Source organism: Streptomyces sp. NPDC016469 (genome assembly GCF_040632905.1).
Classification (GTDB): domain Bacteria; phylum Actinomycetota; class Actinomycetes; order Streptomycetales; family Streptomycetaceae; genus Streptomyces.
Map to the genome: position 1 here is coordinate 367,440 of NZ_JBEYCQ010000001.1, position 56,815 is coordinate 424,254.

Here is a 56,815-nt window from a genome sequence, read left to right on the forward strand (position 1 = left end):
GATCGCCGTTCCGTGCATGGCGTATTGCCGGTCCGGTGTTCACGGGCACGACCCTAAGGGGGCCGGCCGGGAAGGTACAGTGGTTTGTCGCCCAACGCCGCGCGTACGCGCGTGCGGAGTCCACGCCCAAACGGCGGAGACCGAGGCGTACCGGAGTGCCCGGCGGATGAGAGAGCGAGCGAGCGGATGCGTATGACGACGCCCCGCACCGCCGCCTGCCCGCCGTGACCCGTCACCCCTGAGCCGTGGCCGCTGCCCGCCCCTGACCGGGGCTGGAAACGCCCGTCCGGCCCGGACTCCGCCTTTCCGGCTCCACCCCGGCCCCCCGCCTTCCCCGCTGTCCAGCCCCGCAAGCCCGCGCTCCGCGTCCGGGCGCGCCCGACCGACAGGTACACCGTCTTGTCCTTCACCACGCCCGCGTTCGCGCCCCGCCTGCGCGCCCTCAAGCCCGACTGGATCTCCGACCCCAAGGTGTGGCGTACGGAGGTGCTCGCCGGACTCGTCGTCGCGCTGGCCCTCATCCCCGAGGCGATCTCGTTCTCGATCATCGCCGGGGTGGACCCCGCGATCGGGCTCTTCGCCGCCTTCACGATGGCGGTCACGATCTCGGTCGTCGGCGGACGCCGCGCGATGATCTCCGCCGCGACGGGCGCGGTCGCCCTGGTGATCGCCCCGGTCAACCGCGAGCACGGCTTCGGCTATCTGGTCGCCACCGTGATCCTGGCGGGCGTCTTCCAGATCGCGCTGGGGGCTCTGGGCGTCGCCAAGCTGATGCGGTTCGTGCCGCGCTCCGTGATGACCGGCTTCGTCAACGCCCTGGCGATCCTGATCTTCATGGCCCAGGTGCCCGAGATGCACGACGTGCCGTGGGCGGTCTACCCGCTGATCGCGGGCGGCCTGCTGCTGATGGTGTTCTTCCCGAAGGTCACCCGGGTGATCCCGGCGCCCCTGGTCTCCATCGTCGTGCTCACCACGATCACCCTGGCGGCAGGGATCGCGGTCCCCAGCGTCGGCGACAAGGGCGAGCTGCCCTCCTCGCTCCCCGTGCCCGGCCTGCCCGACGTGCCGTTCACCCTGGAGACCCTGACCACCATCGCCCCGTACGCCCTGGCGATGGCGCTGGTCGGCCTCATGGAATCCCTCATGACCGCGCAGCTGGTCGACGACATCACGGACACCCGCTCCGACAAGACCCGCGAGTCCGTCGGCCAGGGCATCGCCAACATCGTCACCGGCTTCTTCGGCGGCATGGGCGGCTGCGCCATGATCGGCCAGACGATGATCAACGTCCGGGTCTCCGGGGCCCGCACCCGCCTCTCGACCTTCCTCGCGGGCGCGTTCCTGATGGTCCTCTGCATCGTCTTCGGCCCGGTCGTCTCCGACATCCCGATGGCGGCGCTGGTCGCGGTGATGGTGATGGTCTCCTTCGCCACGTTCGACTGGCACTCCATCGCCCCGAAGACCCTGCGCCGCATGCCGGTGGGCGAGACGGCGGTCATGGTCATCACCGTCGCCATCGTCGTCGCCACGTCCAACCTGGCGATCGGCGTCGTCGTCGGCTCGGTCACCGCGATGGTGATCTTCGCCCGGCGCGTCGCGCACCTGGCCGACGTCACCGCGGTCGTGGACCCGGACGGCGGCCAGGTCGTCTACTCCGTCACCGGCGAACTCTTCTTCGCTTCCTCCAACGACCTGGTCACCCGCTTCGCGTACGCCACCGACCCCGACAAGATCGTCATCGACCTCACGGCCACCCACATCTGGGACGCCTCGTCGGTCGCGGCCCTGGACGCGATCGAGACGAAGTACGCCCAACGCGGCAAGAAGGTCGAGATCGTGGGCCTCAACCAGCCGAGCGCGGCCCTGCACCGCACCCTGAGCGGCGAGCTGACGGGCGGGCACTGAGGGAAGGGCCCCAGGGGCCCGGGGGAGCGGCCGGCCGGCCCCCGGGCCCCGTCGGCGCGCCTACCCCGCGACGGCTCCGTGCAGGAAGACCTCGACCAGCTCCCGGGGGGTGAGGTCCGGTTCGTCGTCCGTACGCGGCTGAGTGAACAGGAGCCCGTAGAAGAGCGCCGCGATCTGCTCGGGGGGCCGGCGCAGGGCGGCCCGGTCGGGCTCCAGCAACTCCGCCACGGCCGCACGGGCAAGGGCCGACGACTCATTCCGCCCCGCCCCGCGCACCGGTCCGGGGTGCTTCCCGCCGCCATGCCCCAGCGACCCGAGAATCGCGCCCATCCTGGCCATGTGCGCCTGCAGCGCCTCGGCCGCCTCCACGAGCCGGTCGGGCAGCGGCTGGGCCAGATCGATCGCGTCGAGCTCGCGGATGGCGTGCTCGGGGGACAGCGCCTCGGCCACACACGCCTGCATCAGCTCCTCCTTGTCGGCGAAGACCCGGAAGATCGTGCCCTCCCCGATACCGGCGGCCCGGGCGATCTTCGCGGTCGTGACGGCGGAACCGTACTCGGCGATCAGCGGGATCGCCGTCTGGATGATCATCGCGCGCCGCTGCTCCGGCGACATGGCGGGGGCTCGGCGGCGAGTGGGGTTCTCCTTGGATTCGGTCATGGGCCGACCATACGGAGTGAGTCCTCACTCCGCTCTTCCTGGCGCCCTTCGTCAGCCCCGCCCCAGAAGCGCTCGCACCGCCGAAGGCCCGCTGAAGTCCTCTGCCAGGGCATCCATCAGCACCTCGTCGCAAACCTGCCCGAGCCAGTAACCGGCCTCCCGCAGCCGCCCCGCGTGCTGGAACCCGGCACGCTCGTACGCCTTGATCCCGGCCGCGTTCGGGGCCAGAACCTTGAGCCACACCATGCGCAGACTGGCCACGTGGAACGCGTAGTCGAGGGTCAGTCGAGTCGCCTCGGCACCGAACCCGCGCCCACGGGCTTCGCGCGCCAGCATGACGACGAACTCGGCGGTGCGTACGGATTCGTCGGGTAGCAGGGTGGTGACGCCGACCGGGACGGGCTCGGCGCCCGTCAGGTCGTAAGCAGTGAAGCGGATGTTGGCCCCCCGGAGCTGGTGCTGCATGCCCTCGGCACGCGCCTCCAAGGACTCGGGGACCTGGCGGCCGTAGCCGATCATCAGGGAGGGATCCTGCTCCCACTTCCAGTACGTCTCGACCAGATCCGCACGGTAGGAGCCCAGGCCACACGTCGCGGTGGCCAGCCACAGAGCTGGCTCAGTCATGGGTGTCTCCGATCATCAGGACGGGCGTGTAGAGGAGCGTGGACGCCGGTTCGGCTGCGGGGGCTCCGTCGCCAGTCTGGACCCACGCGTGCAGGCGTACGGGATCCGGCGCGACACCGTGACACCAGACGACGGTCCGGCGTCGCAGGGCGATGAGGAGCACTGCGGCGGCCGACTCCTCCAGACAGGCAGTGCGGGCAGGGGAATACCAGGCGGCGCGGCGCACGGCGAGGACGGCGCGTTCGGCCTGCTGGGGGGTGGCGGGGTGGGTGGTTGTCGACGCGGCCGCACGTATGGCATCGGTGATACGTCGTATGGCGGATTCCTTCCTCCCTGCCGCTTTCACCGCCACGACACCGGAGAGGGCGGCGGCTGCGGTGGAGCTCCACGTATCGCGGGGGACGGGGAGGCCGGCGGGATGCTCCGCGCTGCCCCAGCTCGCCTTCGGCGCGGTCGACGGGGCGGGCTCTGTGGGAATCAGGCAGCGCACGCCGCCGGTGTCGTAGTCGATGACAACCTGGACATGTCCGAAGTCGACGGACCGCTCCATTACTCCACCTTTCCAGGAACCAGGGCGGCCCACACGGGATCAGGAGTGTGGGTGATGGTGTGCAACCAGGCGTCGGCAGCCAAGGCCTGCTCGATGTGCGCGAGCGGCATTGGGACCCCGGCGGCGGCGTGGCGGATCTGCTCACGGAATCGCTTCGCGTCGATCAGGCCGAGCGCGGCCAGGTTCATGCCTCCGGTGTCGAGGAGTTGGGGGAGGGCGGCGCGCAGTCCGCCGTAGTGGTCTGCCTCAAAGGAGCCCTTCGTGGTGCGGGCCACCAGTTCGGCGGGGAGGAGATCGGCGAACGCCCGCTTGAGCACCAGCTTGTAGGCGTAGAGAGGGGGACGCAGACCGACTGGGGTCCTTAGCACCGCGTCGACCACGGAGGCATCCAGAAATGGATTGTGCAGGTCGATTCCGCAGGCGTCCGCCAGCTCGGCGTCGGCCACCGCCGTACGTGACACATCGCGGATCTCGTCAACGAGGATGCGTACCGAGGCGTCCTGGCCCGGTAGAGGGTCGGGCGCGGCAGCGAAGTCCTCGGCGGCCTCGATGAGGAGACGTACGGCGGACGAGTCCGCCCATGCCGGTACGGGCAGGGTGGAGAACCACCGGACCTTACCCCGAGTCGGCTTGACCCCGCTGGTCAGCTCGTTGGTGAGTGCTGCCGAGGCGCCCTCGCGGGTGGTGGCCGTCATCATCGATGCGGAGCGAAGCAGTGGGACGACGGAGAGGTGCCGAAGCCGAGCCCACCCGAAAGCCTCGCAGACCGCGCGAGTGTAGCGACGATGGCGCAGGAGATCGGCGAGCTGAGCCGGCGGCTGGAAGAGGACGCTGTCCCCGCCGTCGCCGGTCAGATGAGTACGGGTACCGAATTCGCGGCGCATCCAGCGGAATTGGGCTAGGAGCCGGGTCTGCGTGAGCGTGGAGGGCGCGGGTTCGTCGGTCACGGGCAGGTCGGTGAGTCCGGTGTACGGCCGGTGTTCGTCGCCGAGTAGCAGGAGGTGGTGGCGGAGCCTGCCATGGGAGGCCGCAGCGGTGAGCCGGGCGTAATGGAGGTCGGCGCCGTAGAGGACGCCACGAGGATGGATGGTGACAGCGTTGACCGGATCCGGTGCGGTGTGCGAGGCGAGAACAGCGACCGTGGTGGAGTCGAGGCCACCGGAAAGGTCGCTGGACAGGGCCGGATCGGTGTCGGCGCGGAGACGTACGGCGGCAGTGAGGGCGTTACGCAGGCGTAGGTGCGGTGGCGGCCCGTCGAGAGGGTCGGGGCACCACGTGGTGCTGCACGTGTAACGGTCTCCGGTGGCGGGAAGTTCGATGCGGCTGCCGGGCGGGAGCTGTTCGACTCCGGCGAAATACGTACGGCCAGAGGCCAATACGGGCACGGATGGAGCGAGGAACGCGCATGCTAGACGCTTGGTGTCGACGTGAGCGCCCGCCAGGGCGCCGAGGTAGCGGGCCGATGTCGACCACGCCCAGGTCCCCTGCCAGGCGACTGCGTACAGGGGAAGTGCGGCGGCCGGGTCGGTGTGGAGGATCAGTCCGTGTTCCAGTTCCTCCAGGACCGCATAGGTGCCCGGCCACTGCCACGTCGCGCGGGTGGGCACGGGGCGTTCGGCGAGGGCCTGCACCTCTTGAGCGGTGGCTCCGCACAAGCCGATGACATGAATGCGGCGGCCAGGCCGCTGCGCTGTGCGGATGGGGAAGCTGCCGAGCCGCCACAGAGGTGACGTGGGGATGCTCTCCGCGCCGAGCGGGCGAGGGAGGGTGGGCCGGATGGTGCTGAATCCGCCGATGGGCAAAGTGTCCTCCAGGTGCGGCGAAGGGGCGCGGCCCCCGCCCGAAGGCCAGGGCCGCGCCCGGTGCGACAGGGGTCAGCAGTTGTACGCGCGGCGCTTGTCCTCCGACTGTCCGCCGCCTTGGCCCTCGGTCAGTTCGGCGACATCGCCGAGGTCGACCGCGACCGACTTCTTCTCGGCGCTGGTGTCGCTGTTCTCGTTGTGGGCGTCGACCATGGTGGTGCTCCTTACGTCGATGTGTGAGTGGTGCCCGGTGGTGCTTCCGCCCCAGGCCGGTGATCCGGCCGGGCGGAAGTCGGTGGGCCATCCGTCGGGCGTACCGGCGGTGGCCGGAAGGAGAGCGGCGGCGACGGCGTGCGCGAGAATCGCCGGTCGCTGTCTCACATGATGAGCTGGAGGTTCTCTGCGGACGTCGTCCACTCGATCCCCGAGGCGGGCCGCACGTGCGCGACGCGGACGATCCGTCCGTTGGCCTTCTCGTGAACGATCGCGGTGAGCTCGCCCTCGCCCCGGTTCGCGATGTCGCGGACCTGCCGGTGCAGCCAGGGGTGGTCGTCCTCGTGGAAGAACGATCCGAGACCGACGGCGGTCATCGCGCGGCCTCCTCTTCGAAAGGGTTGTTGTCCTCGAACCGGGCGAGGAACGCTTCGAAGCCTTCCTGGGCGCGGGCCATCAGGTCGGAGCTAGGGGCGCAGTACTCCGGTTGCTCGTCGGCGGGGAGGGGCGTGGTCATCGCGCACTCCTGCGGGGAGGGTCGGCGCAGCGGGCCGTGCCACGGACAGGGCGTGGTCGCTGCATCGGGGAACCGCCCGGAGCGTCCTTCAATCTCCGGTGCGTGTGACCAGTCAACGACCGCCGGGCGGCTCTGGACAGGAAAGGTCGCCGCCTGGTCGCCCACTGCCAACCGGAAAACTTTGCGTCCGTATTACCCGATGGCTGGCAAGGACGTAGCGGTCCGACTACGTTCTGCCGCATGAGAGCGAACGTCATCCTGAGAGGCCGGATGAGTGAACTCGGCCTGACGCAGGAAGAATTAGCGCGTCGGATGAACATCGCGCTCGATGACCTCGGCGGGAGACCGGGCGATGTGTCCGCGCGGACAGTGCGCAACCTCCTCAACGGCAGCACCCGCAGACCGATCGGTCGCACGTGCGCCGCACTCGAAGCGGTATTCGGCTGCCCTGTCGCGGACCTAGGGTTCGCCCCACCACGCACCGCCGTACAAGCGGAGGACCCAGTGCACCGCCGTACCTTCCTTGTCGCGGCGACCGGGACCGCCGTCGCCGCTGCTGCCTTGCCACGCCTCACGCGGCTGGGACAGCCCGACGCCGACCGGTTTCGCCTGGAGTACACCGAGTTGCTGCGCGGTGACGCGCGACTCGGCGGGGCGGGAAGAATCGAGAACAAGGCCATCGAGCTCGCGGCACGTATCCAGTCGTCGCTCGCCGGCGGCGGCGCCTCGGACCGCGTGCGGCGCCAGATGTACCGGCTCGCCTCCGATGCCACGTGTCTGGCGGCCTTCGCCGCCATCGACGCCAGTGCTCCCCGGCGTGCCCGCTCCCACCTCGACAGGGCCCTGCCTCTGGCGGGCCTGGCGCGTGACGGGGAAGCCATGTACCGCGTTTGGGACCATCTGATGCTCACCTCCAGCCAGCGCGAGAACCACGCCGAGGCGGCGGCCGGCGCCGAGGTCATGAAGCGGTCCTCGACCGCCCGGCGCGACCCGCTGTACGCGTCGCTGGGACACATGCGGCACGCCAACGCCTTGGCCAGGCTGCACCGGCCCACCGAATCCCTGCGCGCCATGAGCCTCGCGGAGAAGGCGTTCGGACGCGCCGGCGACGTGCAACCCTCCGCGTGGATCACGTTCTACGACCGAGCCGAATTCGACGCCTTGTCGTCGTACGTCTGGACCGCGCTCGGGGAGCACGAGCGGGCCGAGTCCTGCCTCCACCGCACCCTTGCGGCGATCCCCGACGGCATGGTCCGCAACAGGGCCCTCTACACGGCGCACCTGTCGCTTGCCCAGGCGAGGCAGAGAGAGGTCGAGCTTGCCGCCGAAACAGGACGCCGCGCGTACGAGATGCTGCTGCCGACGTCCGGGTCGCGGCGTACGACGAAGACGCTCGCTGTCACACGCCAAGTCATCGAGGCCACGGGCACGAAGGCGCCCGAGGCCGCGAGCTGGATCGAGGAGTCGCGGCGATGGATCTGAGAACGCACACGCACGCCGACGCCCAGGACGTGCGCTCCTTGCTCCTGGACATACATGACGAGGTCTACGCGGACGAGCCCAACCCGTTCCACTCGCGCGAGCGGTTCTCGTACTACGTCGACCTGTGGTCCAAGCGCGAGGACTGGCACTGCGTCTCGGGCTGGGAGGACGGCGGAGCGGTCGGGTACGCGTACGGTTCGAGGTTCAAGCCGGGCGGCTGGTGGAAGGGAGCGGACCGGCCCAGGGGCGTGCGCGGCCGCATTTTCGCCCTGTCCGAGCTGATGGTGGTGCCCCGGTGGCAGGGGACCGGCCGGGCGCAGCAGATCCACGACGCACTGATCAGATCCGTCGACGTCGACTTCGTGACCCTCCTGGTCGACGCTACCCACCCGAGGGTGCAAGCCCTGTACGAGAAGTGGGGCTACGAAAAGCGCGACGAGGCCAAGCCTTCCGAAGGCTCCCCGCTGTACGCGGTCATGGTCAGGACCCTGCAGGGGAGTTAGCGAAGAGCTTGGTCACCCTCTGCGGAGGGTGACCAAGCTCTTCGCTGTGGCGCAGCCGCGATTTACAGGTCGAAGTACAGCTCGAACTCGTGCGGGTGCGGGCGCAGCTGGATCGGGGCGATCTCGTGGGTGCGCTTGTAGTCGATCCACGTCTCGATCAGGTCGGACGTGAAGACGCCGCCGGCCTGGAGGTACTCGTTGTCGGCCTCGAGGGCGTCCAGGACGGCCGGGAGGGACGTCGGGACCTGCTGGACGTTGGCGTGCTCCTCGGGGGCCAGCTCGTACAGGTCCTTGTCGATCGGCTCGGCCGGCTCGATCTTGTTCTTGATGCCGTCCAGGCCGGCCATCAGGAGCGCGGAGAAGGCCAGGTACGGGTTGGACGACGGGTCCGGGGCGCGGAACTCGACGCGCTTCGCCTTCGGGTTGGAGCCCGTGATCGGGATGCGCATCGCGGCGGAGCGGTTGCGCTGCGAGTACACCATGTTGACCGGGGCCTCGAAGCCCGGGACCAGGCGGTGGTAGGAGTTCACCGTCGGGTTGGTGAAGGCCAGCAGCGACGGGGCGTGCTTGAGGATGCCGCCGATGTAGTAGCGCGCCATGTCCGACAGGCCCGCGTAGCCCTGCTCGTCGTAGAACAGCGGGTCGCCGCCGGACCACAGGGACTGGTGGACGTGCATGCCCGAGCCGTTGTCGCCGAAGATCGGCTTCGGCATGAAGGTCGCGGTCTTGCCGTTGCGCCAGGCGACGTTCTTCACGATGTACTTGAAGAGCATCAGGTCGTCGGCCGCGGCGAGCAGCGTGTTGAACTTGTAGTTGATCTCCGCCTGGCCGCCGGTGCCGACCTCGTGGTGCTGGCGCTCGATCTGCAGGCCGCTGTTCTGCAGCTCCAGGGACATCTCGGCGCGCAGGTCCGCGAAGTGGTCGACCGGGGAGACCGGGAAGTAGCCGCCCTTGTAGCGGACCTTGTAACCGCGGTTGTTCTCGACCGCACCGGTGTTCCAGGCGCCGGCCTCGGAGTCGATGTGGTAGAAGCTCTCGTTCGCCGACGTCTGGAAGCGGACGTTGTCGAACACGTAGAACTCGGCCTCGGGACCGAAGTACGCGGTGTCGGCGAAGCCGGTCGAGGCGAGGTACGCCTCCGCCTTCTTGGCCACGTTGCGCGGGTCACGGCTGTACTGCTCGCCGGTGATCGGGTCGTGGATGAAGAAGTTGATGTTGACGGTCTTGTCACGGCGGAAGGGGTCGACCCGGGCGGTCGACAGGTCCGCGCGGAGCGCCATGTCGGACTCGTGGATGGCCTGGAAGCCGCGGATCGACGAGCCGTCGAAGGCAAGCTCGTCGGCCGGGTTGAAGGTCGCCGCCGGCACGGTGACGTGCTGCATCACACCGGGCAGGTCGCAGAACCGGACATCGATGAACTTGACGTCGTTGTCGGCGATGAACTTCTTCGCGTCGTCGGCGTTCTGGAACATCCAACTCCTCCTACTCCCGGCCCGGGAGGGACGGGGTTGCAGCTCGTTGTGTGACCAGTGCGGTGGCACACGCTGGACCCGACCATAGGCAGACCGGATTTCTCAAGCATGACCCATTTGTTTCGCCGAAGTTAACCGGCGCGGCTGCGGGGAGCGGTCGTACCGGCCTCGGACACCCTCCCTGGCGCGGCCTTACGGGCCTGCGGGCCGTTTCAAACGGGCGTCCGAGGAATGGGACGGCACCCGCGGGGGAAGGCGCGCGGCCGGGCGCAGTACCGTGTTCGGGTGGACAATAGGCAAGCAATCGGATCGTGGCTCTCCGGGCCGCGCGCGGCCGCCGAGGACATGGGCGCGGACTTCGGCTACCGGGGCAAGCGGCTCGGCCTCCCCGAGCAGGGCCCCGGGGCCATCGCCCCGCTCGGCCGGCGCTTCGGGGCCCTCTTCATCGACTGGGCCCTGTGCCTGCTGATCGCATACGGACTGTTCGCTCGCGGTGACCAGCAGGCGTCCGGGAACTGGGCGCTCGGCATCTTCCTCGTGATGAGCGTGCTCACCGTCGGCACGATCGGCTGCACCCCCGGCAAGCGCCTCGTGGGCACCCGGGTCGTCGCCGAGGACGGCGGCCGCCTCGGCCTCGTCCGGGTCCTCGTCCGCAGCGTCCTGCTCTGCCTCGCGATCCCGGCGCTCGTCTGGGACCGCGACGGCCGCGGCCTCCACGACCGCCTGGCCCGCGCGGTCCAGATCCGCGTCTGAGGCGTAGGAAGCGTAAGAAACGCGAAAAAGGGCGGGCTGTGAACCTTCGTGGTTCACAGCCCGCCCTCTCGGGTTTCCGGACGCGTCAGCGCATCTTGCCGCCGCGAGGCATCCGCGTGCCTTTCGGCATGGGGCCCTTCGGCAAGGGCATGTTGCTCATCAGGTCCCCCATCGCGCGGAGCCGGTCGTTGGCGGCCGTCACCTGGGGGCCGGTCAGGACGCGGGGCATCTTCAGCATCTTGGTGCGGACCTTCTTCAGGGGCACCTGGCCCTCACCGTTGCCGACGATGATGTCGTGGACGGGGACGTCCACCACGATGCGGGCCATCTTCTTCTTCTCGGCCGCGAGCAGGCTCTTCACCCGGTTCGGGTTGCCCTCGGCGACCAGCACGATGCCCGCCTTGCCCACGGCGCGGTGCACGACGTCCTGGCTGCGGTTCATCGCGACCGCCGGGGTCGTCGTCCAGCCGCGGCCCACGCGGTCCAGCACCGCCGCCGCGGCGCCCGGCTGGCCCTCCATCTGTCCGAAGGCGGCGCGCTCGGCGCGGCGTCCGAAGATGATCGCCATCGCGAGGAGCGCGAGCACGAAGCCCAGGATGCCCAGGTAGATCGGGTGATCGATCAGAAAACCGATCGCGAGGATGACACCGAAGGTGACGATTCCCACACCCGCGACCACAAGACCGATCTTGGAGTCGGTCCGCTTGGTCATCTTGTAGGTCAGAGCGATCTGCTTGAGCCGCCCCGCGTTCTCGGCGCTGTCCGCGCCTTCAGTGGTGTTTGCCTTCCTCGCCATGCAATGAAGTTTACGTGGCCTTCGAACGACGGGCGCCCACGGCCTCCCGTTCCGGCACGTAGCCGGACTCGGCCCGGTCCTTCGCCCGGCGGCGGTCCTCCAGGACGGCCGTCCAGGCGTTGCGGCGGGCGGTGCGCTGGCCGCCACTGAGCAGCAGCGACTCCACGGCGCGGAGGGTGTTGGTGACGGTCGGGATGACGGTGGCGCGTACCGGCGCGGCCTGCATCGTGGCAAGTCCCCTCGGAAACGATGTACGTGTGCTGCGCGGACTGGAGACGGGGCGCGGGAACGGCGGTGGCGGTGTGCTTCACCGCGCCGCGCGTGCATCCAGCGTCACCGTTCGGTGTTACCAGCGCGTGACCGGTCGGTCAAACACCAATGAAACCTTGATACGGGTTCCGCGCACGCCGACGCGGTCCGTCCGCGCCCCGGGCCTCTCGGACCTGCGGGGACGGGACGGACCGCGTCGGGCGGTCAACGGATTACGCGGACGGCACCGGGGCCTGGGCCTCGCGCCGGTCCATCGCCTGCTGGAAGAGGCGGCCCGCGCGGTACGAGGAGCGGACGAGCGGCCCGGACATGACGCCCGAGTACCCGATCGCGTCGGCCTCGTCCTTGAGCTCCACGAACTCGTGGGGCTTCACCCAGCGCTCGACCGGGTGGTGGCGCACCGAGGGCCGCAGGTACTGCGTGATCGTGATGAGCTCGCAGCCCGCGTCGTACAGGTCCTGGAGCGCCTCGCTGACCTCTTCGCGGGTCTCGCCCATGCCGAGGATCAGGTTCGACTTGGTTACCAGGCCGGCCTCACGGGCGCGGGTGATGACCTCCAGGGACCGCTCGTAGCGGAAGCCCGGGCGGATGCGCTTGAAGATGCGCGGCACCGTCTCCACGTTGTGCGCGAGCACCTCGGGGCGCGAGGAGAAGACCTCGGCGAGCTGCTCGGGCTCGGCGTTGAAGTCGGGGATCAGCAGCTCGACCTTGGTGCGGCCGGCCTCCCGGTCCGCGGTCAGCGCGTGGATCTGGCGCACGGTCTCCGCGTACAGCCAGGCGCCGCCGTCCTCCAGGTCGTCGCGGGCGACGCCGGTGATGGTGGCGTAGTTCAGGTCCATCGTGACGACGGACTCGCCGACGCGGCGGGGTTCGTCCCGGTCCAGCGCCTGCGGCTTGCCCGTGTCGATCTGGCAGAAGTCACAGCGCCGGGTGCACTGGTCGCCGCCGATGAGGAACGTGGCCTCGCGGTCCTCCCAGCACTCGAAGATGTTGGGGCAGCCGGCCTCCTGGCACACCGTGTGCAGGCCCTCGCTCTTGACGAGTTTCTGCAGCTGGTTGTACTCGGGGCCCATCTTCGCCCGGGTCTTGATCCACTCGGGCTTGCGCTCGATGGGGGTCTGGCTGTTCCGGACCTCAAGGCGCAGCATCTTGCGCCCGTCGGGTGCGACAGACACTCCGGCACTCCCCTTTGCTTTCACTGCATTGGATTCTTCGGCGAACACCAGGGTACGCCCGTGGTTCATTCGGTTGTACGTCTGCCCAACCTGGGGCAGGCGGGGCCTATTCCCGGAAGCGTGTTCCGTGGGTCACGCCGTGGCCATGGTGTCGCCGGCGCGTTCGATCGTACGGGGGGCGAGCTCGGCGTTCTCCAGGATGTCCCGGAGGTGCTTCTCGACGACCGGCAGGACCTCTTCGATGGTGATGTCGCGGCCCAGTTCGTAGCTGAGCGAGGTGACGCCGGCGTCCCGGATGCCGCAGGGCACGATGCGGTCGAACCAGGTGTTGTCGGGGTTCACGTTGAACGAGAAGCCGTGCATGGTGACGCCCTTGGCCACGCGGATGCCGATCGCGGCGAGTTTGCGGTCCTCGCGGCGCTGTCCGGCGTTGGAGGGGGCGTACTCGGGACCGTTGAGCCGGGCGTCGAACTCGTCGTCCGCCAGGCGCGGGTCGAAGTCGAGGGTGAGGCCGCCGAGGGCGGGGCGCTGCTCGACCGGGTCGCCCAGGACCCAGACGCCGCTGCGGCCCTCGACCCGGCTGGTCTCGACGCCGAACTCGGCGGCGGTGCGGATCAGCGCCTCCTCCAGGCGGCGCACATGGGCGACGACGTCCACGGGGCGGGGGAGCTTCTGAATCGGGTAGCCGACGAGCTGGCCGGGGCCGTGCCAGGTGATCTTGCCGCCGCGGTCCACGTCGATGACGGGGGTGCCGTCGAGGGGGCGCTCGCTGTCCTCCGTGCGCCTGCCCGCGGTGTAGACGGGCGGGTGTTCCAGGAGCAGGCAGGTGTCCGGGACGGTGTCCTCGAACCGTGCCGCGTGCACCTCGCGCTGCTTCTGCCACGCCTCGCGGTAGTCGACGGCGTTCTCGCCGAATCCCATACGGACGAACCGGAGCTCAGTCACGGCAGCAGCCTCTCTTCTCGCGGTGCCGTGGCCCGGAGGGTTTCCCCGGTACCGCGTCACCCTGCACGAATCGCGCCCCGGCCACTGTACGACCGGCGTCGGCGCATGAGCCGGGCAGGTCTTCCCGTCAGCGCCGCCCACAATCCTCACACGATCGGATGAATGTGGAGCGAAGGGTGCTGAGGCCGCCCCGCAGACAGTTAAATTCGCGCCGTTCGTCAGAGGGCTGCCCGGCCCCGAAGGCAGGAGACCCTACAGCTGATGTCCGAACGACCTCCGCAGCGCACGCCCAACCGCCGGCTCGCCTCGCTCATCACCGAGGCCGGGTTCTCCAACGCCGGCCTCGCCCGCCGGGTGGACCAGCTCGGCCTCGAACACGGACTCGACCTGCGGTACGACAAGACCTCCGTGACCCGCTGGCTGCGCGGCCAGCAGCCCCGGGGGACCACCCCCGCGCTGATCGCCGAGGTCTTCACCCGGCGCCTCGGCCGCCGGCTCTCCGCGCAGGACCTCGGGCTCGACGCCTGCGCCCCGGTCTACGCGGGCCTGGAGTTCGCCGCCACGCCCGCCGAGGCGGTCGACATCGTCAGCGGACTCTGGCGCAAGGACTCCGGCAGCCACACCGAGCTGCGGAAGATCGCGTTCACCCCGGCCGGTCTCGTCGTGCCCAGCCGGGACTGGCTGATCGGCCGGGCCGACGAGTGGGTCGGCCGTCCGGCGCCCGGCGGGGCCGCCAGGGCCGGAGCGGCACGGGCGGCCGGCGCCCAGTCGCCCGCCGCCGGAGCCCTGACCGCCGTGCCCGAACAGGCCGGGCGGCACAGCGTGCGGGGGCCGGTGCCGTCGCGGCCCGGCGGGGTGCCCGCACCGCCCGGCGCCCCGGCCGGCGGCGCGACGGCCGGCCCGGGGGTGCCCCGGCAGCGGCAGACCGAGCGGGGCTCGGGACTGCGGGTCGGCGAGGGGGACGTCGCGGCGCTGCGTTCGGTGGCCGAGCTCTTCCGTACGCTCGACCACGCCTACGGCGGCGGGCACGCCCGGCAGGCCCTCGTGCGGTACCTGGAGCACGAGACGGAGCCGATGCTGCGCGGCACGTACGGGGAGGCGACCGGCCGGAGGCTGTTCGCGGCCGCCGCCGACCTGACCAGGCTGGCCGGCTGGACCTCGTTCGACATCGCGGCGCACGGTCTCGCGCAGCGCTATTTCGTCCAGGCCCTCCGGCTCTCCCAGGCGGCGGGCGACCGGGCGTACGGCAGCTATGTGCTGATCACCATGAGCCGCCAGGCGGTCTATCTCGCCCACGGCCGGGAAGCGGTCCAGCTGGCCCGGGTGGCGCAGCAGGGCATCGGCTCGGCCGCGCCCCACACCGTCATGGCCATGCTGCACGCGGTGGAGGCGCGCGGGCACGCGGTGCTCGGGGACTCCAAGGCGTGCACGGCCTCGCTCGCCCGGGCGGAACGCGCGCTGGAGGCGGCCCGCCCCGGTGACGAGGTGCCGCACTGGGCGCGCCACTTCGACGAGGCGCAGCTCGCCGACGAGTTCGGGCACTGCCACCGCGACCTCCAGCAGTACCGGTCCGCCGCGCAGTACGCGGAGCGCGCGCTCCAGCTGCGCGCCCCCGCGTACGCCCGCAGCAGGCTGTTCTGCCGGGTGGTGCTGGCATCCGCCCGGCTGGGCCTGGGGGAGCTGGACCAGGCGTGCCGGCTGGGCGCGGAGGCCGCCCAGCAGGCCGCCGAGATGCGCTCGGTGCGGGCCACGGAGTACGTGCGGGACTTCGAACGGCGGCTGGAGCCCTACCGGGACGCCGCCGCCGTGCGCGGCTACCGGGAGCGGGTCGCCGCGCTGGGCTGAGCGACCCCGCTTCAGGCCGCCTCGGGAAGTGCGGTGTCCCCGGCGGCCGGGTGTACGCCGAGGTCGTGGAGGATCGACGCGGCGGCGCGGGCGCCCGAGGCCAGGGCTCCCTGGACGGTGCCGGTGTCGCGGTGGTCGCCGCACACGTAGAGGCCGGCGAGGAGCCGGACCGGGCGGCTCGGGTCGTGCGGGGCGGGCATCGCGGGGACGGCCTCGGGGTCGTGGTGGGCGGCCAGCAGCTCCCAGTCGTCGGTGGGCACGCCGTGGAGCGCGGCGAGGTGGGCGCGGACCGTGCGGTCGAGGTCGTCGGGCGGGGTGCCGAGGACCGTGGAGCTGATCAGGGTCCGGCCGTGCGGGGCGCGCACCGGGTCGACCTCGCTCATCACGGCGGTGTGGGAGACGGGGCCCGACCGGTCGGCGTCCAGGAGGAGCGAGGCGCCGGTGGGCGGGGGAGCGGGCGCGGTGTGGTGGAGCACCGTCACGGGGTGGAAGGACGGCAGGCGCAGGCCGGGCAGCAGCTCGGCGGCGGCGCTCGCTCCGGTGGCCACGAGCAGGGAGCGGCAGCCCAGCTCGCCGTGCTCCTTGGTGCGTACGGAGGTGATGTCGGCGGAGGTGACGTGCACCCCGGTGCGTACGGTGCCCGGCGGCAGGGAAGCGGCGAGGAGCGCCGGCAGCGTACCCGCCCCTCCCTCGGGCACACACAGCCGTCCGCTCGCGTACGTCCGCAGAGCGAGGTCGGCGCACCGGCTGGACGTGGTGAGGTCCGGATCGCTGAGCAGCGCGGTGAGCAGCGGGCGTACGAAGCCGTTGAGCGTACGGGAGGAGAGCCGGCCGGCCAGCGCGTCGAGCGCGGCGCGTTCGGGCCGGGCGAGGATGCGGGCCGGCGGGGTGGCGGCGAGGCGGGTCAGGGCCACGCCGAGCCGGGCGTGGTCGATCGCGCCGCCCATGGCCCCGGTGAGGGCGCCCGCGCGCGGCGGCCGGGGAGCGTGCGCGAGGGCGCGCGCCGCCTTGAGCGCGCCCCGTGCGCCGCGTGCGCCCGGCACGCGGCGGGTCTCGCCGGTCCGCTGGCGGCGGCCCTCGCTGTGCACGAGGACCCCGTGATCGAACGTGCGCAGGACGAGTCCGTCGAGCCCCGGTGTGGTGCGGAGCTCCGGATACGCGGTGTTGAGCAGCGGGCCGACGCGGTCGAGACGGAACCCGTCCACCTCGTCCGTGGCCATCCGGCCGCCGACGCCGGGGCCGGCCTCCAGGACGCTGACGCTGACCCCGGCGCTGGTCAGTCGGTGGGCCGCCGACAGGCCGGCGATCCCGGCCCCGATGATGACGACGTCCGCGTGGTGTGCCGTGCTGAGCACGTGCCCTCCCCGGTTCGACGCGAGTGGTGGGGGGCTCATGCCCTCAACCGCCCACCGGAATGCGTGAGTTCGTCAGGAGGCTAGGAGAGTGGCCCGATCCTGCGCAGTCGCGCGCGGACCGGTGCACCGATGCACGGGGTCGCACGCCCGTCCGAAATACCGGGCCGGTCCGGACGGTCAGCGCAGGGCGGCGCGGATGGCGGCGTCGACGGAGGGGAAGGCGAACGAGAAGCCGGAGTCCAGCAGCCGCGCGGGCAGCACCCGCTGACTGCCCAGCACATCCCCGGCGAACTCGCCCAGCGCGAGCCGCAGGGCCGGCGCGGGCGCCGTGAAGAGGGTCGGCCGCCGCAGCACCCGGCCCATCGCGGCGGTCACCTCGGCATTGGTGACGGGCGTCGGGGCGGTCAGGTTCACCGGCCCGGACAGCTCCGGGGTGTCCAGGACGTGCCGCAGCGCCGCGATGTGGTCGTGCAGCGCGATGAAGCTCCAGTACTGCCGCCCGTCGCCCATCCGGCCGCCGAGCCCCGCCCGGAACAGCGGGAAGAGCCGCCCCCAGGCACCCCCTTCCCGGGCGACCACCAGGCCGGTGCGGGCGTGCACCGTACGCACCCCCGCCTCCTCGGCCGCCGCCGTGGCCTCCTCCCACTCCACGCAGACCGACGGCAGGAACCCGTCCCCGGGCGGCGCCTCCTCGTCGACCGGGCGGTCGCCGGTGTCCCCGTAGAAGCCGATCGCGGAGCCGGACAGCAGTACGGCGGGCGGGGTGTCGAGCGAGGCGACGGCGTCCGCGATCGCGGCGGTGCCCAGCACCCGGCTGTCCCGGATCTCCTTCTTGTACGCCTCGGTCCAGCGGTGGTCGCCGACCCCCGCCCCGGCGAGGTGGACGACCGCGTCGCAGCCCACGAGCCCGGCCACGTCCACGTGTCCCCGCTTCGGGTCCCACTCCACCTCGTCGCCGTCCCGCGCCGGGTGGCGCACCAAGCGGACCACCTCGTGTCCGTCGGCCCGCAACGAGCGCACCAGCGCCGCTCCGATGAGTCCGGTCGATCCGCTGACGGCGATACGGGAGTGCGGCATGGCGTCCATCCTGCCCCACCGGAGCCGCCGTACACGGCCGTGGCACAGTGGCGGCCATGACCGAATCCACCGCATCCGCAACCCCCGCCGCGCCCGTGGTCCGCCGCGCCGTTCTCGCGGACGAGCCCGCGCTCGTGGAACTGGACCGCACCACCTGGTCGACGCTGCACGCGGTGCAGCCGCGCCCGCAGCCTCCGTACGCGCCGTTCTTCGACGAGCGGACCACGCCCCGGGACATCCTGGTGGCGGAGGCGGTGAACGAGGCGGGGGAGCGGGTGCCGGCCGGCTACATACGCGTCGTGTCGCCGAGCCCACTCGCCTGCCACACGCACGTCCGGCAGATCCAGGGCCTCGCCGTGGCCCACTGGGCGCGCGGCCGGGGCGTCGGACGCGCCCTGGTCCGCGCGGCCTGCGCGGCGGCACGCGGGGAGGGGGCGAACCGGATCACCCTGCGGGTCCTCGGCCACAACGCCCCCGCCCGCGCGCTGTACGAGGCGGAGGGCTTCACCGTCGAGGGCGTGCTGCGGGGCGAGTTCTTCCTGAGCGGGAGTTACGTGGACGACGTGATGATGGCCCGCCCGCTCACCCCGTGACGGGCGCGCTCAGCCGCCGAACCGCTCCCAGAGCGCGGGCAGCCGGGCCGCCAGGGCCGCGTCGTCGTCCGGGTCGAGCGGCGTGCCCTCCGGCTCGTCCGCCTGCGGGGGCAGGCCGAGGTCGGGCGCGACCACGCCGGTGAGCTGTTCGTACGCCTCGTCGGCCGCGTACCCCAGCTCCTCGCCGTCGCCGTCCAGCTCCTCGTCGAAGGAGTCCAGCAGTTCGGCCAGGGCGTCCGGGTCGTGGACGGCGCCCTCGAAGACCTCCCGGCCCCGGCCGATCAGCCAGCAGCGGAAGTAGTCGAAGGCGTCGTCGTCCGCGCCGCCGAGCAGGAGGGCGGCGGCGCCCCACAGGTCCCAGCGGTAGGCCCGGTTGAAACGGGCCTCGAAGTGCCGGGCGAAGTCCAGCACCGCTTCGGGGTCGCGCAGCACCAGCTGTTCGACCAGCAGGTCGGCATGGTCCTCGGGGTCGCCGTCGGCGGCCTCGCGCGTGCTGTCGATCAGCTCCCAGAACCCGGTCTCGTCCATCACGGGTCCAGCATCTGCCCTGAGGGCGGCCGACGCACGCCCAGACATCTGAACGAAGCCGTCAGGGCGTGCCCCCGTAGAGCGCGTGCAGCCGGGCGGCCGCCGCCCGGAACCTCTCCCGCAGCCCGGCCGGGGCCAGCACCTCCAACTCCGGTCCGAGGCCCAGCAGCTGGCCGTAGGCGACGTCCAGGGACTCGACCGCCAGGGTGACCGTGACCCGGCCGTCCGCGCCGGGCGGCCCGGCCGCCTCCAGCGCCTCCGTGGCGGCGGCCCGGTCCACGAGATGCGGCAGCCGGTGCGCGGCCGCCTCCGAGAGCCGCAGCGTCACCTCCGTACGCAGCAGGGAGCGGGCGAACGCGGCGGACCGCTCTTCCCAGAACGCGGGCAGGTCGAAACCCTCGTCCCTGACGAAAGGGGTGGCCGAAACGGTGGCGGCGGTGAACCGGTCGATGCGGTACACCCGCGTGTCGTCGCCCGCGCGGGCGCAGAGGTACCAGACGCCCGCTTTCAGGACGAGCCCGTACGGGGCCAGCTCCCGTTCGACGTCGGTGTCCCGGCCCGCCCGCCGGTACCGGGCGAGGAGCAGCCGGTCGCGCCACACCGCCTCGGCCACGGCGGGCAGCAGCTCCGGGGTGACCGGCTCCTGGTACCAGCCGGGCGCGTCCAGGTGGAAGCGCCGTCCCGCCCCCGCCGGGGCGTCCCGCAGCGCGGGTGTCAGGGCCGCCGACACCTTCAGGCGGGCGGCCGAGGCGGCGTCCGCGAGCCCCATCTCGCGCAGGGCCGAGGGCAGCCCGGACAGGAACAGCGCCTCCGCCTCGTCGCGGGCGAGGCCGGTCAGCCCGGTGCGGTAGCCGCCGACGAGCCGGTAGCCGCCGGCCCGGCCGCGCTCCGCGTAGACCGGGACACCGGCCTCGGAGAGGGCCTGGGCGTCGCGGGTGACGGTCCGCTCGGACACCTCCAGCTCCCGGGACAGCTCGGCGGCGGTCATGCCGGGGCGGGCCTGGAGGAGCAGCACCATTCGGATCAGCCGGGCAGCACGCATGCGGCCATTGTGAACGGAAGACAGGCCCGTCCGGCGATCGAGGACAAGGCCTCGAAGCCGGACGGGCCTGATCAGGCTGTCAGAGACCGTACCGGTCCCGCGCCTCCTTGACGGCAGTCGCCGGCACCTCGCCGCGCCGGGCCAGCTGGGCCAGGGTCGCGACCACGACGGACGGGGCGTCGACGCCGAAGTGGCGGCGGGCCGCGTCACGCGTGTCGGAGAGACCGAAGCCGTCCGTGCCGAGCGAGGTCCAGTCCTGCTCGACCCACTGGCTGATCTGGTCCGGGACCCCGCGCATCCAGTCGCTGACCGCGACGACCGGGCCCGGAGCGCCCTCCAGCACCTGCGTCACGTACGGCACCCGCTGCTCGCCGCGGAGCAGCGCCTCGTCGCACTCCAGCGCCTCGCGGCGCAGCTCGCCCCAGGAGGTCGCGGACCAGACGTCGGCCGTGACACCCCAGTCGGCGGCGAGGAGCTCCTGGGCCTCCAGGGCCCAGTGGATCGCCGTGCCGGAGGCGAGCAGCTGGGCGCGCGGCGCCTCCGCCGTGGCGGGCGTGCCCTCCTTGAAGCGGTACAGGCCCTTGACGATGCCCTCCTCGACGCCTTCCGGCATCGCGGGCTGCGGCTTCGGCTCGTTGTAGACCGTCAGGTAGTAGAAGACGTCCTCGGCGTCGGGGCCGTACATCCGGCGCAGACCGTCCTTGACGATCACCGCGATCTCGTACGCGAACGCCGGGTCGTAGTTGAGCGACGCCGGGTTCGTGGCGGCGATCAGGTGCGAGTGGCCGTCCGCGTGCTGGAGGCCCTCGCCCGTCAGGGTCGTACGGCCGGCGGTGGCGCCGACGATGAAGCCCTTGCCGAGCTGGTCGGCGAGCTGCCAGAACTGGTCGCCCGTCCGCTGCCAGCCGAACATCGAGTAGAAGATGTAGAACGGGATCATCGTCTCGCCGTGCGTCGCGTACGACGTCGAGGCGGCGATGAAGTCGGCCATGGCACCGGCCTCGGTGATCCCCTCGTTGAGGATCTGGCCGTCCTTGGCCTCCTTGTAGTACATCAGCTGGTCGCGGTCGACCGGCTCGTACGTCTGGCCCAGCGGCGAGTAGATGCCGGCCGAGGGGAACAGCGACTCCATGCCGAAGGTGCGGGCCTCGTCCGGGACGATCGGCACCCAGCGCTTACCGGTCTGCTTGTCCCGCATCAGGTCCTTGACCAGGCGGACGAAGGCCATGGTGGTGGCCATCTCCTGCTTGCCGGAGCCCTTCTTGAGCGCGGCGAACGCGCGCTCCTCGGGCTGCGGCAGCGCCACCGCGTGCACCCGGCGGGCCGGGGCGGGGCCGCCGAGGGCGGCGCGGCGCTCCTGGAGGTAGCGGACCTCGGGGGAGTCGGCGCCCGGGTGGCCGTAGGGCACCAGGCCGTCGGCGAAGGCGCTGTCCGGGATCGGGAGGCCGAGCAGCTCGCGCATGCCCTTGAACTCGTCGATCGTCAGCTTCTTCATCTGGTGGTTGGCGTTCTTGGACTCGAAGCCCTTGCCGAGCGTGTAGCCCTTCACCGTCTGGGCGAGGATCACGGTCGGCGCGCCCTTGTGCTCGACGGCCGCACGGTAGGCCGCGTACACCTTGCGGGCCTCGTGGCCGCCGCGCGAGGTGTAGAAACACTCGGCGATCTTCGCGTCGGTGAGCAGTTTCGCCAGCTCGGCGAGGGCGGGCTCGGCGCCGAAGAAGTGCTCGCGGATGTACGCGACGTCACGGGTGGCGTACGTCTGGAACTGCGCGTCCGGGACCTCGCGGAGGCGGCGCACCAGCGCGCCCGTGGTGTCGAGCTGGAACAGCTCGTCCCAGGCGTTGCCCCAGAGCGTCTTGATGACGTTCCAGCCGGCGCCGCGGAAGGCGCCCTCCAGCTCCTGCACGACGCGGAAGTTGGCGCGGACCGGACCGTCGAGGCGCTGCAGGTTGCAGTTGATGACGAAGGTCAGGTTGTCGAGCTTCTCGCGGGCCGCCAGCGCGAGGGCGGCGGTCGACTCGGGCTCGTCCATCTCGCCGTCGCCCAGGAAGGCCCAGACGTGCGAGTTCGACGTGTCCTTGATGTTGCGGTTGGCGAGGTAGCGGTTGAAGCGCGCCTGGTAGATCGCCGAGAGCGGGCCGAGGCCCATGGAGACCGTGGGGAACTCCCACAGCCAGGGCAGCCGCCGCGGGTGCGGGTAGGACGGCAGGCCGTTGCCGCCCGCCTCCTGGCGGAAGTTGTCGAGCTGCTGCTCGCTGAGCCGGCCGTCGAGGAAGGCGCGGGCGTAGATGCCGGGGGAGGCGTGGCCCTGCACGTACAGCTGGTCGCCGGAGCCGTCCCCCTCCTTGCCGCGGAAGAAGTGGTTGAAGCCGGTCTCGTACAGCCAGGCCGCCGAGGCGAAGGTGGCGATGTGGCCGCCGACGCCGAAGCGCGCGCCACGGGTGACCATCGCGGCCGCGTTCCAGCGGTTCCACGCGGTGATCTTCGACTCCATCTCCAGGTCACCGGCGAAGTCGGGCTCCGCGGCGGTCGGGATGGAGTTGACGTAGTCGGTCTCCAGCAGCTTGGGCAGCGCGAGACCGGCGCCCTCGGCATGCTGGAGCGAGCGCCGCATCAGGTACGCGGCACGGTGCGGGCCCGCGGCCTTGGTGACGGCATCCAGGGAGGCCGCCCATTCAGCGGTCTCCTCCGGGTCGCGGTCCGGGAGCTGGTCGAGCTCGCTCGGAAGCTTTCCTACGGGGTCGGTCATGATCGCCGCCTTCCGGTGAGGAGGGGGGTGGAGAAAGTCCCTGACTGGCAGGACAGGGCGATGGGGCCGGTGGGCCCGCGAAGTGAACTGTAAGACGCCGATCGATGATCGATCAAAGGATGAACGGCAAAACTTCTCGATATGAAGAAAGTGGCATGCGGTGCCATGAAATGGGGCACCGAGTGACGGGATTTACCCGTCAAAACGGGCGCTGACCTGCACAGAAGAGCGGTGGGGGCGACACTTGCGCAGCGCCTCAGGCGCGCGGCGCGCACCCCAGGACGTGCGCCTTGACCAGCGTCCCGATGTCCGGGTCCTTGCGCAGGAACGCGTCGATGAGGGCCTCGTGCTCCTCCGCGTACGACTTCTGGACCGTCCCCAGCCAGCGGATCGACAGGGCCGTGAACACCTCGATGCCCAGCCCCTCCCAGGTGTGCAGCAGGACCGCGTTCCCCGCCGCCCGCACCATCGCGCGGTGGAAGCCGACCGTGTGCCGGACCTGGGCCTCGCCGTCCGCCAGCCGGTCCGCCTCGTACAGCGCCGCCACGTGCGGCGCGAGCAGCGAGCAGTCCTCGCCGAGGCCGGGGGCCGCCAGCTCGGCCGCGATCTGCTCCAGGCCCGCCCGTACGGGGTAGCTCTCCTCCAGGTCCGCGGCGGTGAGGTTGCGGACCCGGACGCCCTTGTTGGGCGCCGACTCGATCAGCCGCAGCGTCTCCAGTTCCCGCAGCGCCTCGCGCACGGGCGTCTGGCTGACCTCCAGCTCGGTGGCGATGCGCCGCTCCACGATCCGCTCGCCCGGCTTCCAGCGCCCGCTGACGATCCCCTCCACGATGTGCTCGCGGATCTGTTCGCGCAGCGAGTGGACGACGGGCGGGGTCATGACGGGCTCCTTCGGACAGACCGGTACGCCTGCACCGGGCACGGTGGCCGGGGCGACCGGTGGTGTCTAGACAATACGGCGGCGCCCCCGCCCGGAAGGGTTCCGGACGGGGGCGCCGATCGTGAGGCTGGTTACAGGCCGAGCTCGACCTCGAACTCGCCGGCCTCCAGGATCGCCTTGACCGCGGTCAGGTAGCGGGCGGCGTCCGCGCCGTCCACCAGACGGTGGTCGTAGGAGAGCGACAGGTACGTCATGTCACGGACACCGATCACGGTGCCCTCCTCGGTCTCGATGACCGCGGGACGCTTCACGGTGGCGCCGATGCCCAGGATGGCTGCCTGGTTCGGCGGCACGATGACGGTGTCGAACAGCGCGCCGCGCGAGCCGGTGTTGCTGATGGTGAAGGTGGCACCGGACATGTCGTCCGGGGTCAGGCCGCCACCGCGGGCCTTGCCGGCCAGCTCGGCGGTCTTCTTCGAGATACCGGCGATGTTGAGGTCGCCCGCGCCCTTGATGACCGGGGTCATCAGGCCCTTCTCGGCGTCCACGGCGATGCCGATGTTCTCCGAGTCGAAGTACGTGATGGTGCCTTCGTCCTCGTTGATCCGGGCGTTGATGACCGGGTGGGCCTTCAGCGCCTGGGCGGCGGCCTTCACGTAGAACGGCATCGGGGAGAGCTTGACGCCCTCACGGGCCGCGAAGCCGTCCTTCGCCTTGGCGCGCAGCTTCATCAGCTTGGTGACGTCGACCTCGACGACCGAGGTCAGCTGGGCCTGCGAGTGCAGCGCCTTCATCATGTTGTCGCCGATGACCTTGCGCATGCGGGTCATCTTGACGGTCTGACCGCGCAGCGGGCTGGCCTCCAGCTTGGGCGCCTTGGCGGCGGCCGGAGCGGCGGCGGGCGCCGGGGCAGCGGCGGCGGCCTTGGCGGCCTCCGCGGCGGCGACGACGTCCTGCTTGCGGATGCGGCCACCGACGCCGGTGCCCTTGACCGAGCCCAGGTCGACGCCGTTCTCGGAGGCGAGCTTGCGGACCAGCGGCGTGACGTACGCGCCGTCGTCACCGGAGGTCGCGGCCGGGGCGGCGGCCGGAGCCTGCGCCGGGGCGGCCGGAGCCGCCGGGGCCGGGGCCTGGGCGGCGGGCGCCGGAGCCGGAGCGGCCGGGGCCGGAGCGGCGGGGGCCGGGGCGGGAGCCGCCTGGGCCGGAGCCGGAGCCGGAGCCGGAGCAGGGGCGGCCTGGGCCGGGGCGGGCTGAGCCGGGGCCGGGGCCTCGGCCGGAGCGGCACCGGGCGCGCCGATGACGGCGAGCTTGGCGCCGACCTCGGCGGTCTCGTCCTCGCCGACCACGATCTCCAGCAGCACACCGGCGACCGGGGCGGGGATCTCGGTGTCGACCTTGTCCGTGGAGACCTCGAGCAGCGGCTCGTCCTCCGCGACCTCCTCGCCGACCTCCTTGAGCCAGCGGGTGACGGTGCCCTCGGTGACGCTCTCGCCGAGCGCCGGCAGGGTGACGTCGGTGCCGGAGGCGGAGGAGGCGCCGGTGGTGGCCTCGGCGCTCGGCGCCTCGGCCGGGGCCTGCGTCTCGGTCGACGGGGCGGTCGGGGCCTCGGCGGCGGCCGGGGCGGGGGTCGCGGCCGGCTCGGCGGCCGGAGCGGCCTCGGCGGCCGGGGCGCCCGAACCGTCGTCGATGATGGCCAGCTCGGCGCCGACCTCGACGGTCTCGTCCTCGGCGACCTTGATGGACGACAGGACGCCGGAGGCGGGGGCGGGGATCTCGGTGTCGACCTTGTCGGTCGAGACCTCGAGCAGCGGCTCGTCGGCCTCGACGCGCTCGCCCTCGGCCTTCAGCCAGCGGGTGACAGTGCCCTCGGTGACGCTCTCGCCGAGCGCCGGAAGGGTTACGGAAACCGACATGGTTTCAGTTGCTCCTTACGAAAATGCGGAAGTGGTCGGTCGTCGCGCCCGTTCGACTGGTCAGTCGTGGGAGTGCAGGGGCTTGCCGGCCAGGGCCAGGTGGGCCTCGCCGAGCGCCTCGCTCTGGGTCGGGTGGGCGTGGATGAGCTGGGCGACCTCGGCCGGCAGCGCTTCCCAGTTGTAGATCAGCTGGGCTTCGCCGACCTGCTCGCCCATACGGTCACCGACCATGTGGACGCCGACCACGGCACCGTCCTTGACCTGGACGAGCTTGATCTCGCCCGCGGTCTTGAGGATCTTGCTCTTGCCGTTGCCCGCGAGGTTGTACTTCAGCGCGACGACCTTGTCCGCGCCGTAGAGCTCCTTGGCCTTGGCCTCGGTGATGCCGACGGAGGCGACCTCGGGGTGGCAGTACGTGACCCGGGGGACACCGTCGTAGTCGATCGGGACGGTCTTGAGACCGGCCAGCCGCTCCGCGACGAGGATGCCCTCGGCGAAGCCGACGTGCGCCAGCTGGAGCGTGGGGACCAGGTCGCCCACGGCGGAGATCGTCTCCACGTTGGTGCGCATGTACTCGTCGACCAGGACGTAGCCGCGGTCCATGGCGACCCCGGCCTCCTCGTAGCCGAGGCCCTGCGAGACCGGGCCGCGGCCGATCGCGACCAGCAGCACCTCCGCCTCGAAGGTCTTGCCGTCGGCGAGGGTCACGCGGACGCCGTCCTGCGTGTACTCGGCGCTCTGGAAGAACGTGCCGAGGTTGAACTTGATGCCGCGCTTGCGGAAGGCGCGCTCAAGGAGCTTCGAGCTGTTCTCGTCCTCGACCGGGACGAGGTGCTTCAGGCCCTCGATGATCGTCACGTCGGTGCCGAAGGAGGTCCACGCCGAGGCGAACTCGACGCCGATGACGCCGCCGCCCAGCACGATCGCGGACTTCGGGACGCGGTCCAGCTTCAGCGCGTGGTCCGAGGAGATGATGCGGTTGCCGTCGATCTCCAGGCCCGGCAGCGACTTCGGCACGGAGCCGGTCGCCAGGAGCACGTGGCGGCCCTGGATGCGCTGGCCGTTCACGTCCACCGAGGTGGGGGAGGAGAGCCGGCCCTCACCCTCGATGTAGTGCACCTTGCGGGAGGCGACGAGACCCTGGAGGCCCTTGTACAGGCCGGAGATCACGTCGTCCTTGTACTTGTGGACGGCCGCCATGTCGATGCCCTCGAAGGTGGCCTTGACGCCGAACTGCGCGGACTCGCGGGCCTGGTCCGCGATCTCGCCGGCGTGCAGCAGGGCCTTCGTGGGGATGCAGCCGTTGTGCAGGCAGGTGCCGCCGACCTTGCCCTTCTCGATCAGAGCGACGTCCAGGCCCAGCTGCGCTCCGCGCAGGGCCGCGGCGTACCCGCCGCTGCCACCGCCGAGGATCACTAGGTCGAAAACGGTGCTGGCGTCGTTCGCCACGTCACGTCCTCCATGCATGTGCGCCGTACGCCGGGCCCCGTCCTCGGGGTGGTACCGGCCGGTCGGCTGGTGTGCGGCCGCTTTGTCTTCGGCCCTGTGGTGGGGGCCCTGTCCTGCCGAGAACCCATCTTCGCACTTGTTGACGGTGGGCGGGACGCGGGGCCCGTGTCCGGGGCGGTCGATCGCCCGTCCCGGTGGGGAACACCTACGGCCCCGGACGTATGCCCGGGGCCGTACGGGGCGTGCCGTGAGGAGGTCAGCCCAGGTCGCCGGCGGCGGTGCGCTCCGCCAGCTTCACCAGCGTGCGGACCGCGGAGCCGGTGCCGCCCTTGGGGGTGTAGCCGTACGGGGCGCCCTCGTGGAAGGCGGGGCCCGCGATGTCCAGGTGGGCCCAGGCGATGCCCTCGCCCACGAACTCCTTCAGGAACAGGCCGGCCACCAGGCCGCCGCCCATCCGCTCGCCCATGTTGGCGATGTCGGCGGTCGAGGAGTCCATGCCCTTGCGGAGGTCCGCCGGGAGCGGCATCGGCCAGGACGCCTCGCCGACCTCCTCCGCGATCTCGTGGATCGAGGTACGGAAGGCGTCGTCGTTGGACATGATGCCGAAGGTGCGGTTGCCCAGGGCCAGCACCATCGCGCCGGTCAGGGTCGCCACGTCGACGATCGCGTCCGGGTTCTCCTCCGAGGCGCGGGTCAGCGCGTCGGCCATGACGAGCCGGCCCTCGGCGTCGGTGTTCAGGACCTCGACGGTCTTGCCGCTGTACATGCGCAGGACGTCACCCGGGCGGGTGGCGCTGCCCGAGGGCATGTTCTCGGCGAGCGCCAGCCAGGCGGTGACGTTGACGCGCAGGCCCAGGCGGGCGGCCGAGACGACGGTCGCGAACACGGCGGCGGCGCCGGCCATGTCGCACTTCATCGTCTCGTTGTGACCGGCCGGCTTCAGCGAGATGCCGCCCGAGTCGTAGGTGATGCCCTTGCCGACGAGGGCCAGGGTCTTCTCCGCCTTCGGGTGCGTGTAGGCGAGCTTCACCAGGCGCGGGCCGCGCTCAGCACCCTGGCCGACGCCCAGGATGCCGCCGTAGCCGCCCTTGACGAGCGCCTTCTCGTCCAGCACCTGCACCTTGATGCCGTGCTCCTTGCCGGCGGCGGTGGCCACGGCGGCGAAGGACTCGGGGTACAGGTCGTTGGGCGGGGTGTTGACCAGGTCGCGGGCGCGGTTGATCTCCTCGGCGAGGGCGATCGCGCGCTCGGCGGCGGCCTTGAACGCCTTGTCGCGCGGCTTGGCGCCGAGCAGGGCGACCTCGGCCAGCGCCTGCTTCGCGCCGGCGGGCTTCGCGTCCTTGGGGGCCAGCTTGTTCTCACCGGCCTGGTAGGCGGTGAAGGCGTACGCGCCCAGCAGGGCGCCCTCCGCGATGGCCTCGGCGTCCTCGACGGAGCCGACGGGCAGCGCGAAGCCGGCCTTCTTCGAGCCGGCCAGCGAGCGGGCGGCCGCACCGGCGGCCCGGCGCAGCGCCTCCGCGTCGTACGCGCCGTCCTTCTCGGGGGCCTTGCCGAGGCCGGCCGCGATGACGACGGGGGCCTTCAGGCCCTCGGGGGCGGGGACCTTCGTCAGCTCGCCCTCGGCACCCGAGGCGCCCAGGGTCGCCAGGACGGCGGCGAGCTTTCCGCCGAACGCCTTGTCCACGGCCTCGGCGCCCGGTGCGAGGACCAGGTCCCCAGGCTTGGATCCAGCGCCCTTGGCGACGCCCACGACGAGGGCGTCGGCGCGCAGCGTCGCCGCACCGGCAGTGCTGAGAGTGAGAGCAGTCACGGTGGTGAAATCTCGCTTCCGTTGAGTTCTTTTCCGGTCGAGTGGGTGGGCCGACCGTGCCCGGCGCATCGTAGACGCGGCCGCAATGTGCCGGGAATGAGCCTACGCGCGCCTTTGCTGCCCGCTCACGGCGGCAAGCCGTATCCGTCGTACGGTGGTGCTCCTGGGAAGATCGTCCCGGCGGACATGGGAGAACGATGCGCGACCGCACGGCCGCACGGATGGGCGGGGCGCGCGGCGCTCTCGCCGTCACGGCACTGGCGCTGATCACGATGCTGGCGGGCTGCTCCTCGGGGGAGGGGAAGGCCCCCGCCGGGAAGGCGGACGGCTCCGCGCGGCCCTCGCCGGCGCGCTGGCGGCCGGCGCCGGGCACGGACTGGCAGTGGCAGCTGTCCGGGAAGCTCGACACCTCGGTGGACGCCCCGGTGTACGACATCGACGGCTTCGACCGGACGGCGGCCGAGGTCGCCGCGCTGCACCGCGAGGGCCGCAAGGTCATCTGCTACCTGTCCACCGGCGCCTGGGAGGACTTCCGCCCGGACGCGGCCCGTTTCCCCACCGCGGTGCTCGGGAAGGGCAACGGCTGGAAGGGCGAGCGCTGGCTCGACATCCGGCGCACCGAGGTCCTGGAGCCGCTGATGGAGACCCGGATCGCGATGTGCGCGAAGAAGGGCTTCGACGCGGTCGAACCGGACAACATGGACGGCTACCGCAACAGGAGCGGCTTCCCGCTGACCGCCGCCGACCAGCTGCGCTACAACCGTCTGATCGCCCGTCTGGTCCACCGCCACGGCATGGCCGTCGGCCTCAAGAACGACCTCCCGCAGATCCCGGAGCTGGTCGGGGACTTCGACTTCGCGGTCAACGAGCAGTGCGCGCAGTACGAGGAGTGCGCGGAGCTGACCCCGTTCGTGAAGGCGGGCAAGGCGGTCTTCCACGTGGAGTACGAGCTCCCCGCCGCCCGGTTCTGCGCCCGGTCCCGGAAGCTGGGGCTCAGCTCCCTGCGCAAGGAGTACGAGCTGGGCGTCGAGCGCGAGACCTGCGCCAGGGGCTGACGGGCCGTCTCAGCCCAGCGCCAGGCACACCAGCGTCGCCGTCGCCGCCGTCTCGGCCAGCGCCCCGAACACGTCCCCGGTCACCCCGCCGAACCGCCGCACGCAGTGCCGCAGCAGCAGCCCGGCCGCCACCGGCGCGGCCACGGCGGCCAGGGCGTACCGCAGCGCCCCGTACCCGCCCAGCGGCGCCCCCGCCCCCGCGCACCCGGCCACCACCACGAGCCCCACCGCCCAGGCGCCGGCCGCCGGGACCGTACCGGCGACGGCCGCGCCCAGGCCCTCCGGGCGGGCGGCCGGGACGCCGCGCCGGGAGGCCAGGGTGAGCGCGAGCCGGGCGACGACGGCGGAGGCGACGACCGCCACCGCACCCTGCGCCCAGCCCTCCGCGTACAGCCGCTGAAGGGCCGCCACCTGGGCCAGCAGCACGAAGAGCAGGGTGATCACGCCGAACGGGCCGATGTCCGACTGCTTCATGATCCGCAGCGCGTCGTCGGCCGGCTTGCCGCTGCCCAGGCCGTCGGCGGTGTCCGCGAGACCGTCCAGGTGGAGGCCCCGGGTGAGCGCGGCGGGCACGGCGGCCGAGGCGACCGCGGCGAGCAGCGGGCCCGCCCCGCCCCACAGCAGCAGCCCGCCCGGGACCGCCGCGAGGACGCCGACGACCAGCCCGGCCACCGGGGCGCACAGCATCCCGGCCCGGGCGGCCTCCCGGTCCCAGCGGGTGACGCGGACGGGGAGCACGGTCAGGGTGCCGAAGGCGAAACGCAGGCCGTGGCTGTTCAGGGAGGTCACGGCGCGCAGGCTAATCGGTGGCGACGGCGGCTAGATTGACCGAATGCCGCATAACGGGGCAGAGGCGGACGAGCGGGAGTGCGTGGCATGGGTCACTGGTTCGATCAGAACTTCGTCGAGCCGGGCAAGCTGCCCCTGCTCCTGGCCCTGGCCGCCTTCGTGCTCACGTTCGCGATCACCCGGGTCATCACCCGGATGATCCGGGCCGGGAAGGGGCCGTTCCGCAACATCACGCCCGGCGGCGTCCACATCCACCACGTGGTGCCCGGCGTGGTGCTGACCGTCGTCGGCGGCTTCGGCGCGGTGGCCAGCGGGCGGCACGGGGTCACGGCCGGGATCTGCGCGGCCGTCTTCGGCATGGGCGCCGGCCTGGTGCTGGACGAGTTCGCCCTGATCCTGCACCTGGACGACGTGTACTGGACCGAGGAGGGGCGCCGGAGCGTGGAGGTCGTGGTGCTCACGGCGGCCCTGGTACTGCTCGTGCTCGGCGGGTTCTCGCCGCTGGGCGTGGACGACCTGAGCGACGATCAGCAGCAGGGCCGGCTGGGGGCCGTGCTCACCGTCGTCATCAACTTCTGCTTCGTGCTGATCGCCCTCTTCAAGGGCAAGGCCCGGATGGCGGTGGTCGGCACGCTCGTCCCGTTCGTGGCCCTGATCGGCGCGGTCCGGCTGGCCCGGCCGACCTCGCTCTGGGCCAGGCGGTTCTACCGCAACCGGCACCGGGCCCGCTCCCGTGCGGTGCTGCGGGCCTACCACCACGACGTGCGCTGGGTCGGCCCGCGCCGCAAGTTCCAGGACCTGATCGGCGGGGCACCGGACCGGGTCCCGCTCCCGCCCTCCGAGCCCTGACCGCCCCGCCCGCGCAGCGCCGGGACCGCGCACAGGGCGAGCGCCGCCGCGATGGCCGCCAGGTGCTCCCGGCCCGCCAGGTTGTCCTTGAGCACGGCCTCGGCCGCCATCGCCACGATCACCACCGCCCCGGTGACCCGCGCCCGGTGGGCCCAGCAGACGCAGACCGCCAGCGCGACGACCGCCGCCGAAGGCCCGGTGTCCACGACCCGCGCGTCGGACGCGGGCAGCCCGAGGAAGGCGCCGGGCCCGGCCGCGATGCCGGTCCGCGCGTACAGCGTCCCGGCCAGGGTCGCCGCGTACGCGATCAGCAGGGTCCGCCACCGGCCGAGGCAGACCTCCGCGACCCCGAACACCACCAGCATCTGCGCCAGCGCGCCCCACACGGGCAGGTCCAGCGCGGGTACGAACAGCGACAGCGGGGTACGCAGCAGGGCTGTCCGGAGCGGGTCGTCCGCCCGGACCGCGCCCAGTGTCTGCACCGGGCCGTAGCCCCAGGGCCGGTTCTGCACCACCTGGAGCAGCGCTGTCAGCGCCACCGACGCCAGGGTCAGGGACACGGCCCGCGGCCCTCGGGCGGCGAGCGGCGCCCGTACGGCCGACCACAGCGGGCCCCACTCCCGACGGGCCGCCCGGCGCAGATCCTGACCGACGGTCATTCCGGGATCATATGGGGCCTCGCACGCACGAGGGGCCCGCAGCCGGCGTCAGTCCGTCGCGTCGTCCTTCTCGTCGTCCGCGGCGTCCTCCGCCCCCTCCGGCTCCCGCTCGGGCAGCTCGGCGGCCAGCGCGGCGGCGGCCTGGACGAAGGGAAGGGCGAGCAGTGCCCCGCAGCCCTCGCCCACGACGACGCCGTGGTCGAGCAGCGGGTTGAGCGCCATCCGGTCGAGGGCCTTCGCCTGCGCGGGCTCGCCGCTCAGCTGGCCCGCCAGCCACCAGTCGGGCGCCCGGAACGCGGCCCGCTGGCCGACCAGCGCCGCCGCCGCGCCGACCACGCCGTCCAGGACCACGGGCAGCCGCCGCACCGCGCACTGGAGCAGGAAGCCGGTCATCGCCGCCAGGTCCGCGCCGCCCACGGTGGCCAGCAGCTCCAGCTGGTCGCCTAGGACCGGCCGGGCCCGGCGCAGCGCGTCGCGGATCGCCGCGCACTTGCGCATCCACGCCAGGTCGTCGATCCCGGCACCGCCGCGCCCGGTCACCACCGAGGCGTCCGTGCCGCAGAGCGCCGCGATCAGCGTGGCCGCCGCCGTCGTGCCGCCCACGCTCAGGTCGCCGAGCACCACCAGGTCGGTGCCCGAGTCGGCCTCCTCGTCGGCCACCGCGATCCCGAGCCGCACGGCGGCCTCGGCCTCCTCGGCCGTCAGCGCGTCCTCGACGTCGATACGGCCGCTGCCGCGCCGCACCCGGGTCCGGACCACCGCTTCCGGCAGCAGCTCCGGGTCGCAGTCCAGACCGGCGTCCACGATCCGCACCGGTACGGAGAACCGGCGGGCCAGGACCGCCAGGGGGGTCGAGCCGTCCAGCGTGGCCCGTACCAGCTCGTGCGCGGTGGACGCCGCACGGCCGGACACATCGAGCCCGGCAACGCCGTGGTCACCCGCGAACAGCACGACGCGCGGCTGCTCCACGGTCCGCACCGGCGACGCCTGCTGCGCGGTCGACAGCCACTCGGCCAGCTCGTCCAGCCGGCCCAGGGCGCCCGGGGGCACGACGAGCCGCTCCCGGCGTTCCTCGGCGTCGCGCCGTACGCCCCCGTCGGGGCGTTCGATCAGGTCGGAGAAGTCGTCCAGATTCACGGGGGTCTGCCTCGCGGGTCGATACGGGGAGTGGTCCGGGGAGCCCGGCGGCGGGCTCCCTGCGGAACAGTACCCGCCACGTTTTCCGGGCCCGCCCGGTACGGCCCCGCGCCCCCGGCCCCCGTCCCGGTCCCCGTACCCCCTCAGCCGCGCAGCGTCAGCACCTGGCCCGCCACCACCAGCAGCACCTGCTCGCACTCCTCGGCCACCGCGGCGTTCAGCCGGCCCAGCTCGTCCCGGAAGCGCCGCCCGGCCGCCGTCGCCGGCACCACTCCGGAGCCGGTCTCGTTGGTCACCAGGACCACCGTGCGCCGCGTCCCGCGCACCGCCGCGACCAGCTCCGCCGTCCTGGCCCGCAGCGCGCGCTCGCCGCCCGCCGCCCACGCCGCCTCGTCCCAGGCGTCCACCCGGTCCATCGCGTCCGTCAGCCACAGCGACAGGCAGTCGATGAGCAGCGGCGGCCCGTCCGACGACAGCAGCTCCGCCAGGTCACAGGTCTCCTCGGTGCGCCAGGCGGCCGGCCGGCGCTCCCTGTGCAGCCCCACCCGGGCCGCCCAGTCCGCGTCCCCGTCCCGGGCGCCGCCCGTCGCCACGTACACGACCTCCGGGTACGTCTCCAGGCGCCGTTCCGCCTCGACGGACTTCCCGGAACGGGCGCCACCGGTGACCAGGGTGCGCCGGGGGACCGCGGCGGCCGGGGCGCGGAGGCCGCCGACCGCCAGTGTCGTGCCGTCCGGCACCGCCCGCGCCCCGGCGGCGGCGAGCCGGCGCTCCAGCTCGGGGGCGGGCGGCGCGTCGTGGTCCAGGTGGACGGCGATCAGCTCGGTGGCGGGCCCGATCGCCTCGACGGCCCGCAGCCGCGCCACCGCGTCGGGCCGCCCGACGACGTCCCCGGCGACCAGGTCGTACGGCTGCGCCACCGGGTCCGTCAGCCCGGCCGGTGCGCCGCCGGGCGGGAGGTACAGCAGCCGGGCGCCCTCCGGCGAGGTCACCTCGTACCCCGTACCGGGCGCGTCCATCGGCACGGCCCGGACCCGGTGCCCGCTGATCAGCGTCAGCACCCGCCCGTCCGGCACCCGGCCCGCCGGAGGCAGCCCGGCGGGCAGCTCGACGGCCGGTCCGTCGTGCGGATGGGTCAGGAGGACCTGGCGTACGCCGGTGAGCGAGTGGCCGGCGCGGGCGGCGGCGAACACCGCCCCGGGCGTGAGGTCGAGCAGCAGCGCGTCGTCGACCAGGAGGGCGGTCGCGGCCCGGCTGCCGGCTCCGCGGGCGAGGGCGCAGGCGGCGCAGGGGCAGTCGGGCCGCGGCAGCCCGTCGGGGGCTCCGGTGCCGAGCAGAGTCAGTTCCACGCTCCGATCCTCCCGCGTCGCCGCGCGGGGTGCGCGACGTGGGCTCTCGAAGATCCGCCGCGCAGGCCCTAGGCTGCCGAGGGGAACGACATACCCAGGAGGCGCACATGGCGTGGACGTGGCGGTTCGAGAAGTCCGACGGTACGGAGACGGAGCCGGCCCTGCAGCCGGAGGAGTTCACGACCCAGGGCGACGCGGAGTCCTGGATCGGTGAGTACTGGAAGGAACTCCTGGACGGCGGGGCGGACCAGGTCACGCTCTTCGACGACGGAACGAAGATCTACGGCCCGATGAGCCTCCAGGCGGACGCGGCCGGCTGACGGCGCACGGCTGCCGCCGGGTGAGCCCTCGGGGACCCACCCGGCGGCAGCCGTCTCCGTACGGTCAGATCTCGCCGAGGGTGACTTCGGCCGTCTTCTCCGAACTTCCGCGTGTGTACGTCACCTTCGCCTTCTGGCCCGGCTTGTGGCCGGCCAGCGCCTCGGAGAGCGAGGTGATCGTGGTGACCTTCGTGTCGTCCACCTTCACGATGATGTCGCCGGCCCGCAGCCCCGCCTTGTCGGCCGCGCCGCCGTTCTGCACGCTGACGATCGCGACCCCCGCCGGGCGGTAGTCGTCGTTCACGACCGTGCGGCCGGTGATGTCGAGCGCCGCCCGGCCCGAGTCGGTGACCTTGCGGTTCTTGATGATCTGGTCCGCGACCGTCCGCACCATCGAGGCCGGGATGGCGAAGCCGATCCCGGGCGCCGCGCTGTCGCCCATCTGGGGGTCGGAGGCGGCGAGCGTCGGAATGCCGATGACCTGGCTGTCCAGGTTCACCAGGGCCCCTCCGCTGTTGCCCGGGTTGATCGCCGCCGAGGTCTGCACCATGTTGGCGATGGTCGCGCCGGTGCCGCCGCCCGAGCGGCTCTCGCTCACGGTCCGGCCGAGGGCCGAGACGATGCCCTGGGTGACGCTGCTGGACAGGCCCAGCGGGGAACCCATCGCCAGCACGATCTGCCCGACCGCGACCTTCTCCGAGTCGCCGAACTTCGCGGGCCGCAGCCCGTCGGGCACGTGGTCCAGCTTGATGACCGCCAGGTCCTGCTCGGGGTAGGCGGCGACCAGCGACGCCTTCAGCACCTTCTCGCCGGTGGCCACCGTGACCTTGAACGTCTTCTCGTCACCGACGACGTGCGCGTTGGTGACGATATGGCCCTTGGCGTCGTAGACGACACCGGATCCCAGGCTCTCGGAGGCGTCGATCTGCACGACCGACGGCAGCACGTCGCTGATGGTGGACTGGTACTCGCTCTGCAGATCACCGGTGGCCTTCGCGGCCGGCCCGGGCTGCGCCGAGCCGGACGCCGTCGCGTCCGGCCCCGGAGCGGGGGCGTCCGAACCGGAGCACCCGCTCACCAGCGCGATCGCGCAGACACCCGCGGACAGGGGAAGCAACAGCCGGCGCGCACGGCGACGGGAGTGAATGGCATCCATGTCCGGATTATTACTTTTGCCCCTGCGGGCGGCCCGTTGAGCGCATCCATGGGAGGAAAGGTGCACATGGCAGCGCCGGGCGCCTGAAAATCCAGAGGATCGGCCCGCGCATGACAGGGCCGGGCGGCCAAAAATCCAGAGAGGATCGGCCCGCGCATGACAGGGCCGGGCGGCCGAAAATCAAGCCCGCCCGGCGATTGAGGGCAATCCTTCAGCCCGTCCGGCGCTTGAGGACAAGACGCCCGCCCGGACGCCCCGGGTCAACCGACCCCACGACCTCAGCCCCGTACGCCACACAGATGCAGCAGCGCCGCCACCCCGCGATACGGGTCCGTACGACCCGCCCGGTCCTCCGCCGCGAGCACCCGCTCCAGCTCCGCGGCCGACGGCAGCTCCACGTCGTTGCTCACGTTGTCCGTGAAGATCCGCACCCCGTACCAGGCGTGCAGCGGTGCCGCGATCGAGGCCAGCGTCGCCGTCAGCGCCTCCAGCCGGTCCGCGCGTACGGACAGCCCGAGCCGGTTGGTGTAGCGGTCGGAGTCGAACGCCGCCAGGGCCCCGGCGAAGTCCCCGGCCATCCCCGGCCGCATCGCCAGCGCGTCGGCGTTCCGTACGAGCAGGGACAGCAGCCCGCCCGGCGCCAGCATCCGGGCCAGGCCCGCCACCATGGCGTCCGGCTCCTGGACGTACATCAGCACGCCGTGGCAGAGGACCACGTCGAAGCTGCCGGGCAGGAAGTGGACCCCGGTGTCCTGGCCGTTGCCCTCGATGAGCCGCACCCGCTCGCGGATGCCCGCCGGCTCGCCGCTCAGCGCCTCACGGGCGGTCCGCAGCATTTCCGCGTCGGACTCCAGGCCGGTCACGGTGTGCCCGGCCCGGGCCAGCCGCAGCGCCTGCGTGCCCTGGCCCATGCCGACGTCCAGGATGCGCAGCCGCTGCCCGACCGGGAAGCGGGCCGCGATCTGTTCGTCCAGCTGCCGGGCGACCAGCTCCTGGCGCACGGTGTTGCGCAGGCCCGTCAGGCCCTTGGTCCAGGCCGCCGAAGCCCCGGCGAAGCCGGAGACGGCACCGGCCGGCCGGTCGGCGGACGCACCGTCGACCGGGCCGGACGGCTCGGTGCTCAGGGCCGCTCTCCGCGCTTGACCTGCGGCTTCGGCAGACGGAGCCGCCGCATCTGGAGCGTACGCATCAGCCCGTAGGCGACCGCGCCGCGCTTGGGCGTGTCCGGGAACCGCGTGTTCAGCTGCTTGCGCAGACGGAACGCGAGCCCGATCGAGTCGAGCACGATCAGCACGATCACGATCAGCCAGAGCAGCAGCGAGATGTTCTGGATGCCCTGCACCTGGATCACGCTGAGGATCAGGATGACCACGGCGAGCGGCAGGAAGTACTCCGCGATGCAGAAGCGCGAGTCCACGAAGTCGCGGACGAAGCGGCGCACCGGCCCCTTGTCGCGCGCGGGCAGATAGCGCTCGTCACCATTGGCGAGCGCTTCCCGCTGCTTGGCCATGTCCACGCGGCGCGCCTCGCGCTGCCGCTTGGCGGCCTCCTTGCGGTCGAGCGGCGCACCACTGGAGGCGCGACGGCGCTGCGTCTGGGCCTCGCTGCGCTTGGGGGTGGGGCGACCCTTGGGGGCCTGCGGGTCGCGGGGCGTCTTGGAGAGGTCCGCCGTCACCTTGTCGGTGGGGGCCTTCTCTTCCTTGGAGCGGCTACGGAACACAAGGCCCAAGGGTACGGGGTCGGTCGCGGATCCCCGCAGGCCGCCCGGGAACGATCCGGCAACGGCCCGCGTCCTCGACCGTGTACGGGTGGCCGGTACGGGCGTCACCTACTCCCTGGGCGGGAGTGGACCGGGAACACAGTCGTCCTTGGGGAGGAGCCCATCCACGCCCGAACAGTGCGGTAATAGAGACAGGGCCCGTACTGTGGGTTCTGTTGGAGTGCTGGAGCCCAGTTGAGTCAGAAGGGGGCGCGCGAAGCCCATGAGCGGTGTCATGAAGCGTATGGGGATGATCTTCCGCGCGAAGGCAAACAAGGCCCTTGACCGGGCCGAGGATCCGCGCGAGACCCTTGATTACTCGTACCAGAAGCAGCTGGAGCTGCTTCAGAAGGTGCGCCGCGGAGTCGCCGACGTGGCGACCTCGCGCAAGCGGCTGGAGCTGCAGCTGAACCAGCTGCAGGGCCAGTCCTCGAAGCTGGAGGACCAGGGCCGCAAGGCGCTCGCGCTCGGCCGCGAGGACCTGGCCCGCGAGGCGCTGTCGCGCCGCGCCGCCCTCCAGCAGCAGGTCACCGACCTGGAGACGCAGCACACCACGCTGCAGGGCGAGGAGGAGAAGCTCACTCTCGCGGCCCAGCGTCTTCAGGCCAAGGTGGACGCCTTCCGGACGAAGAAGGAGACCATCAAGGCCACCTACACGGCGGCCCAGGCGCAGACCCGGATCGGGGAGGCGTTCTCCGGCATCTCCGAGGAGATGGGCGACGTCGGCCTGGCGATCCAGCGGGCCGAGGACAAGACGCAGCAGCTCCAGGCCCGTGCCGGCGCGATCGACGAGCTGCTGGCCTCCGGCGCCCTGGACGACCCGAGCGGCACGGCGAAGGACGACATCGCCGCCGAGCTGGACCGGATCTCCGGTGGTACGGATGTGGAGCTGGAGCTTCAGCGCATGAAGGCCGAGCTGGCCGGCGGCTCCTCCTCGCAGCAGGCGATCGAGGGCGGCCCGCAGGACGCCCAGCAGCAGAACAGCCAGTCGCACAAATTCGACAAGAACTGAGGCGGCGTCATGATCGTACGGATCATGGGGGAGGGCCAGGCGGTCCTGGCCGACAGTCATCTCGTCGAGCTCGACAAGCTCGACGACGCCCTGCTGGCCGAGATGGAACGCGGTGACGGACCCGGCTTCCGCACCACGCTCCACGCGCTCCTGGCCCGCGTGCGCGAACTCGGCACGCCCCTGCCGGACGACTCCCTGGAGCCGTCCGAACTGATCCTGCCGTCGCCGGACGCCACCCTCGAAGAGGTACGCGCCATGCTCACCGACGACGGCCTGATCCCCGGCTGACGCCGACCGCTCTCCAGCACCCTCGCCTGTGCCCCGCGCCCGTCCGACGGACGCGGGGCACAGGCGCGTCCGGGCCCGCCGCTCCCGGCCGGAACGTGCCGCGCGCGGCACGCCGTAACGTAGCCCGACGTGACCACCCTCGGAACCGGGGTGCTGCGCATCCGCCAATGGCTGCGCGCCCACCCCCTCGCGCTGGACGGCGCGCTCGCCCTGGGCGTGCTCGTGGCGATGGTCTTCGCGTCGTTCGTGGACCCCGGCGGGCACGACGGGCCCACCTTCGGCGCCCGCACACCCGCCGCGAGCAGCCTGCTGCTGATGCTGCTCAGCTCGCTGGCCCTGATCCGGCGGCGCCGCGAACCGATGGCGGTGCTCGCCGCCACCGGGGCGCTGACCGTCGTGGAACTGGTCACCGCTGACCCGCCGGCCCCCGTCGTGATGAGCTCCGTCATCGCGCTGTACACCGTCGCCGCCCGCACCGACCGGCCCACCACCTGGCGGGTCGGGCTGCTCACCATGGCCGCGCTCACCGCCGCCGCCATGCTCTTCGGGTCACCGCCCTGGTACAGCCAGGAAAATCTGGGCGTCTTCGCCTGGACCGGGATGGCCGGGGCGGCGGGCGACGCGGTCCGCTCCCGGCGCGCCTTCGTCGACGCGATCCGGGAGCGCGCAGAACGGGCCGAACGGACCCGCGAGGAGGAGGCCCGCCGCCGGGTCGCCGAGGAGCGGCTGCGCATCGCCCGCGACCTGCACGACGTCGTCGCCCACCACATCGCCCTGGTCAACGTGCAGGCCGGGGTCGCCGCCCACGTCATGGACAAGCGCCCCGACCAGGCGAAACAGGCCCTCGCCCACGTCCGCGAGGCGAGCCGGTCCGCGCTCAACGAGCTTCGGGCCACCGTCGGCCTGCTCCGCCAGTCCGGCGACCCGGAGGCGCCCACCGAACCGGCCCCCGGCCTCGCGGTTCTCGGCCAGCTCGTGGAGAGCGTGCGCCAGGCCGGGCTGCCCGTCGAGGTGGCCTGCGCCGCCGAGGGCGAGCCGCCGCTGCCCTCGGCCGTCGACCTGGCCGCGTACCGGGTGATCCAGGAGGCGCTGACCAACGTCCGCAAGCACGCGGGCCCGGGCGCCAAGGCCGAGGTGAGCGTCGTACGGGTCGGAGCCACGGCCGAGGTCATGGTCCTGGACAACGGCCGCGGGAACACCGCGGGCGCCGACTCCGCCTCCGGCGGCGGCCACGGACTGCTCGGGATGCGGGAACGCGTCACCGCCCTGGGCGGCACCCTCACCGCAGGTCCCCGCTACGGGGGAGGGTTCCGCGTCCATGCGATCCTGCCCGTCGAGGCCCGCGCCCAGGAGCCCGGTCGGCCGGGCGCGGCGGGCCGGACGGGGGAGAACGCATGACACCGGCCATCAAGGTCCTGCTCGCCGACGACCAGGCGCTGCTGCGCAGCGCGTTCCGGGTGCTGGTCGACTCGGAGCCCGACATGCGGGTGGTGGGCGAGGCGGCGGACGGGGCGCAGGCCGTGGAGGTGGCCCGCGCCGAGCGCCCCGACGTGGTGCTGATGGACATCCGCATGCCCGGCACCGACGGGCTCACCGCCACCCGCATGATCAGCGCCGACCCGGATCTCGCGGACGTCCGCGTGGTCATGCTCACCACCTTCGAGGTGGACGAGTACGTGGTGCAGTCGCTGCGCGCCGGGGCCTCGGGCTTCCTCGGCAAGGGCGCCGAGCCGGACGAACTCCTCAACGCGATCCGGATCGCCGCGGGGGGCGAGGCGCTGCTCTCGCCGGCCGCGACCAAGGGCCTGATCGCCACGTTCCTCGCGCAGGGCGGCGGGGCCGACGAGGGGCCGGGGGCGGCCGCGTACTCGGAGCGGCTGGCGGCCCTCACGACGCGGGAGCGCGAGGTGCTGGTCCTGGTCGCGGGCGGGCTGTCCAACGACGAGATCGCGGAGCGCCTGGTCGTCAGCCCACTGACCGTCAAGACCCATGTGAACCGGGCGATGGCGAAGCTGGGCGCCCGGGACCGTGCGCAACTGGTGGTAATCGCGTACGAATCGGGCCTGGTGCGCCCACGGGTGGAGTGAGGGTGCAGCCGAGGTGTACTCCACCTGCGGTATGCGCGGAGTGAGAAAGCGACCCTGGGGCCGAGGACTTTCGTCCCGGGGATCGGCGATCGTATAGGTGGGCGGGATCTGTCCCCCGGGCACGGCCCCGGCATCCCGCCCGCCTGCCGCGTAAGCCACAGAAAGAGACCCACCCATGTCCTGGCTGTCCAGATTCAGCCTCGCGCAAAGGGCCCTGATCGGTCTGATCTCGATCGTCGCGCTCGTCTTCGGAGCGATCGCGATCCCGCAGCTCAAGCAGCAGCTGCTGCCCACCATCGAACTGCCGATGGTGTCGGTGCTCGCCCCCTACCAGGGTGCGTCCCCCGATGTGGTCGAGAAGCAGGTCGTCGAACCGCTCGAGAACTCCATCAAGGCCGTCGACGGCGTCACCGGCATCACGTCGACCGCCAGCGAGGGCAACGCCCTCGTCATGGCGACCTTCGACTTCGGTGACGAGGGCACCAAGCAACTCGTCGCCGACATCCAGCAGGCCGTGAACCGGGCCCGCGTCCAGCTTCCCCAGGACGTCGACCCGCAGGTCATCGCCGGCTCGACGGACGACATCCCGACCGTCGTCCTCGCCGTCACCTCGGACAAGGACCAGCAGGCGCTCGCCGACCAGCTGGACCGCACCGTCGTCCCCGCCCTGGAGGACATCGACGGCGTCGGCCAGGTCTCCGTCGACGGTGTCCGCGACCTCCAGGTCTCCGTCACCCCGGACGACAAGAAGCTCGCCGCCGCCGGACTGGACGCGGCCTCGCTCGCCCAGGCTCTCCAGGCGGGCGGTGCGACCGTCCCCGCCGGCGGTTTCTCGGAGTCCGGCAAGAGCCGCACCGTCCAGGTCGGCGGCGCCTTCTCCTCGCTGGAGCAGATCGAGGACCTGCGGGTCACCGGTCGGAACCCGGCCTCGGGCAAGCCCGGCAAGCCGGTCCGCCTCGGTGACATCGCGACGGTGAAGCAGGAGGCCGCCACCGCGGACTCCATCACCCGCACCAACGGCCGCCCGAGCCTCGCCGTCATGGCGACGATGGACAAGGACGGCAGCGCCGTCGCCATCTCGGAGGCCGTCGAGGACAAGCTCCCGGACCTGCGCAAGGACCTCGGCTCCGGCGCCGACCTGACCGTCGTCTCGGACCAGGGCCCGGCCGTCTCCAAGGCGATCTCCGGCCTGACCACCGAGGGCGCGCTCGGCCTGGTCTTCGCGGTCATCGTGATCCTGGTCTTCCTGGCCTCGCTGCGCTCCACCCTGGTCACCGCGGTCTCCATCCCGCTCTCCGTGGTCCTCGCGCTGATCGTGCTCTGGACCCGCGACCTGTCGCTCAACATGCTGACGCTGGGCGCGCTCACCATCGCGATCGGCCGGGTCGTGGACGACTCGATCGTCGTCCTGGAGAACATCAAGCGTCACCTCGGCTACGGCGAGGAGCGCCACTCGGCGATCATCACCGCGGTCAAGGAGGTGGCCGGCGCGGTCACCTCGTCCACCCTCACCACCGTGGCCGTCTTCCTGCCGATCGGCCTCGTCGGCGGCATGGTCGGGCAGCTCTTCGGGCCGTTCTCGCTGACCGTCACCGCGGCCCTGCTGGCCTCGCTCCTTGTCTCGCTGACCGTGGTCCCCGTCCTGTCGTACTGGTTCCTGCGCGCTCCCAAGGGCACCGCCGAGGACCCGGAGAAGGCGCGCCGCGAGGCCGAGGAGAAGGAGGCGCGCAGCCGCCTCCAGAAGATCTACGTCCCGGTGCTGCGCTTCGCCACCCGGCGCCGCGTCGTCAGCCTTCTCATCGCCGTCGTCGTGCTGGTCGGCACCTTCGGCATGGCGCCGCTGCTGAAGTTCACCTTCTTCGACCAGGGGGAGCAGGAAGTCCTGTCCATCAAGCAGGAGCTGGCCCCGGGCACCAGCCTGGACGCCGCGGACCAGGCGGCCAGGAAGGTCGAAAAGGTCCTCACCGACGACAAGGGCGTCAAGGACTACCAGGTCACCGTCGGCTCCTCCGGCTTCATGGCCGCCTTCGGCGGTGGTACGGGAGCCAACCAGGCCAGCTACCAGATCACGCTGAAGGACGCCTCCGACTTCGAGGACGCCCAGGACCGCATCGAGAGCGCCCTCGCCGAGCTCGACGGCATCGGTGACACCACCATCTCGGCGGGCGACGGCTTCGGCAGCCAGAACCTGAGCGTCGTGGTCAAGGCCCCCGACGCGGAGACGTTGAAGAAGGCGTCGGAGGCCGTACGGGCCGAGATGTCCGAGCTCAAGGAGGCCACGGACGTCGAGAGCGACCTGGCCGAGAGCGTCAAGCGCATCTCCGTCACGGCCAACGCCAAGGCCGCCGACGCCGGTTACACCCAGGCCACGCTCGGGGCGGCCGTCGCCGCCGCGGTGAAGGGCACCCCCGCCGGCAAGGCGATCATGGGCGACACCGAGCGCGATGTCGTCGTGAAGTCGGCCCACCCGGCCACCACCATGGAGGAGCTGAAGAACCTCTCGCTGGGCCGCGTGAAGCTGGGCACCATCGCCGACGTGAAGCTGGTCCCCGGACCGGTCTCCACGACGCGGATCGACGGCCAGCGCGCCGCGACGATCACCGCCAGGCCCACCGGCGACAACACCGGTGACGTCAGCAAGGAGCTCACGGAGAAGATCGATGCCCTCAAGCTCCCGGCCGGCGCCACCGCCACCATCGGCGGTGTCTCCGAGGACCAGCAGGATGCGTTGATCAAGCTCAGCCTGGCCATGCTGGCGGCCATCGCGATCGTCTTCATGCTGCTGGTCGCCACCTTCCGGTCGCTGATCCAGCCGCTGATCCTGCTGGTCTCCATCCCGTTCGCCGCCACCGGGGCGATCGGTCTGCTCGTCGTCACCGGCACCCCGATGGGCGTCGCGGCGATGATCGGCATGCTGATGCTGATCGGCATCGTGGTGACCAACGCGATCGTGCTGATCGACCTCATCAACCAGTACCGGGCCCAGGGCATGGGCGTCATCGAAGCGGTCGTCGAGGGTGGCCGCCACCGTCTGCGCCCGATCCTCATGACGGCCCTGGCGACGATCTTCGCCCTGCTCCCGATGGCGCTCGGCGTCACCGGCGAGGGCGGCTTCATCTCGCAGCCGCTGGCCGTCGTCGTCATCGGCGGTCTGATCACCTCGACGCTGCTGACGCTCCTCCTGGTGCCGACGCTGTACGCGATGGTGGAGCTCCGCAAGGAACGCCGCCGGAACAAGAAGGCCGCCAAGCGGGCCGCGAAGGCCGGCGCCCCGGCCCCGGCGGAGGCGCAGGAGTCCGGCGAGCCGGAGCCGACGCGGGCCTGACCCACGCGGTGACACCAGGGGCCCGGCCCGCACGAGCGTGCGGGCCGGGCCCTTCGCGTACGGCCGAGACCGTCAGGCCGCCCCGCTGAGCGCCTTGATCATGCGGAGCCACAGTTCCCCGTGCGGCTCGGCGTACCGGACACTGAGACCCGCGACCTCCCGCACCAGCCGGCCCCGGATCTCCTCCGGGGCACGCGGGATCAGCTCGGCCAGCTCCTCCGGTTCGATGCCCTGGACGGCCCCCGTGAGCACCATGCTCACCTGCGCATGGGTGAAGGAGGACAGCCGGTCCTCGAAGACCTGTCCCTCGATGGCGGCCGCGTGCATCAGGGAGGTGCCGTCACCGGCCTCCACCGCCCTTCCCACGTACGCCTGGAGCGCGTCCCGGTCCTCCACCAGCGCGTAGGCGGCGTCCATCCCCTCCGTACGGGAGATGTCCAGGAGGGCGACGTGCGAGAGCGGGGTCTCCGGGGACGGCCGCACCTGGAGCAGGCGCGGGTGGTCCTGGAGGTACGCCCGCGACTCGGCCCAGGACTCGCAGCCCACCCAGTCGGCCAGCTGCCCGGAGAGGATCAGCGGATCGTAGGCGGCGGTCACGCCGTGGCCGAGCACGAACGCGCGGAGCGCGGCGTGCCGTTGCGCGGTGGTCGCGTCCAGGAGCGCCAGCTCATCGAGCGCCGTCGCGGCCTCCTCGCCGGCGAGCGTGTCGGCGTTCCGGGACCAGAGGTCGCGCGACGTCGGCCAGTCGGGCGCGAACATCCAGGTGCCCACCGCCTCCAGCGTCGCGGCCGACAGCGCGAGCCAGTCGGGCGCGGGGCCGTGGGTCTCCGCCTCCCACGCGGCGCGCACCTCCTGCCGGTCGCCGTGGGCGCGCAGCGCCCGCCGTGCCCGTACGGTCACCAGGTCCGGGCCGTCCTCCGGTCCTAGACCGGCGTCCCGCCCGAGGAACGACACGAGTGCGCGTACGCCCTCCGAGGGGAGTGGATCGGGGCCGCTCAGCAGGAAGATGCTCCGTTCGACGCCGAGGCGCCGGGCGGTCACTGGGTGGGCCTCGGTGAACTCGGCCGCGGTGGTCGCGTATGCCTCGGCCGCCGAGTCGTGGTCGCCGGTGCGGGCGAGAGCGCGGGCCAGGTTCCCGACCGCGTGCGCCAGATCGTCCGCGAAGGGGCGCGGGTTCTCGAGGGCCAGGGCGCGGTACGCGGCGACCGCCTCCCGAGCCGTGTCCACGGCACCTTCGTGGTCCCCGTTCATCCCGCGCAGCATGCCGAGGTTGCGCAGGGCGAGCGCCAGGTCGGGGAGCCGGGCACCGCTGTGCTCCTCCGTGAGCCGGCGGGAGAGCTCCACCCCTTCCCGTGCCACCGGCAGGGCCTCTTCCGGACTCCCGGTGTCGGCGAGATTCTGGGCCAGCGTGCCGAGGGCCCCCGCGAGGGTGGGACGCAGGGCGGGTGCGTCGGGGACGAGTTCACGCAGGAGCGCCACGGCCTCCGTAGCGGCTTGCAAACCCTCCTCCGGTTCTCCGGCCCGGTTCAGATGGCCGGCGAGATTGGTGAGGGCGGTGGCCAGGGCCGGGCGGTGGGCGGCGGGTTGCAGCACGGCGAGTTCCCGGCGGAGGGTGACCGCCTTCCGGCCCGCCGTGAGTGCGCCCGACAGATCGCCCAGGCCCGCACGGTGGTTGCCTACGTTGCTGAGGACCGTCGCGTACTCGGGGAGGTACGCGTCCCGGTCCTCGGCGGCGAGGCGTCCGTAGAGTCCGGCGGCTTCCTCGGCGTGCGTCAGGGCCTCTACGGGCTCACCGTCGGCGGTCAGATGCATGGCGAGGTTGGTGAGCATCGCGGCGAGCCCGGGGAGGCCGGCCAGGGGTGTGCTCTTGACGACTTCGCGCTGGAGCTGGATGGCCTGACGGGCGAACAGCACCGCGGTGGTGCGGTCCCCGGTGGCGGCGGTCTTGTTGGCCATGGATGTCAGGGACCGGGCGAGATCCGGGCGGAAGACCTCCGGATGCTCACTGGAGAGCGCGGCGAACGTGCGCGCGGCCTCGCGTGCGGTGGCGAGCGCGTTCTCGTGGTCGCCGGCGGCGGAGAGCTGGTCCGCCAGGTTGTGGAGAGCCCCGGCCAGGTGCTGCCGGAAGGCGTCCGGGTGACGTACGACGAGCTCCCGGCAGATGTCCACGGACTCACGCGCGGGCGCCGGCGCCCCCGCGAGGTCGCCCACGTCCTGCCGGTGTACGGACAGGTTGGTCAAAGACCCCGCCAGGGCGGCCCGCAGGGCGGAGGGGTGGCGCTCGGCCAGCTCCCGGTTGGCCTCGACCGCCGCCTCCGCGTGTGGCAGGGCGTCCCTGTGACGGCCGACTGACTTGAGGGCGTTGGCCAGGTTGCTCAGAGAAGAGGCGAGCGAGCCCAGGAACTCGTCCGGGCGCGCGGCGGCCAGCTCGGTGTGGATCTCTACCGCCTCCTGCGCGGGGGAGATTGCGGCCCTGCGCTCCCCGGCCGCCCTCAGAGCCACCGCCAGGTTGTTCAGCGCGGCGGCGAGGTGCGGGCGGAAGGCTGCGGGCTCCTTCTCGGCCAGTCCCCTGAAGACGTCGAGGACGTCCCGGTTGAGCGTGAGCGCACCCTCGACGTCACCGGCTTCGGCGAGCCTGCGCGCGAGCGCGGCGGTGGCGATGGCGAGGTCGCCCACGGCCGCTTCGCCCTCCGCCGCGGTGACAGCCCGCTGGAGCGCGACCGCTTCCCGGGCCGGGGCCAGGGCGGCCTTACGGTCCCCGAGGTCGGTGTACCGCTTGGCGACGTTGATGAGGGCGTGGACCAGCGTCGGGGTACGGAAGCCGGGCTCGGACTCCTCCGCCACCCGCACGAAGCCGACTGCCTCCTGCGCCGTACGCAACGCCTTCTCCAGGTCCCCTTCCGCCCCCAGTCGCTCCGAGAAGCCGTACAACGCCCGGGCCAGGACCGGGACCGCGTTGGGCCCGATCCGCTTGGCGAACTGCCGCAGCGTCTCGATCCCCGGCGCACCCGCCCGCACCGCGTGCCACGAGAGCGCCCGGTCCACGTACGGGTCCACCGCCCCCCAGCCCCCGTCCGGTACCTTCCGCTCCGCGTGCGCCACGAGCGCGGCGAGCACCACCTCCGCGGCCTCGGCCCCGCCCGCCACCGGCCGGGACGCGAGATGCGAGACGAACTCCCGGTGGTACAGCCGGTACACCGCCTGCCCGTCCTCCGCGTCCTCCACGATGTAGCGCCCGTACGCGGACAGCACCCAGTCCACATCGCTCTCGTCGTACGGCGTCTCCCTGCCGCCCAGCGCCCCGGCGACCTCCTCCCAGAGACCCCCGGCGGGCATCCCGCGCCCGGCCGTCCAGGCCAACGCGGTCAGCAGGTCCCGTGCGGCGGCCGGGCGTTCGGAGCCGTCCGCCAGGACCCGGACCGGGCCCGCCCGCAGATCGTCCTCGAACGCGGCCCCGATGGACTCCGGCAGACCGGCCTGCCACACGTCCCCTTCCCCGGCGGGCCGCCCCTCCGACAGCAGCGAGCCCGTCACCAGCCGGGCGAACAGGAACCCGCCGCCGACCGATGTGGCGCGCGCGGCGACCGCGTCGCCCGCCTCCCGCGCCCGGTCCGCCGGGAAGCCGCCCGCCTCGCACCGGCGGCGCACATACGCGGCGATGTCCTCCTGGGTGTCCGGCTCCTTCTCCAGGTCCGCGGTGGTGACGGCCGCCCCGATCAGCCGGGCCAGCGCGTCCGGCAGGGTCTCGTCCCGGTGCCCGTCGCCCGCCAGGCTGCCGCCGAACGCCCGCTCCCGCGAGCCGAGCAGGACCGGGACCGCCCGGCTGAGCGGGAAGACCAACTCCTCGATCATGGCTTGCAGATGCTCGACGGGCACCTCGTCCAGGCCGTCCAGAACCAGCACCGGACGCCGGTCCAGCGCACGCAGCTCGCCCCGGAAGTCGTCCGTGTTGCGCGGCTCCGGCAGCCCGAGCCGCCGGGCCAGCTCCGAGGCCGCCTGCAGCGGACTCAGCCCCCGCAGGTGCACCGCCGCGAGCGGGTGCCCGGGGCCGGGGCCGGGGTCGCCCTCCCGCAGGCCGCCCTGCGCCTCTGTCTCCGCGCGCCCCACCGGATCGGTGAGCGTCGCGATCCGTCCCAGCACCGCCGACTTGCCGCAGCCGGCCGGCCCGGTCACCAGGAAGAGCCCGGCCTCGTCGGCCTCGATCCAGTCGGTGACCCGGCCCAGGACCTGCTTCCGGCCCGTGAAGAACGAGCCCTCCTCACGGAACCCGACGCCCCGGGCCGCGAGCACCAGGTGCTCCACCAGCCGTGCGGGCGCCCCGGGCACGTGGCGCGGGTTCGGGAAGACCGGCCGCCCGGTGCCGAGGGCGGCGGGGACCGGCGTCTGCCCCTCGCCGCTCCACCGCTCGCCGAGCGCGGCGAGCACGTCCGGTCCGCTGACCCACGCGTTGTGGGCGCTCCACGCCGACCGGTACTCGCTGGTGGCCGGGCCCTCCCTCAGCACCTCGGCCAGCGCGTCGAGCAGCGGCCCGGCGCCGTCCGAGGTCTCGCCGCGCCGGCAGCTCGTCATGATCCCGAACCACTGCACCCGGCCGGGCGGCGCGGAGGTGGTCTCCCAGCGCCGCAGGGCCTTCTCCAGGCTCCGGCCCACGGCGTCCCCGGCATGGCAGGCGTCGATGATCACCAGGATCTGGTCGGCGCCGGATGCCACGGCCTCGTTGACCAGGGTCTCGGGCGAGACCCCGCGCCGCAGAGCGCGCGCGTCCCGGGCCACCTGCTCGACGTCGAGGTCCAAGTCGCAGAGCACCAGCCGGAGTTCGTCGTCCACGAGCACGCCGTGCCCGGACCAGACGATGATCGCGGGCTTTCCGGCGCCGGACGCGCTCCAGGCGGTGAGGTCCCGGTCGAAGTCCGCCCAGGTCGGGTTGCCGCCGCCCGCCACGCGGGTCGCGATCCCCAGCGCCTCCAGGCGGTTCGCTATGCCCTCCATCTGGGCCACCGCACCGGTCAGCCGCGGAAAGGTCCGCTGGTCGGCGTACGTCTCACACACCACGCACAGCGCCGTCCCCACGGGTTCGCGCTCCGCGGCGACCACCACATCCGCCTCATGCACCATCGGGCGCTCCGCCTTCCGTACCCACGCCGCCGAAATGCACAGCAGCGTAGGCACGGATGGGACGCCTGGGGGCCGGTCCGGACAAACTCGGCTCTTTCCGGTCCTCAGGTGATAGAGAAACGGCCTGTCCCACACGCGGGTGTGGGACAGGCCGTTGCCGAACTACTTCAGCGACGAGACGAATTCGCCCCAGGCGGCGGCCTGGACGACAAGCGCGGGGCCGGTGGGGTTCTTGCTGTCGCGTACGGGGACGAGGCCGGGGAAGTCGTCGCTGATCTCGACGCATTCGCCCCCGTTAGTGTTGCTGTAGCTACTGCGGCGCCAGCGGGCAGAACTCAGCTCGGGGGAGTGAGTCATGGTCGGTAGTCCTCCATCGCGGTACGGATCATTGCCGCCGACTCGGCCAGGGAGTGCGAGTTGGCGCGCAGTACGTCGTACTGCCGCCGCCACTTCTTCACCGCGTCCGGGCCCTCGTAGAGATGACCGGCCTCGATGCTCTCCTCGTACGCCACCGAGGTGCCGTCCGGCAGGGTCAGCAGAGTCAGCGCGCCACCCAGCAGCGAGTGCGGTCCCGCACTGAACGGCATCACCTGAACCTTACTGTCCGGAGTATCCACCCGCTCCAACAGCGAGGCCAGTTGCTGGTGCATGCAGGACCGGCTGCCCACCTGCCGCCGCAGTACCGCCTCGTCGATGATCGCCCACCGGAACGGCGGATTCGCCGAGTGCTGCCGCTCCTGTCGGGACATGCGGGCGGTGACCCGCTCATCGACCATTTCGCCGGTCAGGTGCTCCTGGCAACGGAGCAACTCCCGGGCGTATTGCTCGGTCTGGAACAAGCCGGGCAGCGCCTGCGCGCCGTACTGTTCTATGACCTCGGCCCGGGCCTCGAAGTTCATGTACCGCTTGTACTTGTCGGGATGAATGTCCTGCTTGGCGAGTTCGTAGAGGCCCGTGAAGAGCTCGTCCGTCCCGAAGGCGATGTCCAGGCAGCTGGGCATGTCCGGCGGGGGCATCAGTTCGGCCGTCTCGATGCGGGCGAGCGTGCTCTTGCTGGAGTTGACGATGTCCGCCAGCTGTACGAGAGACAGCTTCGCGAGCTCGCGGTGGCGGCGTAACTCCGAGCCGAAGTAGTGGCGCGTGGAGGCGAAGGGGGAAAGCGGCTGGGGCCTGAACGTCATGGAGCGGGCCTTCCGTGTGTCCCGTGTGGAACGTCGGGACGCGGCGGCCCTGTTGGGGAGACCCGCCACAGCGCGACGATTGCGGCACACACCGTAACCAGCGGGTGTGACAGGGAGCCAGAGCGCTCCCCGAACGGAGGCGGAGGCGACATGATGTTCGATGCGCAGGGGAGCCCGATGCGGCTGCTCCCCTGGGTCGGCGAGAGCGGGGCGCCGTGCTACCTGAGCACCGACGACCCGGGCGGCCGGATGTCACGGCTGGCCGACGAGGTGGAGACGGACCTGCTCGACTCGGCCCAGTACGTGTTGCGCGAGGCGAGGGCGCTGCTGGGCGAGACGGGCGTGGGGGCGCGCGAGTTGAGGTTCACCGGGGTCCGCCTGGCGGAGTCGTTGCAGGACGCCCTGCGGATCGCGGAGAGCCGGGGGTACCGGCTGGCTCCGGCGCTGAGCCCGGCGACGCCAGTGCCTGAATGATCTGCGCCCAGTGCGCGGCGTGCTGCGGTGCGTGGGCGGCGCTGAGTGCGGCGGTCTCCGAGATCAGCCGGTTCCGTACGTCGGGCGACGCGCCGGCGACGAGGGGGGCGAGGCTTCCGGGACCGGCGTCATCCGGGGTGCCCGCGAGGATCAGGGCAGCCTGGCGGTGGGTGTGGGCGGTGAGCTCGTCGGCGTACACCTCGGTCTCGATGGCGGCGGCGTGGCGGAGGGCGTCGGCGTCGCCGGAGGTGAGGGCGCTGTCGACATACTGCTGGAGCGCGCTGCGGTCGCGTACGAGCGCGTAGGCGGTGGGGATGTCCTGGGTGCGGGCTACGTGGAGGAGGGCTCCGGGGGTGGAGCCGGGAGGGTCGAGGGTGAGGAGGTCCAGGTGGGCGCGGAGGTATTGCTCGGACTCTTCCCAGGTGGTGAGGGCCGCCCAGCCCCCCAGTTCCTCGTCGAGGATGAGGGGGCGGTAGGCGGCGGGTGCGCCCTCGGTACAAGCTGCCTCGCGGAGCGCCTGGTGTTCGGCCGCGGCCTCGGGGTCGAGGAGCGCGAACTCGGCCAGGGCTACTGCGGCTTCGGGGCTGCTCAGGAGTTCGGTGTGGTCGGTCCAGTGGGCGTATGAGTCGGACCAGGTCGGCGCTTCCAGCCAGGTGCCGACCGTGTCCAGCGTTCGGGGGGAGAGAGCCAGCCAGGCGGGGAGCGGCGCGGTGATTTCGTCGTGCCAGACGGTTGCCAGTTCGTCGTGGTGTTCAGCGCTCTTCTGCACGTATCCGCGAAGAGCGTGCCGGGCCCGGAACGTGATTTCGTCCGCGGTTCGGGGGGTTGCCGCGCTCGCAAGCCGAGTGAGACCTCGCAGGCCCGTCGTGGTGGAACATTCCGGCCTGCTGATCAGAAATACGTCCCGTTCGAAGGCGAGTCTTCTGCCGACCGTCGGGAGCTTGGCGCTCAGATCAGTGATGGTGCGCTCGTAAGCCTGGACAGCGCCTTGGTGGTCTCCGTTGTCGGCCAGGTGGTTGGCGAGGTTGCCGAGGGAGGCCGCGAGGTTGGGGGTGTGCGCTGCGGGGTGTTGTGCGGCGAGGTCGCGGTAGAGGCCCACCGCTTCCCGAGCGGGTCCGAGGGCGTCCCGATGGTTTCCGGTGCCGGCGAGACGAACGGCGAGGTTGTTGAGGGAGGTGGCGAGGTTGGGGGTGTGCGCTGCGGGGTGTTGTGCGGCGAGGGTGCGTCGGATGCGTGCGGCTTCTTGCGTGGCGGTGAGTGCCCCTTGGTGGTCGCCGGTGCCGGCGAGGCGGTTGGCGAGGTTGCTGAGGGAGGTGGCGAGGTCGGGGGTGAAGGCTGCGGGGTGTTGTGCGGCGAGGGTGCGGTAGAGGTTGAGGGCCTCGTAAGCAGCAGCGAGCGCGCCTCTTCGGTCTCCGGTTTCGGCGAGTTGTCTGGAGACGTTGTTGAGTGAGCCGGCGAGGTCGGGGGTGAAGGCTGCGGGGTGTTGTGCGGCGAGGGTGCGTCGGATGCGTAGGGCTTCCTGGGCGGCTGTGAGTGCGGCCTCTCGGTCTCCGGTTTCGGCGAGGCGGGCGGCGAGGTTGCTGAGGGAGGTGGCGAGGTCGGGGGTGAAGGCTGCGGGGTGTTGTGCGGCGAGGGTGCGTCGGATGCGTAGGGCTTCCTGGGCGGCTGTGAGTGCGGCCTCTCGGTCTCCGGTTTCGGCGAGGCGGGCGGCGAGGTTGCTGAGGGAGCCGGCGAGGTCGGGGGTGAAGGCTGCGGGGTGTTGTGCGGCGAGGGTGCGTCGGATGCGTAGGGCTTCCTGGGCGGCCGTGAGCGCACCTTGCCGGTCTCCGGTTTCAGCGAGGCGAAGGGCGAGGTTGTTGAGCGAGCCGGCGAGATTGGGGGTGTGGGCTGCGGGCTGGTGTGTGGTGAGGGTGCGGTAGAGACGGGTGGCCTCGTGAGCAGCGGTGAGCGCGCCTCTCAGGTCTCCGGTACCACTGAGGTGATTGGCGAGGTTGTTGAGCGAGCCGGCGAGGCTGGGGATGTGCGCCGCTGGGTGCTGTGCGGCGAGGGCGCGGCGCAGGCGTACGGCTTCGTGGGCGGGTGCGAGCGCGCTTCGTCGGTCTCCGGCTTTCGCGAGGTGGCTGGCAAGGTTGCCGAGGGAGGCCGCGAGGTTGGGGGTGTGCGCTGCGGGGTGTTGTGCGGCGAGGGTGCGGTAGAGGTGCGTGGCTTCGTGGGCGGGTGCCAGTGCGCCCTCTCGGTCTCCGGTTTCGGCTATGCGGTTGGCCAGAGTGTCGAGGGAGGTGGCGAGGTCGGGGGTGAAGGCTGTGGGGTGTTGTGCGGCGAGGGTCCGTCGGATGTGTACGGCTTCTTGGGCGGCGGTGAGTGCGCCTTGCCGGTCTCCGGCCCCAGCGAGGCGAAGGGCGAGATTGTTGAGGGAGACGGCGACGGCGGGGGTGTAGGTGGCGGGACTGTGTTCCGCAAGGGTGCGGTAGAGGCGGGTGGCTTCGTGGGCGGGTGCCAGTGCGCCTTTCCGGTCTCCGGTTTCAGCGAGGTGGATGGCGAGGTTATTGAGGGAGATGGCGAGGTTGGGGGTGTGGGCTGTGGGGTGTTGGGCGGCGAGAGTGCGTCGGATGTACGCGGCTTTGCGGGCGGCGGTGAGCGCGTCTTGATGGTCTCCGGTTTCAGCGAGATGGACGGCCAGACTGCTGAGGGACCCTGCGAGACCGGACAGGTAGGTCTCCGGGTTGATGGCGTGCAGTTCCTCATAGAGCGCGACCGCCTCGCGCGAGCACTCCAGAGCCTCGTCACGTAGCCCTGCCTTCGACAGCGCGAGGGACAATCCGTGCAAACCCTCAGCCACATAGGGCAGCCCGCCCTCCTCATCCCAAGCCGCCACCCCCCGCAGTGCCTCCACCCCCGCCCCACCACACCGCACCGCATGCCGCACCAGCCCTCGCGTCACATACGGATCCACCCCCGACCAGTCGCCCACCCGCCCCTGCTGCTTCACCAGGTCCACCAGAGTCCGCAACGCCACCTCGCCCGCCGCCGTCCCGCCCGGCCCCTCCCGGCGCCTGAGATGGGCCACGAACTCCCGGTGATACAGGCGATACACCGCCTGCCCCTCCTCCGCGTCCTCCACGATGTACCGGCCGAAGGCCGACAGCGCCCAGTCCACGTCGGTCTCGTCGTACTCGACGCCTCCGCCCAGCGCCCCGGCCAGCGCCTCCCACACGCCCCCTGCGGGCATCCCCTGGCCCACCGTCCAGGCCAGTGCGGACAGCAGATCCCAGGCCGCCGAAGCGAGCACCGTGCCGTCGGCCCGCTCCCGCGCGGGCACCGCCCGCAGCTCGTTCTCGAACGCGGCCTCGATGGAGTCGGGCAGATCCGTCAGCAGGGCCCCGTCCTCCCCTGACGCGGCCCGCGCCAGGAGCGTGCTCGTGACCAGGCGGGCGAACAGGAAGCCGCCCCCGACATCCGTGGCCCGCTCCGCGACCGCCGCACCGGCCTCGCGGGCCGGGCCCTCCGCCATCCCGGCCGCCTCGCACCGACGCCACACGTACTCGCCGATGTCCTCCCGGGTATGCGGTTCGTCTTCGAGGTCGACGGTCGTCACGTCCGCCCCGATGAGACGGGCCAGAGTCTCAGGCAGGGTTTCGCGGTCCTTCTGCTGACTGCGGAACACCCGCTGCCGCGATCCGAGCAGCACCGGCGCCGTCCGGCTCAGCGGGAACACCAGCTCCTCGATCACGCTCTGCGTGTGCTCGGCGGGCACCTCGTCCAGGCCATCCATGACCAGGACCGGCTGCGGCGACAACTCCCTTACCTCCGCCCGGAAATCGTCCGTGCTGCGCGGCGGGCGTAGCCCCAAGGCATGGGCCAGCCGTTCAGCCGCCTGCAACGGAGTCAGGTCGCGCAGGTGCACCGCCGCGAGCGTGCGTTCCGCGCGGACGCCCGGGTCCGGGTCACCGTCGCGCAGTGCGCCGCTCGCGACAGCCCGCTCCCGCTGTTCCGCGTCCGCGAGCGTGGCGATACGGCCCACCACGGCGGACTTCCCGCAACCGGCGGGCCCGGTCACCAGGAACAGGCCGGGCGCGTCCTCGTCCAGCCACTCCACGATCCGGCCCAGCACCCTCGTACGGCCGGTGAAGAACCAGCCCTCTTCCCGGTGGCCGACCCCGCGTGCCGCCTGCACCAGGTGCTCCACGAGTCGGGCCGGGGCCTCGGGGGAGTGGAGGGGGTTGGGGAAGGCGGGGCGCCACTCGCCGAGGGTGGCGGGGACCGGTGTCTGGCCCTCGCCCTCCCACCGCGTGGCGATGGCGCCCAGCAGGTCCGGCCCGCTGACGAGCGCGTTGTGGGCGCTCCACGCGGAGCGGTACTCGTCGCCCGCCGGACCGTCCTTCAGGACCTTCGTCAAGGCAGTCAGTAGCGGTCCACTGCCATCCGAGGTCTCGTGACTCTGACAACTCGCCAGAAAACCCAGCCACTTGGCGTGCCCGGGTGGCGCGGACTCCTCCTCCCAGCGCCCGAGAGCCAGTCCCAGGGCCGGAACCGCGCCGCCACCCGCGTAACAGGTATCGATGATCACCAGGACGTGTTCGGCACCGGAACCGACGGCCTCGCTGACCAGGTCGTCGGCGGTGACGCCGTGCCGTGTCACCCGTGCCTTCCACTGGCCGGGGTCGTCGACCGGCTTCAGGTCCGAGAGCACGAGCCGCGTCTGACCATCGACCCGCACCCCGTGCCCCGACCAGATGACCAGGGCCGGTTTGGCGTCACCCGTGGCCACCCACCCCTCGGACCACTCCTCGCTCTCCGCCCGGAACGCGGCCGACGACGGATTCCCACCCCCCACCTTCCGTGCCTCGTACCCCAGCCCCTCCAGCAGCCCCACGATCTCGTCCATCTGGGCCACCGCCCCCACGAGCCGGGGAAACTTCCCTCCGTCCGCGTACTCCCCGCACACCACACAAAGCGCCGTCCCCGCCGCACCCGTCATCGTCAGCCCCGCTCCAGAACCAGCACCAACGCGGTCATCACCACATTGGCCGAAACACGCGTCCCTATCCGCACCCGATGCCCGCCCACCGGAAGGCCGTTGATCCGGAGCGTGTACACCCCGCCACCCCGGTTGGTCATCGTGCGCATCGGACCGTCCTCCACCCCGGCGAAGACGGCGACCCGATCGTGCCCCGGCACGTCCGGGGGCACCGTGGCCCGGATCTCGTAAGGCTCCCCCTCCACCAGAATCTCCGGCGCCTCCACCGAGAGCGGCACCTCCTCATCCTCCGACCCCCGGTGCACCGGCGGTTCGGGGGTGAGCCAGTTGTGGAGGGCCTGGCGGACGGCCCTGTTGTTCTGGAGGGAACCATG

At 72.1% G+C, this 56,815-nt stretch carries 48 protein-coding genes (1 of these 48 running past the window's edge); 15 read left to right on the forward strand and 33 right to left on the reverse strand.

Features of this window, described 5'->3' with window-relative positions:
• Positions 1–399: 399 nt before the first annotated feature.
• On the forward strand, positions 400–1,905 hold the full coding sequence (locus ABZ565_RS01750) for a SulP family inorganic anion transporter (protein WP_361019100.1): 1,506 nt from the start codon (positions 400–402) through the stop codon (positions 1,903–1,905).
• Positions 1,906–1,965: 60 nt separating this feature from the next.
• On the opposite strand, the gene ABZ565_RS01755 is transcribed toward ABZ565_RS01750, so the two are convergent.
• The 7 genes from ABZ565_RS01755 to ABZ565_RS01785 form a co-directional block, all read right to left on the reverse strand.
• Entirely contained in the window at positions 1,966–2,565 is a 600-nt protein-coding gene (locus ABZ565_RS01755) for a helix-turn-helix domain-containing protein (protein ID WP_361019103.1), read from the reverse strand.
• A 51-nt stretch (positions 2,566–2,616) separates the two neighbouring features.
• The gene (locus tag ABZ565_RS01760) at positions 2,617–3,189 is read right to left on the reverse strand and encodes a GNAT family protein (protein WP_361019104.1); all 573 of its coding nucleotides are present in this window, start codon (positions 3,187–3,189) and stop codon (positions 2,617–2,619) included.
• Positions 3,182–3,739, reverse strand: a complete 558-nt coding sequence (locus ABZ565_RS01765) for a lasso peptide biosynthesis B2 protein (RefSeq protein ID WP_361019107.1) — start codon at positions 3,737–3,739, stop codon at positions 3,182–3,184. Before ABZ565_RS01765 ends, ABZ565_RS01760 begins: the two co-directional genes overlap by 8 nt.
• A complete protein-coding gene (locus ABZ565_RS01770) occupies positions 3,739–5,541 on the reverse strand; it encodes an albusnodin/ikarugamycin family macrolactam cyclase (protein ID WP_361019110.1) in 1,803 nt (600 codons plus the stop codon). The genes ABZ565_RS01765 and ABZ565_RS01770 overlap by 1 nt, the downstream gene beginning before the upstream one ends.
• 72 nt (positions 5,542–5,613) lie before the next feature.
• Positions 5,614–5,922 carry an albusnodin family lasso peptide gene (locus ABZ565_RS01775; RefSeq protein ID WP_361019113.1) on the reverse strand — a complete coding sequence of 103 codons (309 nt, stop codon included), beginning with the start codon at positions 5,920–5,922 and terminating at the stop codon, positions 5,614–5,616.
• Entirely contained in the window at positions 5,919–6,131 is a 213-nt protein-coding gene (locus ABZ565_RS01780; protein ID WP_361019115.1) for a hypothetical protein, read from the reverse strand. The genes ABZ565_RS01775 and ABZ565_RS01780 overlap by 4 nt, the downstream gene beginning before the upstream one ends.
• The gene (locus ABZ565_RS01785) at positions 6,128–6,271 is read right to left on the reverse strand and encodes a hypothetical protein (protein WP_361019118.1); all 144 of its coding nucleotides are present in this window, start codon (positions 6,269–6,271) and stop codon (positions 6,128–6,130) included. The genes ABZ565_RS01780 and ABZ565_RS01785 overlap by 4 nt, the downstream gene beginning before the upstream one ends.
• A gap of 240 nt (positions 6,272–6,511) precedes the next feature.
• Between ABZ565_RS01785 and ABZ565_RS01790 the strand changes: the two genes are divergently transcribed.
• On the forward strand, positions 6,512–7,753 hold the full coding sequence (locus tag ABZ565_RS01790) for a helix-turn-helix transcriptional regulator (RefSeq protein WP_361019121.1): 1,242 nt from the start codon (positions 6,512–6,514) through the stop codon (positions 7,751–7,753).
• A complete protein-coding gene (locus ABZ565_RS01795; RefSeq protein ID WP_361019124.1) occupies positions 7,744–8,256 on the forward strand; it encodes a GNAT family N-acetyltransferase in 513 nt (170 codons plus the stop codon). The genes ABZ565_RS01790 and ABZ565_RS01795 overlap by 10 nt, the downstream gene beginning before the upstream one ends.
• Positions 8,257–8,318: 62 nt before the next feature.
• Here the strand turns inward: ABZ565_RS01795 and glnA are convergent, their stop codons facing one another.
• Positions 8,319–9,728 (reverse strand): type I glutamate--ammonia ligase, encoded by a 1,410-nt coding sequence (gene glnA / locus ABZ565_RS01800; RefSeq protein ID WP_361019127.1) that lies wholly within the window; start codon positions 9,726–9,728, stop codon positions 8,319–8,321.
• Between the two features lie 285 nt (positions 9,729–10,013).
• On the opposite strand from glnA, the gene ABZ565_RS01805 reads away from it, so the two are divergent.
• Positions 10,014–10,481 (forward strand): RDD family protein, encoded by a 468-nt coding sequence (locus ABZ565_RS01805; RefSeq protein ID WP_361019130.1) that lies wholly within the window; start codon positions 10,014–10,016, stop codon positions 10,479–10,481.
• A gap of 85 nt (positions 10,482–10,566) precedes the next feature.
• Here the strand turns inward: ABZ565_RS01805 and ABZ565_RS01810 are convergent, their stop codons facing one another.
• The 4 genes from ABZ565_RS01810 to lipB all read right to left on the reverse strand — a co-directional run bounded on the left by ABZ565_RS01810 (position 10,567) and on the right by lipB (position 13,667).
• Complete coding sequence (locus ABZ565_RS01810) at positions 10,567–11,277, reverse strand: DUF4191 domain-containing protein (RefSeq protein ID WP_164399984.1); 711 nt, start codon at positions 11,275–11,277, stop codon at positions 10,567–10,569.
• A 10-nt stretch (positions 11,278–11,287) separates the two neighbouring features.
• Positions 11,288–11,503 carry a hypothetical protein gene (locus ABZ565_RS01815; protein WP_361019133.1) on the reverse strand — a complete coding sequence of 72 codons (216 nt, stop codon included), beginning with the start codon at positions 11,501–11,503 and terminating at the stop codon, positions 11,288–11,290.
• Positions 11,504–11,759: 256 nt separating this feature from the next.
• Complete coding sequence (gene lipA / locus ABZ565_RS01820; protein WP_361019301.1) at positions 11,760–12,695, reverse strand: lipoyl synthase; 936 nt, start codon at positions 12,693–12,695, stop codon at positions 11,760–11,762.
• Positions 12,696–12,854: 159 nt separating this feature from the next.
• Positions 12,855–13,667: a lipoyl(octanoyl) transferase LipB gene (lipB, locus tag ABZ565_RS01825; RefSeq protein ID WP_361019136.1), complete on the reverse strand. Its 813-nt coding sequence runs from the start codon at positions 13,665–13,667 to the stop codon at positions 12,855–12,857.
• A gap of 261 nt (positions 13,668–13,928) precedes the next feature.
• Between lipB and ABZ565_RS01830 the strand changes: the two genes are divergently transcribed.
• Positions 13,929–15,512: a regulator gene (locus tag ABZ565_RS01830; protein ID WP_361019139.1), complete on the forward strand. Its 1,584-nt coding sequence runs from the start codon at positions 13,929–13,931 to the stop codon at positions 15,510–15,512.
• Positions 15,513–15,523: 11 nt separating this feature from the next.
• Here the strand turns inward: ABZ565_RS01830 and ABZ565_RS01835 are convergent, their stop codons facing one another.
• Positions 15,524–16,867, reverse strand: coding sequence for an NAD(P)/FAD-dependent oxidoreductase (locus ABZ565_RS01835; protein WP_361019141.1), 1,344 nt, complete (start codon positions 16,865–16,867; stop codon positions 15,524–15,526).
• 177 nt (positions 16,868–17,044) lie between these two features.
• On the reverse strand, positions 17,045–17,944 hold the full coding sequence (locus tag ABZ565_RS01840; RefSeq protein ID WP_361019144.1) for a TIGR01777 family oxidoreductase: 900 nt from the start codon (positions 17,942–17,944) through the stop codon (positions 17,045–17,047).
• 56 nt (positions 17,945–18,000) lie between these two features.
• On the opposite strand from ABZ565_RS01840, the gene ABZ565_RS01845 reads away from it, so the two are divergent.
• On the forward strand, positions 18,001–18,537 hold the full coding sequence (locus ABZ565_RS01845; RefSeq protein ID WP_361019146.1) for a GNAT family N-acetyltransferase: 537 nt from the start codon (positions 18,001–18,003) through the stop codon (positions 18,535–18,537).
• Positions 18,538–18,546: 9 nt separating this feature from the next.
• Here ABZ565_RS01845 and ABZ565_RS01850 read toward each other — a convergent pair whose 3' ends face one another.
• The 7 genes from ABZ565_RS01850 to ABZ565_RS01880 all read right to left on the reverse strand — a co-directional run bounded on the left by ABZ565_RS01850 (position 18,547) and on the right by ABZ565_RS01880 (position 28,908).
• Positions 18,547–19,065 carry a DUF4240 domain-containing protein gene (locus tag ABZ565_RS01850; protein WP_361019304.1) on the reverse strand — a complete coding sequence of 173 codons (519 nt, stop codon included), beginning with the start codon at positions 19,063–19,065 and terminating at the stop codon, positions 18,547–18,549.
• A 61-nt stretch (positions 19,066–19,126) separates the two neighbouring features.
• Positions 19,127–20,107, reverse strand: a complete 981-nt coding sequence (locus tag ABZ565_RS01855) for a WYL domain-containing protein (RefSeq protein WP_361019149.1) — start codon at positions 20,105–20,107, stop codon at positions 19,127–19,129.
• A 79-nt stretch (positions 20,108–20,186) separates the two neighbouring features.
• On the reverse strand, positions 20,187–22,856 hold the full coding sequence (gene aceE / locus ABZ565_RS01860) for a pyruvate dehydrogenase (acetyl-transferring), homodimeric type (protein WP_361019151.1): 2,670 nt from the start codon (positions 22,854–22,856) through the stop codon (positions 20,187–20,189).
• A gap of 256 nt (positions 22,857–23,112) precedes the next feature.
• Complete coding sequence (locus ABZ565_RS01865) at positions 23,113–23,736, reverse strand: GntR family transcriptional regulator (RefSeq protein WP_073965535.1); 624 nt, start codon at positions 23,734–23,736, stop codon at positions 23,113–23,115.
• Between the two features lie 131 nt (positions 23,737–23,867).
• The gene (gene sucB, locus ABZ565_RS01870) at positions 23,868–25,649 is read right to left on the reverse strand and encodes a 2-oxoglutarate dehydrogenase, E2 component, dihydrolipoamide succinyltransferase (RefSeq protein WP_361019154.1); all 1,782 of its coding nucleotides are present in this window, start codon (positions 25,647–25,649) and stop codon (positions 23,868–23,870) included.
• 60 nt (positions 25,650–25,709) lie between these two features.
• Positions 25,710–27,098 (reverse strand): dihydrolipoyl dehydrogenase, encoded by a 1,389-nt coding sequence (lpdA, locus tag ABZ565_RS01875; protein ID WP_361019157.1) that lies wholly within the window; start codon positions 27,096–27,098, stop codon positions 25,710–25,712.
• A 256-nt stretch (positions 27,099–27,354) separates the two neighbouring features.
• On the reverse strand, positions 27,355–28,908 hold the full coding sequence (locus ABZ565_RS01880; RefSeq protein ID WP_361019160.1) for a leucyl aminopeptidase: 1,554 nt from the start codon (positions 28,906–28,908) through the stop codon (positions 27,355–27,357).
• Between the two features lie 197 nt (positions 28,909–29,105).
• Here ABZ565_RS01880 and ABZ565_RS01885 point away from each other — a divergent pair, with 197 nt between their 5' ends.
• Complete coding sequence (locus tag ABZ565_RS01885; protein WP_361019163.1) at positions 29,106–29,963, forward strand: endo alpha-1,4 polygalactosaminidase; 858 nt, start codon at positions 29,106–29,108, stop codon at positions 29,961–29,963.
• Positions 29,964–29,972: 9 nt separating this feature from the next.
• Here ABZ565_RS01885 and ABZ565_RS01890 read toward each other — a convergent pair whose 3' ends face one another.
• Positions 29,973–30,752, reverse strand: a complete 780-nt coding sequence (locus ABZ565_RS01890) for an adenosylcobinamide-GDP ribazoletransferase (RefSeq protein WP_361019166.1) — start codon at positions 30,750–30,752, stop codon at positions 29,973–29,975.
• Positions 30,753–30,839: 87 nt separating this feature from the next.
• On the opposite strand from ABZ565_RS01890, the gene ABZ565_RS01895 reads away from it, so the two are divergent.
• Positions 30,840–31,601: a hypothetical protein gene (locus tag ABZ565_RS01895; protein WP_361019169.1), complete on the forward strand. Its 762-nt coding sequence runs from the start codon at positions 30,840–30,842 to the stop codon at positions 31,599–31,601.
• Here the strand turns inward: ABZ565_RS01895 and ABZ565_RS01900 are convergent.
• From ABZ565_RS01900 to ABZ565_RS01910, 3 genes are all read right to left on the reverse strand, one after another.
• The gene (locus ABZ565_RS01900) at positions 31,502–32,260 is read right to left on the reverse strand and encodes a hypothetical protein (RefSeq protein ID WP_361019173.1); all 759 of its coding nucleotides are present in this window, start codon (positions 32,258–32,260) and stop codon (positions 31,502–31,504) included. The two genes, ABZ565_RS01895 and ABZ565_RS01900, sit on opposite strands and share 100 nt — an antisense overlap.
• Before the next feature lie 48 nt (positions 32,261–32,308).
• Positions 32,309–33,397 carry a nicotinate-nucleotide--dimethylbenzimidazole phosphoribosyltransferase gene (gene cobT, locus ABZ565_RS01905; protein WP_361019176.1) on the reverse strand — a complete coding sequence of 363 codons (1,089 nt, stop codon included), beginning with the start codon at positions 33,395–33,397 and terminating at the stop codon, positions 32,309–32,311.
• Positions 33,398–33,540: 143 nt separating this feature from the next.
• Positions 33,541–34,746, reverse strand: a complete 1,206-nt coding sequence (locus tag ABZ565_RS01910; protein WP_361019180.1) for a bifunctional adenosylcobinamide kinase/adenosylcobinamide-phosphate guanylyltransferase — start codon at positions 34,744–34,746, stop codon at positions 33,541–33,543.
• Between the two features lie 107 nt (positions 34,747–34,853).
• Between ABZ565_RS01910 and ABZ565_RS01915 the strand changes: the two genes are divergently transcribed.
• Positions 34,854–35,066 (forward strand): hypothetical protein, encoded by a 213-nt coding sequence (locus ABZ565_RS01915; RefSeq protein WP_093709157.1) that lies wholly within the window; start codon positions 34,854–34,856, stop codon positions 35,064–35,066.
• A 64-nt stretch (positions 35,067–35,130) separates the two neighbouring features.
• Here ABZ565_RS01915 and ABZ565_RS01920 read toward each other — a convergent pair whose 3' ends face one another.
• From ABZ565_RS01920 to ABZ565_RS01930, 3 genes are all read right to left on the reverse strand, one after another.
• Entirely contained in the window at positions 35,131–36,222 is a 1,092-nt protein-coding gene (locus ABZ565_RS01920) for a trypsin-like peptidase domain-containing protein (protein WP_361019183.1), read from the reverse strand.
• A gap of 278 nt (positions 36,223–36,500) precedes the next feature.
• On the reverse strand, positions 36,501–37,223 hold the full coding sequence (locus ABZ565_RS01925) for a methyltransferase domain-containing protein (protein ID WP_361019186.1): 723 nt from the start codon (positions 37,221–37,223) through the stop codon (positions 36,501–36,503).
• 119 nt (positions 37,224–37,342) lie between these two features.
• Positions 37,343–37,942, reverse strand: coding sequence for a DUF3043 domain-containing protein (locus ABZ565_RS01930; protein ID WP_361019189.1), 600 nt, complete (start codon positions 37,940–37,942; stop codon positions 37,343–37,345).
• Positions 37,943–38,216: 274 nt separating this feature from the next.
• Here ABZ565_RS01930 and ABZ565_RS01935 point away from each other — a divergent pair, with 274 nt between their 5' ends.
• The 5 genes from ABZ565_RS01935 to ABZ565_RS01955 all read left to right on the forward strand — a co-directional run bounded on the left by ABZ565_RS01935 (position 38,217) and on the right by ABZ565_RS01955 (position 44,693).
• On the forward strand, positions 38,217–38,993 hold the full coding sequence (locus ABZ565_RS01935) for a PspA/IM30 family protein (RefSeq protein ID WP_361019192.1): 777 nt from the start codon (positions 38,217–38,219) through the stop codon (positions 38,991–38,993).
• A 9-nt stretch (positions 38,994–39,002) separates the two neighbouring features.
• On the forward strand, positions 39,003–39,281 hold the full coding sequence (locus ABZ565_RS01940) for a hypothetical protein (protein ID WP_361019195.1): 279 nt from the start codon (positions 39,003–39,005) through the stop codon (positions 39,279–39,281).
• 129 nt (positions 39,282–39,410) lie between these two features.
• Positions 39,411–40,679 carry a sensor histidine kinase gene (locus tag ABZ565_RS01945; protein ID WP_361019198.1) on the forward strand — a complete coding sequence of 423 codons (1,269 nt, stop codon included), beginning with the start codon at positions 39,411–39,413 and terminating at the stop codon, positions 40,677–40,679.
• The gene (locus ABZ565_RS01950) at positions 40,676–41,368 is read left to right on the forward strand and encodes a response regulator transcription factor (protein ID WP_361019201.1); all 693 of its coding nucleotides are present in this window, start codon (positions 40,676–40,678) and stop codon (positions 41,366–41,368) included. The genes ABZ565_RS01945 and ABZ565_RS01950 overlap by 4 nt, the downstream gene beginning before the upstream one ends.
• 175 nt (positions 41,369–41,543) lie before the next feature.
• Complete coding sequence (locus tag ABZ565_RS01955; RefSeq protein ID WP_361019204.1) at positions 41,544–44,693, forward strand: efflux RND transporter permease subunit; 3,150 nt, start codon at positions 41,544–41,546, stop codon at positions 44,691–44,693.
• Between the two features lie 72 nt (positions 44,694–44,765).
• On the opposite strand, the gene ABZ565_RS01960 is transcribed toward ABZ565_RS01955, so the two are convergent.
• The 3 genes from ABZ565_RS01960 to ABZ565_RS01970 form a co-directional block, all read right to left on the reverse strand.
• Complete coding sequence (locus ABZ565_RS01960) at positions 44,766–49,808, reverse strand: tetratricopeptide repeat protein (protein ID WP_361019207.1); 5,043 nt, start codon at positions 49,806–49,808, stop codon at positions 44,766–44,768.
• Between the two features lie 162 nt (positions 49,809–49,970).
• Positions 49,971–50,165: a DUF397 domain-containing protein gene (locus ABZ565_RS01965; RefSeq protein WP_361019210.1), complete on the reverse strand. Its 195-nt coding sequence runs from the start codon at positions 50,163–50,165 to the stop codon at positions 49,971–49,973.
• Positions 50,162–50,989: a helix-turn-helix transcriptional regulator gene (locus ABZ565_RS01970; RefSeq protein ID WP_361019213.1), complete on the reverse strand. Its 828-nt coding sequence runs from the start codon at positions 50,987–50,989 to the stop codon at positions 50,162–50,164. Before ABZ565_RS01970 ends, ABZ565_RS01965 begins: the two co-directional genes overlap by 4 nt.
• A gap of 150 nt (positions 50,990–51,139) precedes the next feature.
• Here ABZ565_RS01970 and ABZ565_RS01975 point away from each other — a divergent pair, with 150 nt between their 5' ends.
• Positions 51,140–51,463, forward strand: coding sequence for a hypothetical protein (locus ABZ565_RS01975; protein WP_361019216.1), 324 nt, complete (start codon positions 51,140–51,142; stop codon positions 51,461–51,463).
• Here the strand turns inward: ABZ565_RS01975 and ABZ565_RS01980 are convergent.
• Positions 51,354–56,441, reverse strand: coding sequence for a tetratricopeptide repeat protein (locus ABZ565_RS01980; protein WP_361019219.1), 5,088 nt, complete (start codon positions 56,439–56,441; stop codon positions 51,354–51,356). The two genes, ABZ565_RS01975 and ABZ565_RS01980, sit on opposite strands and share 110 nt — an antisense overlap.
• A 2-nt stretch (positions 56,442–56,443) precedes the next feature.
• Positions 56,444–56,815, reverse strand: the 3' end of a protein-coding gene (locus ABZ565_RS01985) for a hypothetical protein (RefSeq protein WP_361019222.1). The gene runs 1,032 nt beyond the window's last position; only the last 372 of its 1,404 coding nucleotides appear in the window; the start codon falls outside the window, past its right edge; the stop codon is at positions 56,444–56,446.

Coding starts and splice junctions, on each gene's coding strand:
- ABZ565_RS01755 (WP_361019103.1), bottom strand. CDS start 2,565: ATGACCGAATCCAAGGAGAACCCCACTCGCCGCCGAGCCCCCGCCATG.
- ABZ565_RS01760 (WP_361019104.1), bottom strand. CDS start 3,189: ATGACTGAGCCAGCTCTGTGGCTGGCCACCGCGACGTGTGGCCTGGGC.
- ABZ565_RS01765 (WP_361019107.1), bottom strand. CDS start 3,739: ATGGAGCGGTCCGTCGACTTCGGACATGTCCAGGTTGTCATCGACTAC.
- ABZ565_RS01780 (WP_361019115.1), bottom strand. CDS start 6,131: ATGACCGCCGTCGGTCTCGGATCGTTCTTCCACGAGGACGACCACCCC.
- ABZ565_RS01785 (WP_361019118.1), bottom strand. CDS start 6,271: ATGACCACGCCCCTCCCCGCCGACGAGCAACCGGAGTACTGCGCCCCT.
- ABZ565_RS01790 (WP_361019121.1), top strand. CDS start 6,512: ATGAGAGCGAACGTCATCCTGAGAGGCCGGATGAGTGAACTCGGCCTG.
- ABZ565_RS01795 (WP_361019124.1), top strand. CDS start 7,744: ATGGATCTGAGAACGCACACGCACGCCGACGCCCAGGACGTGCGCTCC.
- glnA (WP_361019127.1), bottom strand. CDS start 9,728: ATGTTCCAGAACGCCGACGACGCGAAGAAGTTCATCGCCGACAACGAC.
- ABZ565_RS01810 (WP_164399984.1), bottom strand. CDS start 11,277: ATGGCGAGGAAGGCAAACACCACTGAAGGCGCGGACAGCGCCGAGAAC.
- ABZ565_RS01815 (WP_361019133.1), bottom strand. CDS start 11,503: ATGCAGGCCGCGCCGGTACGCGCCACCGTCATCCCGACCGTCACCAAC.
- lipA (WP_361019301.1), bottom strand. CDS start 12,695: ATGCTGCGCCTTGAGGTCCGGAACAGCCAGACCCCCATCGAGCGCAAG.
- ABZ565_RS01830 (WP_361019139.1), top strand. CDS start 13,929: ATGTCCGAACGACCTCCGCAGCGCACGCCCAACCGCCGGCTCGCCTCG.
- ABZ565_RS01840 (WP_361019144.1), bottom strand. CDS start 17,944: ATGCCGCACTCCCGTATCGCCGTCAGCGGATCGACCGGACTCATCGGA.
- ABZ565_RS01845 (WP_361019146.1), top strand. CDS start 18,001: ATGACCGAATCCACCGCATCCGCAACCCCCGCCGCGCCCGTGGTCCGC.
- ABZ565_RS01850 (WP_361019304.1), bottom strand. CDS start 19,065: ATGGACGAGACCGGGTTCTGGGAGCTGATCGACAGCACGCGCGAGGCC.
- ABZ565_RS01855 (WP_361019149.1), bottom strand. CDS start 20,107: ATGCGTGCTGCCCGGCTGATCCGAATGGTGCTGCTCCTCCAGGCCCGC.
- aceE (WP_361019151.1), bottom strand. CDS start 22,856: ATGACCGACCCCGTAGGAAAGCTTCCGAGCGAGCTCGACCAGCTCCCG.
- ABZ565_RS01865 (WP_073965535.1), bottom strand. CDS start 23,736: ATGACCCCGCCCGTCGTCCACTCGCTGCGCGAACAGATCCGCGAGCAC.
- sucB (WP_361019154.1), bottom strand. CDS start 25,649: ATGTCGGTTTCCGTAACCCTTCCGGCGCTCGGCGAGAGCGTCACCGAG.
- ABZ565_RS01885 (WP_361019163.1), top strand. CDS start 29,106: ATGCGCGACCGCACGGCCGCACGGATGGGCGGGGCGCGCGGCGCTCTC.
- ABZ565_RS01895 (WP_361019169.1), top strand. CDS start 30,840: ATGGGTCACTGGTTCGATCAGAACTTCGTCGAGCCGGGCAAGCTGCCC.
- ABZ565_RS01900 (WP_361019173.1), bottom strand. CDS start 32,260: ATGACCGTCGGTCAGGATCTGCGCCGGGCGGCCCGTCGGGAGTGGGGC.
- ABZ565_RS01915 (WP_093709157.1), top strand. CDS start 34,854: ATGGCGTGGACGTGGCGGTTCGAGAAGTCCGACGGTACGGAGACGGAG.
- ABZ565_RS01920 (WP_361019183.1), bottom strand. CDS start 36,222: ATGGATGCCATTCACTCCCGTCGCCGTGCGCGCCGGCTGTTGCTTCCC.
- ABZ565_RS01935 (WP_361019192.1), top strand. CDS start 38,217: ATGAAGCGTATGGGGATGATCTTCCGCGCGAAGGCAAACAAGGCCCTT.
- ABZ565_RS01940 (WP_361019195.1), top strand. CDS start 39,003: ATGATCGTACGGATCATGGGGGAGGGCCAGGCGGTCCTGGCCGACAGT.
- ABZ565_RS01950 (WP_361019201.1), top strand. CDS start 40,676: ATGACACCGGCCATCAAGGTCCTGCTCGCCGACGACCAGGCGCTGCTG.
- ABZ565_RS01955 (WP_361019204.1), top strand. CDS start 41,544: ATGTCCTGGCTGTCCAGATTCAGCCTCGCGCAAAGGGCCCTGATCGGT.
- ABZ565_RS01960 (WP_361019207.1), bottom strand. CDS start 49,808: ATGGTGCATGAGGCGGATGTGGTGGTCGCCGCGGAGCGCGAACCCGTG.
- ABZ565_RS01965 (WP_361019210.1), bottom strand. CDS start 50,165: ATGACTCACTCCCCCGAGCTGAGTTCTGCCCGCTGGCGCCGCAGTAGC.
- ABZ565_RS01970 (WP_361019213.1), bottom strand. CDS start 50,989: ATGACGTTCAGGCCCCAGCCGCTTTCCCCCTTCGCCTCCACGCGCCAC.
- ABZ565_RS01975 (WP_361019216.1), top strand. CDS start 51,140: ATGATGTTCGATGCGCAGGGGAGCCCGATGCGGCTGCTCCCCTGGGTC.
- ABZ565_RS01980 (WP_361019219.1), bottom strand. CDS start 56,441: ATGACGGGTGCGGCGGGGACGGCGCTTTGTGTGGTGTGCGGGGAGTAC.